Origin of the sequence: Salinisphaera hydrothermalis C41B8, from assembly GCF_000732535.1 — a bacterium.
GTDB classification, from domain to species: Bacteria; Pseudomonadota; Gammaproteobacteria; order Nevskiales; family Salinisphaeraceae; genus Salinisphaera; species Salinisphaera hydrothermalis.
The window spans coordinates 1-57176 of record NZ_APNK01000018.1 but is presented as its reverse complement, the minus strand read 5'-3'; the positions used below and the strand labels follow the sequence as shown (position 1 = coordinate 57176).

Annotated in this window: 55 protein-coding genes (1 of these 55 running past the window's edge); 39 read left to right on the top strand and 16 right to left on the bottom strand. The window is 63.7% G+C overall.

Annotation, left to right across the window (positions count from 1 at the left end; genetic code table 11):
• A protein-coding gene (gene glnD, locus C41B8_RS12135) for a [protein-PII] uridylyltransferase (protein ID WP_084188912.1) crosses the window boundary here: on the bottom strand, nucleotides 1-1143 show its start. Its footprint begins 1536 nt before the window's first position; 1143 of the gene's 2679 nt are visible here — the first part of the coding sequence; its start codon is at nucleotides 1141-1143; the stop codon falls past the left edge of the window.
• A 1-nt stretch (nucleotide 1144) separates the two neighbouring features.
• Nucleotides 1145-1912 carry a type I methionyl aminopeptidase gene (map, locus tag C41B8_RS12130; RefSeq protein ID WP_037338492.1) on the bottom strand — a complete coding sequence of 256 codons (768 nt, stop codon included), beginning with the start codon at nucleotides 1910-1912 and terminating at the stop codon, nucleotides 1145-1147.
• A 240-nt stretch (nucleotides 1913-2152) separates the two neighbouring features.
• Here map and rpsB point away from each other — a divergent pair, with 240 nt between their 5' ends.
• The 22 genes from rpsB to truD all read left to right on the top strand — a co-directional run bounded on the left by rpsB (nucleotide 2153) and on the right by truD (nucleotide 27088).
• Complete coding sequence (rpsB, locus tag C41B8_RS12125; RefSeq protein ID WP_037338490.1) at nucleotides 2153-3067, top strand: 30S ribosomal protein S2; 915 nt, start codon at nucleotides 2153-2155, stop codon at nucleotides 3065-3067.
• Nucleotides 3068-3196: 129 nt separating this feature from the next.
• Nucleotides 3197-4078: a translation elongation factor Ts gene (tsf, locus tag C41B8_RS12120; protein ID WP_037338487.1), complete on the top strand. Its 882-nt coding sequence runs from the start codon at nucleotides 3197-3199 to the stop codon at nucleotides 4076-4078.
• Between the two features lie 123 nt (nucleotides 4079-4201).
• Nucleotides 4202-4951, top strand: coding sequence for a UMP kinase (pyrH, locus tag C41B8_RS12115; RefSeq protein ID WP_037338543.1), 750 nt, complete (start codon nucleotides 4202-4204; stop codon nucleotides 4949-4951).
• Nucleotides 4948-5505, top strand: coding sequence for a ribosome recycling factor (gene frr / locus C41B8_RS12110; RefSeq protein ID WP_037338483.1), 558 nt, complete (start codon nucleotides 4948-4950; stop codon nucleotides 5503-5505). Before pyrH ends, frr begins: the two co-directional genes overlap by 4 nt.
• Before the next feature lie 14 nt (nucleotides 5506-5519).
• The gene (gene uppS / locus C41B8_RS12105; protein ID WP_037338481.1) at nucleotides 5520-6242 is read left to right on the top strand and encodes a polyprenyl diphosphate synthase; all 723 of its coding nucleotides are present in this window, start codon (nucleotides 5520-5522) and stop codon (nucleotides 6240-6242) included.
• A gap of 3 nt (nucleotides 6243-6245) precedes the next feature.
• Nucleotides 6246-7076: a phosphatidate cytidylyltransferase gene (locus C41B8_RS12100; protein ID WP_037338478.1), complete on the top strand. Its 831-nt coding sequence runs from the start codon at nucleotides 6246-6248 to the stop codon at nucleotides 7074-7076.
• 125 nt (nucleotides 7077-7201) lie between these two features.
• Nucleotides 7202-8563 carry an RIP metalloprotease RseP gene (gene rseP / locus C41B8_RS12095; RefSeq protein ID WP_037338476.1) on the top strand — a complete coding sequence of 454 codons (1362 nt, stop codon included), beginning with the start codon at nucleotides 7202-7204 and terminating at the stop codon, nucleotides 8561-8563.
• A 12-nt stretch (nucleotides 8564-8575) separates the two neighbouring features.
• The gene (gene bamA, locus C41B8_RS12090; protein WP_037338473.1) at nucleotides 8576-10924 is read left to right on the top strand and encodes an outer membrane protein assembly factor BamA; all 2349 of its coding nucleotides are present in this window, start codon (nucleotides 8576-8578) and stop codon (nucleotides 10922-10924) included.
• A gap of 10 nt (nucleotides 10925-10934) precedes the next feature.
• Nucleotides 10935-11543: an OmpH/Skp family outer membrane protein gene (locus tag C41B8_RS12085; RefSeq protein WP_037338469.1), complete on the top strand. Its 609-nt coding sequence runs from the start codon at nucleotides 10935-10937 to the stop codon at nucleotides 11541-11543.
• Between the two features lie 15 nt (nucleotides 11544-11558).
• On the top strand, nucleotides 11559-12605 hold the full coding sequence (gene lpxD, locus C41B8_RS12080; RefSeq protein WP_037338466.1) for a UDP-3-O-(3-hydroxymyristoyl)glucosamine N-acyltransferase: 1047 nt from the start codon (nucleotides 11559-11561) through the stop codon (nucleotides 12603-12605).
• Entirely contained in the window at nucleotides 12605-13063 is a 459-nt protein-coding gene (gene fabZ / locus C41B8_RS12075; RefSeq protein WP_037338464.1) for a 3-hydroxyacyl-ACP dehydratase FabZ, read from the top strand. The genes lpxD and fabZ overlap by 1 nt, the downstream gene beginning before the upstream one ends.
• Nucleotides 13063-13836: an acyl-ACP--UDP-N-acetylglucosamine O-acyltransferase gene (gene lpxA, locus C41B8_RS12070; RefSeq protein WP_037338461.1), complete on the top strand. Its 774-nt coding sequence runs from the start codon at nucleotides 13063-13065 to the stop codon at nucleotides 13834-13836. Before fabZ ends, lpxA begins: the two co-directional genes overlap by 1 nt.
• Before the next feature lie 54 nt (nucleotides 13837-13890).
• Nucleotides 13891-15030, top strand: coding sequence for a lipid-A-disaccharide synthase (gene lpxB, locus C41B8_RS12065; protein ID WP_232226057.1), 1140 nt, complete (start codon nucleotides 13891-13893; stop codon nucleotides 15028-15030).
• On the top strand, nucleotides 15027-15653 hold the full coding sequence (gene rnhB / locus C41B8_RS12060; protein WP_037338459.1) for a ribonuclease HII: 627 nt from the start codon (nucleotides 15027-15029) through the stop codon (nucleotides 15651-15653). The genes lpxB and rnhB overlap by 4 nt, the downstream gene beginning before the upstream one ends.
• 45 nt (nucleotides 15654-15698) lie before the next feature.
• Nucleotides 15699-19193, top strand: a complete 3495-nt coding sequence (gene dnaE / locus C41B8_RS12055) for a DNA polymerase III subunit alpha (RefSeq protein WP_037338457.1) — start codon at nucleotides 15699-15701, stop codon at nucleotides 19191-19193.
• Between the two features lie 25 nt (nucleotides 19194-19218).
• On the top strand, nucleotides 19219-20190 hold the full coding sequence (locus C41B8_RS12050) for an acetyl-CoA carboxylase carboxyltransferase subunit alpha (RefSeq protein ID WP_037338455.1): 972 nt from the start codon (nucleotides 19219-19221) through the stop codon (nucleotides 20188-20190).
• A gap of 73 nt (nucleotides 20191-20263) precedes the next feature.
• Nucleotides 20264-21583, top strand: coding sequence for a tRNA lysidine(34) synthetase TilS (gene tilS / locus C41B8_RS12045; RefSeq protein ID WP_051883456.1), 1320 nt, complete (start codon nucleotides 20264-20266; stop codon nucleotides 21581-21583).
• A 176-nt stretch (nucleotides 21584-21759) separates the two neighbouring features.
• The gene (locus tag C41B8_RS12040) at nucleotides 21760-23403 is read left to right on the top strand and encodes a CTP synthase (protein WP_037338453.1); all 1644 of its coding nucleotides are present in this window, start codon (nucleotides 21760-21762) and stop codon (nucleotides 23401-23403) included.
• Nucleotides 23400-24242, top strand: coding sequence for a 3-deoxy-8-phosphooctulonate synthase (gene kdsA / locus C41B8_RS12035; RefSeq protein WP_037338451.1), 843 nt, complete (start codon nucleotides 23400-23402; stop codon nucleotides 24240-24242). The genes C41B8_RS12040 and kdsA overlap by 4 nt, the downstream gene beginning before the upstream one ends.
• Before the next feature lie 72 nt (nucleotides 24243-24314).
• Nucleotides 24315-25598, top strand: a complete 1284-nt coding sequence (eno, locus tag C41B8_RS12030; RefSeq protein WP_037338449.1) for a phosphopyruvate hydratase — start codon at nucleotides 24315-24317, stop codon at nucleotides 25596-25598.
• Nucleotides 25599-25674: 76 nt separating this feature from the next.
• Nucleotides 25675-26007 carry a septum formation initiator family protein gene (locus C41B8_RS12025; protein WP_037338446.1) on the top strand — a complete coding sequence of 111 codons (333 nt, stop codon included), beginning with the start codon at nucleotides 25675-25677 and terminating at the stop codon, nucleotides 26005-26007.
• A gap of 7 nt (nucleotides 26008-26014) precedes the next feature.
• On the top strand, nucleotides 26015-27088 hold the full coding sequence (gene truD, locus C41B8_RS12020) for a tRNA pseudouridine(13) synthase TruD (protein ID WP_037338444.1): 1074 nt from the start codon (nucleotides 26015-26017) through the stop codon (nucleotides 27086-27088).
• Nucleotides 27089-27090: 2 nt separating this feature from the next.
• Here the strand turns inward: truD and C41B8_RS12015 are convergent, their stop codons facing one another.
• Entirely contained in the window at nucleotides 27091-27645 is a 555-nt protein-coding gene (locus C41B8_RS12015) for a Smr/MutS family protein (protein WP_037338440.1), read from the bottom strand.
• Nucleotides 27646-27952: 307 nt separating this feature from the next.
• Here C41B8_RS12015 and surE point away from each other — a divergent pair, with 307 nt between their 5' ends.
• The 8 genes from surE to recJ all read left to right on the top strand — a co-directional run bounded on the left by surE (nucleotide 27953) and on the right by recJ (nucleotide 36886).
• On the top strand, nucleotides 27953-28702 hold the full coding sequence (surE, locus tag C41B8_RS12010; protein ID WP_037338437.1) for a 5'/3'-nucleotidase SurE: 750 nt from the start codon (nucleotides 27953-27955) through the stop codon (nucleotides 28700-28702).
• 2 nt (nucleotides 28703-28704) lie between these two features.
• Nucleotides 28705-29382, top strand: coding sequence for a protein-L-isoaspartate(D-aspartate) O-methyltransferase (locus C41B8_RS12005; protein ID WP_051883459.1), 678 nt, complete (start codon nucleotides 28705-28707; stop codon nucleotides 29380-29382).
• A gap of 2 nt (nucleotides 29383-29384) precedes the next feature.
• The gene (locus tag C41B8_RS12000; RefSeq protein ID WP_198025174.1) at nucleotides 29385-29987 is read left to right on the top strand and encodes a YqaA family protein; all 603 of its coding nucleotides are present in this window, start codon (nucleotides 29385-29387) and stop codon (nucleotides 29985-29987) included.
• Between the two features lie 2 nt (nucleotides 29988-29989).
• Complete coding sequence (locus tag C41B8_RS11995) at nucleotides 29990-30904, top strand: peptidoglycan DD-metalloendopeptidase family protein (protein ID WP_037338433.1); 915 nt, start codon at nucleotides 29990-29992, stop codon at nucleotides 30902-30904.
• A 109-nt stretch (nucleotides 30905-31013) separates the two neighbouring features.
• On the top strand, nucleotides 31014-32222 hold the full coding sequence (gene alaC / locus C41B8_RS11990) for an alanine transaminase (protein WP_037338430.1): 1209 nt from the start codon (nucleotides 31014-31016) through the stop codon (nucleotides 32220-32222).
• 147 nt (nucleotides 32223-32369) lie between these two features.
• A complete protein-coding gene (locus C41B8_RS11985) occupies nucleotides 32370-33683 on the top strand; it encodes a homoserine dehydrogenase (RefSeq protein WP_037338428.1) in 1314 nt (437 codons plus the stop codon).
• Between the two features lie 16 nt (nucleotides 33684-33699).
• Nucleotides 33700-35088 (top strand): threonine synthase, encoded by a 1389-nt coding sequence (gene thrC / locus C41B8_RS11980; protein ID WP_037338528.1) that lies wholly within the window; start codon nucleotides 33700-33702, stop codon nucleotides 35086-35088.
• A gap of 61 nt (nucleotides 35089-35149) precedes the next feature.
• Entirely contained in the window at nucleotides 35150-36886 is a 1737-nt protein-coding gene (gene recJ, locus C41B8_RS11975; RefSeq protein WP_051883458.1) for a single-stranded-DNA-specific exonuclease RecJ, read from the top strand.
• Here recJ and C41B8_RS11970 read toward each other — a convergent pair.
• The 7 genes from C41B8_RS11970 to sufB all read right to left on the bottom strand — a co-directional run bounded on the left by C41B8_RS11970 (nucleotide 36883) and on the right by sufB (nucleotide 44992).
• Nucleotides 36883-38919 carry an oxidoreductase gene (locus C41B8_RS11970; RefSeq protein WP_037338425.1) on the bottom strand — a complete coding sequence of 679 codons (2037 nt, stop codon included), beginning with the start codon at nucleotides 38917-38919 and terminating at the stop codon, nucleotides 36883-36885. The two genes, recJ and C41B8_RS11970, sit on opposite strands and share 4 nt — an antisense overlap.
• 51 nt (nucleotides 38920-38970) lie before the next feature.
• Nucleotides 38971-39444 carry a hotdog fold domain-containing protein gene (locus C41B8_RS11965; protein WP_037338422.1) on the bottom strand — a complete coding sequence of 158 codons (474 nt, stop codon included), beginning with the start codon at nucleotides 39442-39444 and terminating at the stop codon, nucleotides 38971-38973.
• A gap of 268 nt (nucleotides 39445-39712) precedes the next feature.
• Nucleotides 39713-40033, bottom strand: coding sequence for a non-heme iron oxygenase ferredoxin subunit (locus C41B8_RS11960; RefSeq protein ID WP_037338419.1), 321 nt, complete (start codon nucleotides 40031-40033; stop codon nucleotides 39713-39715).
• 13 nt (nucleotides 40034-40046) lie between these two features.
• Complete coding sequence (locus tag C41B8_RS11955) at nucleotides 40047-41306, bottom strand: cysteine desulfurase (protein ID WP_037338416.1); 1260 nt, start codon at nucleotides 41304-41306, stop codon at nucleotides 40047-40049.
• Between the two features lie 19 nt (nucleotides 41307-41325).
• Nucleotides 41326-42663 (bottom strand): Fe-S cluster assembly protein SufD, encoded by a 1338-nt coding sequence (gene sufD / locus C41B8_RS11950; RefSeq protein ID WP_037338413.1) that lies wholly within the window; start codon nucleotides 42661-42663, stop codon nucleotides 41326-41328.
• Nucleotides 42660-43421, bottom strand: a complete 762-nt coding sequence (gene sufC, locus C41B8_RS11945) for a Fe-S cluster assembly ATPase SufC (protein ID WP_037338411.1) — start codon at nucleotides 43419-43421, stop codon at nucleotides 42660-42662. Before sufC ends, sufD begins: the two co-directional genes overlap by 4 nt.
• Before the next feature lie 83 nt (nucleotides 43422-43504).
• Nucleotides 43505-44992 (bottom strand): Fe-S cluster assembly protein SufB, encoded by a 1488-nt coding sequence (sufB, locus tag C41B8_RS11940; RefSeq protein WP_037338408.1) that lies wholly within the window; start codon nucleotides 44990-44992, stop codon nucleotides 43505-43507.
• Nucleotides 44993-45198: 206 nt separating this feature from the next.
• On the opposite strand from sufB, the gene C41B8_RS11935 reads away from it, so the two are divergent.
• The 3 genes from C41B8_RS11935 to C41B8_RS11925 all read left to right on the top strand — a co-directional run bounded on the left by C41B8_RS11935 (nucleotide 45199) and on the right by C41B8_RS11925 (nucleotide 46453).
• Complete coding sequence (locus C41B8_RS11935) at nucleotides 45199-45657, top strand: DUF3015 family protein (protein WP_084188909.1); 459 nt, start codon at nucleotides 45199-45201, stop codon at nucleotides 45655-45657.
• A 72-nt stretch (nucleotides 45658-45729) separates the two neighbouring features.
• Nucleotides 45730-46173: an acyl-CoA thioesterase gene (locus C41B8_RS11930; protein ID WP_037338403.1), complete on the top strand. Its 444-nt coding sequence runs from the start codon at nucleotides 45730-45732 to the stop codon at nucleotides 46171-46173.
• Nucleotides 46166-46453 (top strand): Rdx family protein, encoded by a 288-nt coding sequence (locus C41B8_RS11925; protein WP_037338400.1) that lies wholly within the window; start codon nucleotides 46166-46168, stop codon nucleotides 46451-46453. Before C41B8_RS11930 ends, C41B8_RS11925 begins: the two co-directional genes overlap by 8 nt.
• Before the next feature lie 16 nt (nucleotides 46454-46469).
• Here the strand turns inward: C41B8_RS11925 and C41B8_RS19650 are convergent, their stop codons facing one another.
• The 3 genes from C41B8_RS19650 to C41B8_RS11910 are packed head-to-tail and all read right to left on the bottom strand — an operon-like array spanning nucleotide 46470 to nucleotide 50089.
• The gene (locus tag C41B8_RS19650) at nucleotides 46470-46976 is read right to left on the bottom strand and encodes a DUF3293 domain-containing protein (protein WP_232226053.1); all 507 of its coding nucleotides are present in this window, start codon (nucleotides 46974-46976) and stop codon (nucleotides 46470-46472) included.
• Nucleotides 46942-49404 (bottom strand): acyl-CoA dehydrogenase, encoded by a 2463-nt coding sequence (locus C41B8_RS11915; RefSeq protein ID WP_037338397.1) that lies wholly within the window; start codon nucleotides 49402-49404, stop codon nucleotides 46942-46944. The genes C41B8_RS19650 and C41B8_RS11915 overlap by 35 nt, the downstream gene beginning before the upstream one ends.
• A 22-nt stretch (nucleotides 49405-49426) precedes the next feature.
• Entirely contained in the window at nucleotides 49427-50089 is a 663-nt protein-coding gene (locus C41B8_RS11910; protein ID WP_037338395.1) for a TetR/AcrR family transcriptional regulator, read from the bottom strand.
• 101 nt (nucleotides 50090-50190) lie between these two features.
• Here C41B8_RS11910 and C41B8_RS11905 point away from each other — a divergent pair, with 101 nt between their 5' ends.
• Nucleotides 50191-50631, top strand: coding sequence for an acyl-CoA thioesterase (locus tag C41B8_RS11905; protein WP_037338392.1), 441 nt, complete (start codon nucleotides 50191-50193; stop codon nucleotides 50629-50631).
• 172 nt (nucleotides 50632-50803) lie between these two features.
• Here C41B8_RS11905 and C41B8_RS11900 read toward each other — a convergent pair whose 3' ends face one another.
• Nucleotides 50804-51421, bottom strand: a complete 618-nt coding sequence (locus tag C41B8_RS11900; protein ID WP_037338390.1) for a nitroreductase family protein — start codon at nucleotides 51419-51421, stop codon at nucleotides 50804-50806.
• A 2-nt stretch (nucleotides 51422-51423) separates the two neighbouring features.
• Complete coding sequence (gene purB, locus C41B8_RS11895; protein WP_037338387.1) at nucleotides 51424-52815, bottom strand: adenylosuccinate lyase; 1392 nt, start codon at nucleotides 52813-52815, stop codon at nucleotides 51424-51426.
• Between the two features lie 142 nt (nucleotides 52816-52957).
• Here purB and C41B8_RS11890 point away from each other — a divergent pair, with 142 nt between their 5' ends.
• Nucleotides 52958-54346 carry a class II fumarate hydratase gene (locus C41B8_RS11890; RefSeq protein ID WP_037338384.1) on the top strand — a complete coding sequence of 463 codons (1389 nt, stop codon included), beginning with the start codon at nucleotides 52958-52960 and terminating at the stop codon, nucleotides 54344-54346.
• 84 nt (nucleotides 54347-54430) lie between these two features.
• The gene (locus C41B8_RS11885) at nucleotides 54431-54832 is read left to right on the top strand and encodes a hypothetical protein (RefSeq protein ID WP_156962519.1); all 402 of its coding nucleotides are present in this window, start codon (nucleotides 54431-54433) and stop codon (nucleotides 54830-54832) included.
• A gap of 25 nt (nucleotides 54833-54857) precedes the next feature.
• Here C41B8_RS11885 and C41B8_RS11880 read toward each other — a convergent pair whose 3' ends face one another.
• Nucleotides 54858-55304, bottom strand: a complete 447-nt coding sequence (locus tag C41B8_RS11880; RefSeq protein WP_037338377.1) for a DUF6918 family protein — start codon at nucleotides 55302-55304, stop codon at nucleotides 54858-54860.
• 200 nt (nucleotides 55305-55504) lie between these two features.
• Here C41B8_RS11880 and C41B8_RS11875 point away from each other — a divergent pair, with 200 nt between their 5' ends.
• The 3 genes from C41B8_RS11875 to C41B8_RS11865 all read left to right on the top strand — a co-directional run bounded on the left by C41B8_RS11875 (nucleotide 55505) and on the right by C41B8_RS11865 (nucleotide 57096).
• On the top strand, nucleotides 55505-56020 hold the full coding sequence (locus tag C41B8_RS11875; RefSeq protein WP_037338375.1) for a GNAT family N-acetyltransferase: 516 nt from the start codon (nucleotides 55505-55507) through the stop codon (nucleotides 56018-56020).
• Nucleotides 56021-56086: 66 nt separating this feature from the next.
• Entirely contained in the window at nucleotides 56087-56596 is a 510-nt protein-coding gene (locus C41B8_RS11870) for a hypothetical protein (protein WP_037338372.1), read from the top strand.
• On the top strand, nucleotides 56593-57096 hold the full coding sequence (locus C41B8_RS11865) for a hypothetical protein (protein WP_051883454.1): 504 nt from the start codon (nucleotides 56593-56595) through the stop codon (nucleotides 57094-57096). The genes C41B8_RS11870 and C41B8_RS11865 overlap by 4 nt, the downstream gene beginning before the upstream one ends.
• Nucleotides 57097-57176: the final 80 nt, after the last annotated feature.

Genomic DNA, 57176 nt, shown 5'->3' with positions numbered 1-57176 from the left:
GTAAAAGATCTCGAGCAGCGCGCTGGGGGTTTCGACGAACACCTTGTCGTGAGTGGCCTCGATGAAACCGTGGCGCGCCTGAAAGCGATCGTTGATCGGCCGCGGGCGTTCGTCGTCGGTGGCATGCAGGATGGCTTCGGAAAACAATTGAAGCAATACATCATTAAGCGCCGATAACGCCTTGATATTACGGTAGTACCGTTGCATGAACCGCTCGACCGCAAGCGTGTTCTCAGCATCGTGATAACCGAGCAGCTGTGCGATCTGAATCTGGTGGTCGAACAGCAGGCGGTTCTCGTTGCGCCCGGTCAGCATGTGGAGGGCGAAACGCACGCGCCAGAGGAACGCCTGACCGCGATGCAGCTCGGAGAATTCGCGACGGCTGAGGAAGCCGTAATCGACCAGGCCGTCGAGGGTGTGGGCGGCAAACTGACGTTTGGCCACCCAGGCAATGGTCTGGATGTCGCGCAACCCACCGGGCGATTCCTTGACGTTCGGTTCGAGCTTGTACGCCGTTTCGTCGTAGCGTTCGTGGCGGGCGGCTTGTTCCTTGACTTTGGCGTTGAAAAAATCGGCCGAGGACCAGACGTGTTCGGCCGAGGTGGTGGCGCGCATGCGCGCGAACAGTGCCGGATCGCCGACCAGCACGCGCGACTCCATCAGATTGGTCATGATGGTGATGTCGTCGGCGGCGAGTTCGGCGCATTCGGCCGGCGAGCGGACGCTGTGCCCGATTTCCAGGCCCAGGTCCCACAGATAAGTGAAAAATCCTTCCAGCGCCGGGCCGACCGTATCGAGCTGGTTGTGCTGGTAGAGCACCAGCAGGTCGATATCAGACTGCGGCAACAGTTCGTTACGACCATAACCGCCGACCGCCACCAGGCAGGCGCTGTCGGTAGCCACGAGCTCGCGCCAGGCGTGCACCAGCACGGCATCGACGACCTCGCACCGGGCGCGCACCAAGCGCGTGATGGATTCGCCGTGCCGGAATGCATCCGCGATATATTGCTGGCCCTCGTCGAGCGCGGCGCGCACCGATTTAGCGTCACCGATATCCAGGGCCCAGACGCGATCGAGAAACGCGTCCCAGTCGGTCAGGCCAACCGATTCCAGTTCTTCTTCAAAGGGTTGGCTGGTGACCATATCAGGCGGCGACCAGCTGGCTCGGCGTCAGAATTTCCACGCCGGTTTCGGTCACCAGAATGGTGTGCTCCCACTGCGCCGACAGCGAATGATCCTTGGTTACGACCGTCCAGCCGTCCGGCAGCATCTTCACGTGGCGTTTGCCGGCGTTGACCATCGGTTCGATGGTGAAGGTCATGCCGGCTTCCAGCGTCATGCCGCTGCCGGGTTTTCCGTAGTGCAGCACCTGCGGTTCTTCGTGAAAGCCGCGTCCGATGCCGTGGCCGCAGTATTCGCGCACTACCGAGCAGCGCTCGGACTCGACATACTTTTGAATCGCTGCGCCGATATCGCCGAGCGTCGCGCCGGGCTTGACCTGATCGATGCCGATATACATGGCTTTCTCGGCCACATCGGACAGGCGCTTGGCCTTGATCGACGGTTCGCCGGCGAAATACATGCGCGAGCTGTCGCCGTGGAAGCCATTCTTGATCAGCGTCACGTCGATGTTGACCGCGTCGCCTTTCTTGAGCTTCTTGTCGCCTGGAATACCGTGGCATACAACGTGGTTGATCGACGTGCACACGGATTTCGGAAAGCCGTTGTAGTTGAGTGGCGCCGGCGTGGTGCCGAGTTCATCCACCATGTAGTTGTGGCAGATAGTGTTGAGCTCGTCGGTGGTCACGCCCGGTTCGACGTACGGCCCGATCATGTCGAGCACCTGCGCGGCGAGCCGTCCGGCCTCGCGCATCTTGTCCTGTTCCTCGGGCGTTTTGATTGTCGCGCTCATCGCGTTCGATCCTTGCCGGTGGCAAAATAACAACGTCGCATCAGCGCGACGGTGGCCTGTGAAGGGCCGCTATGGTATAAACCGCTCGCGTTCGCGGCAATCCGCGGCGTTCGAGCGGCATGATGCCGTTCATAATTCTGTAAATACACACGTGTATCGACACATGGAATAGGGTGCCTCTCGCCAATCGGCTGGGGGTTGTTCCATGGGATGCGCGGAGGCTCAACCCGGAGACAATCTATGAGCGAAATCAGCATGCGTCAGCTGCTGGAAGCGGGCGTGCACTTTGGTCACCGCACCCGTTACTGGAACCCGAAGATGGGTCCGTACATCTTCGGCCATCGCAACAAGATCCATATCATCAACCTTGAGCAGACACTGCCTCTGATCAAGGATGCCTATAATTATATCAGCCGTCTGTCCGCGAACGGTGGCAACATCATGTTCGTCGGCACCAAGCGCGCCGCGCGCGAGGCGATCGGCAAGCAGGCGCAGCGCGCCGGCATGCCGTTCGTCAACTATCGTTGGCTCGGCGGCATGCTGACCAACTTCAAGACGGTCAAGAACTCGATCCAGCGGCTGCACGATCTCGAGCAGATGATCGAAGACGGTTCGATTCGCAAGCTGTCCAAGCGCGAAGGTCTGGACCTGTATCGCGAGCGCGACAAGCTCGAGCGCTCGATCGGCGGCATCAAGGAAATGACCAGCCTGCCGGACGCGCTGTTCGTGATTGACGTCGGCTTCGAAAAGATCGCCATTGATGAGGCGCGCAAGCTGGGCATTCCGGTTGTGGCCGTGGTCGACACCAACTGCTCGCCGGAAGGTATCGACGTGGTGATTCCCGGCAACGACGACGCGATCCGAGCCATCCGCATCTACACCGAAATGGCGGCGGACGCCGTGCTGGCCGGTCGTGGCAGCAAGGGCCAGTTTTCCGGTGAGGAAGAGGACCTGGTCGACGTGCAGGCGCAGGGTGCGGCGCACGAACCGGGTAAGCCCGCCGAGGCCGAGGAAGCAGCCAAGGTGACCCAGAACACGGTCATCCAGGAATCGCAGGGCGAGACGGAGCCGCGCGCGACCGCATCGCTGGGCGACGTCGCCTCGGTGCCGGCCGAAGAGCCGGCAGAGTCCGATCCGAAAAAGGCCGATCAGTAATACGGCCTGTCGCCTGAATGACATCGGCGCCCGATAGTTTGGGCGCCGGTCCATTCGGCGTTGAATACAGCCGGCAGGGCCGGCTGTTTCGTTGACGGATTAATAACGACCGAATTCTGGAGAAACGACATGGCAATCAGTGCCTCCCTGGTCAAGGAACTGCGTGAGCGCACCGGCGCCGGCATGATGGAGTGCAAGAAAGCGCTGCAGGCGACCGACGGCGATATCGACGCCGCTGCCGAGAACATGCGTCGCGAAGGTCTGGCCAAGGCCGACAAGAAGGCCGGCCGTGTGGCTGCCGAAGGCCGTATCGCGAGTGCGACCTCGGCTGACAACACCGCCGCGGTGCTCGTGGAAGTGAACTGCGAGACCGATTTCGTCGGCAAGAACGAAGAGTTCATCGAGTTCGCCGAGGACGTCGCCAAGCTGGTTCTGGAGAAAGAGCCGGCCGACGTCGAAGCGCTGGGCGACATGTACCTCGGCGGCGAGACTGTCGAAGACAAGCGTCGTGCCCTGATCGCCAAGCTTGGCGAAAAGATCACCGTGCGTCGCTTCGAACGCGTCGCGGCCGGCGAAGGCCGCATCGATGTCTATTCGCACGGCGCGCGCATTGCGTCCGCGGTGGCGGTGTCGGGTGGCGACGACGAGCTCGTACGCGATCTGGCGATGCACGTCGCCGCTTCGGCGCCGGCGCATCTGTCGACCGAAGATGTGCCCGAAGAGCGTCGTAACGCCGAGAAGGAACTGCTCATGGCGCAGGCCCGTGATTCGGGCAAGCCGGAAGACATCATCGAGAAGATGGTCGAAGGCCGCCTGAAGAAATTCCTGGGTGAAATCACGCTCATGGGCCAGCCCTTTGTGAAGGACCCGGACTATACCGTCGAGAAGCTCGTGTCCGAGCGCGGCGCGAAGATCGAGGCCTATGCCCGTCTGGAAGTGGGCGAAGGGATCGAAAAGAAAACAGAGGACTTCGCCGCCGAAGTTCGCGCGCAGGCCGAAAAGACGGCCTGATCGCATCAGCCGAAAAGCCGGCTGCCTCCCGGCAGCCGGCTTTTTTTTGTCCGGCATCACTGCGGGTTCCGCACCGCGTTGTGACATAATTCGCGCGTTTGATTGCCACCGATCAGGATGACCATGACCGACAAGCCGACGCCGAGTTACCGCCGCATCCTGCTCAAGCTCAGTGGTGAGGCCCTGATGGGCGGGGCGGAGTTCGGTATCGCGGCGGAAGTGGTCGAGCGTCTGGCCGTGGAGATCCGCGAGCTGGTCGAGGCACGCGTTCAGGTGGCGCTCGTGGTGGGCGGTGGCAATATCTTTCGCGGCATCGGGCTGGCCGGGCGCGGCATGGACCGAGTGACTGGCGACCAGATGGGCATGCTCGCGACCGTGATCAACGCGCTGGCGCTACAGGACGCGGTCGAACACGCGGGGCTGAACGCGCGCGTGATGTCGGCCGTTCGAATCAATCAGGTGTGCGAGGACTACATCCGCCGCCGCGCGATCCGGCATCTGGAAAAAGGCCGCGTGGTGATTTTTGCGGCGGGCACGGGTAACCCGTTCTTCACCACCGACTCGGCCGCCAGTCTGCGCGCGATCGAGATCAACGCGGACCTGATGTTGAAGGCGACCAAGGTGGATGGTATCTACAGCGCGGACCCGTTTACCGATAGCAACGCCCGCCGCTATACCCATTTGACCTACGACGAAGTCATAGATCAGCGCCTGGCCGTGATGGACACGACCGCGATCGTGCTATGCCGTGACAACGGCATGCCGCTGCGCGTGTTCGATATCAACCGGCCCGGCGACTTGATGCGCATCGCCATGGGCGCCGACGATGTCGGCACCCTGGTCGATAACAATACGACGAGAGCCAATCGATGATCGACGATATCTACGCGGACGCCAAACAGCGCATGGACAAGACCATCAGCGTCATGCGCGAGAACTTTTCCAAGATTCGCACCGGCCGCGCGAGCACGACGCTGCTGGATCATGTGACGGTGGATTACTACGGTGTCGAGGTGCCGCTGAACCAGGCGGCCAATGTGTCGACCGAAGACGCCCGTACCATCAGCATCATGCCGTACGAAAAGACGATGGTGCAGAAGATCGAGAAAGCGATCATGACCGCTGATCTCGGGCTCAATCCGTCCACGGCGGGTCAGGTGATTCGTGTGGTGCTGCCGCCGCTCACGGAAGAGCGCCGCAAGGATCTGGTCAAGGTAATTCGCCAGGAAGCCGAGGACGCCCGTGTGGCGGTGCGTAACGTGCGGCGCGACGCCAACGCCGATCTCAAGGAGCTGGTCAAGGAAAAGGAAATTACCGAAGACGATCAGCATGGCGGAGAAGAGCGCATTCAGAAGCTCACTGATCAGCACATCGAGCGCATCGACAACCTGCTCCAGGAGAAGGAGCAGGAACTGATGACGGTCTGATCGGCACACCGGCTATGAGCAGTACCCCGAAGCATGTGGCCGTCATCATGGACGGCAACGGTCGCTGGGCCAGCGGGCGTGGCCTGCCGCGGGCGGCCGGCCATCGGGCCGGCGCCAAGATCGCCCACGAGATTGTGGAGTCGGCGTCGAAGGCGGGTGTGGGCACTCTCACGCTGTTCGCTTTTTCCAGCGAAAACTGGAAGCGCCCGCGCCCTGAGGTGCGGCTGCTCATGGACCTGTTGCGGCGCACGATCCGCAAGGAACTCGCCTCGCTGGATGCCAATAACGTACGAATGCACTTCATCGGCGACCGCACGCGGTTTTCGGCCGCGCTGGCGAACGAGATGAAGGCAGCGGAAGAACGCACTGCGAGCAATACCGGGCTGCGCCTGCTGATCGCGGTCGACTATGGCGGCCGATGGGACATCGTGCGCCGGACACGCGAACTGGCTGCAGCCTGTGGTCGAGGCGAGCTCGAGGCGGACGACATTACCGAAGAACAATTCAGCGAAGGCCTGAGCCTCGGTCCGTTCGGGCCGCCGGATTTGTTCATTCGAACCGGCGGCGAGCGCCGCATCAGCAATTTTCTGCTCTGGGACCTGGCCTACAGCGAGTTGTATTTTACCGACGTGCTGTGGCCCGACTTCGGACCGGATCGACTTTACGACGCATTGGATTGGTACGCCGGACGCGAGCGGCGTTTCGGCAGTCTGGTGGCGCCGGCGGCTCAGCGCTGAGGCATGCTCAGCACTCGAATTCTCACCGCCGCCGTGGCGTTACCGCTTGCGGTTCTTGCCATTATTTACCTGCCGGCTCTGGGGTTGGCGATGGCGGTCGGGGCCCTCATGCTCGGAGGCGCCTGGGAATGGGCAGCGCTGAGCGGTCTGGGCCATACCGGGCGCGTCGCCTATACCGTGCTTTCGGCAGGCGTCATGGCCCTGGTGCTCGGGCTTCGTCAATCGGATGGGCCGGTATCGACCGACATCGTGGTTCTCGGGCTGGCTGCGTTATTCTGGCTGTGCGCTATTGGCCTGGTGATTCGGTTCCCCGCGCAATGGCGGACCACGCTCGGCCGGCGCCCGCTGGCGCTGGCGATCGGTCTGGTGGTGCTTGCGGCGCCTGTGGTGGCGGTGGCCTATATCGACCAGGCCGACGAAGGGCCGCTGCTCGTATTGATGCTCTGCCTGATGATCTGGGGCGCGGATACTGGCGCATACGCCGCCGGACGTACGCTGGGCCGTCACAAGCTCGTGCCGCGGGTCAGCCCCGGAAAAACGGTCGAGGGCGCAGCGGGCGGTCTCATCGTGGCCATGCTGGTGGGCGTGCTCGGGGCGTTCGTGCTGGATCTGGATGGCTGGCGTACACTCGCCATGGCCTTGCTCGGCGCCTGGATCGCGTCGATCTCGATCGTCGGGGATTTGACTATCAGCATGTTCAAGCGATCGGCCGGCGTGAAGGATAGTGGACGTTTGTTCCCCGGGCATGGCGGTGTACTCGATCGCCTCGATAGCATGCTCGCAGCGGCGCCATGGTTCGTGATCGGCCTGCATCTGGTTCTGCTGGCGGCCTGACCGCGGTGGCCAATCAATCGACGATACCGTCTCACCGGTAGACCAAGGGTAGGATGCGCTACGAAGACCGACGCTACAGCTTGTTCTCAACCGATCGATCGCGATCGTCGGCGGAGCACTAGTCGATGACGCAGTGGTTGATCTCGGCCGCGGCCTTTGCGGTTGCTATCGGTATCCTGGTTTCGATTCACGAATTCGGTCATTACTGGGTTGCGCGCCGGCTGGGCGTGCGCGTACTGCGATATTCGATCGGATTCGGGGGCCGGGTTGTCGGCTGGACCAGTCGCAAGACCGGCATCGAGTACTGGCTGGCGGCGATTCCGCTGGGTGGCTACGTCAAGATGCTCGACGAGCGCGAAGCCCCCGTACCGGAGGCCGAAAAGCGATATGCCTTCAATCGCGTGCATCCCTGGCGTCGGATCGCGATCGTCGCGGCCGGGCCTGGGGTGAATATCCTGTTCGCGATCGCCGCCTATTGGCTGGTGCTCATGCTCGGGGTGCCGGGCGTAAAGCCGATTCTCGGCACGCCCAAGGTGGACAGCCCGGCTGCGCATGCCGGTCTTCAGGCCAAGGATCAGGTTGTATCGCTGGCGAATGAGCCAATCGACGATTGGCAGGATTTCAGGCTCGCGCTGATCGAGCGCAGCCTCGACGGCAAGCCGGTGCAGATCGCGGTCAAGACCCCGGGGGGCGCAGAGCGCCGGCTGACGCTGGATCTCACGAATGCGCCCAGCGACCCGGATAAGTTGTTCCAACAGCTGGGGCTGACGCTTTACCAGCCGCCGGCGACCCCGCGAATCGGTCGGATCGAGTCCGATTCGCCGGCATCACGTTCGCCGTTGCAGGCAGGTGATGCGGTATTGTCGATCGACGGTCAAAAGGTCGATTCGCCGCAGGCCTTGGTGGATGCCGTACGGGCGCACCCGGGCCAGCAGATCGACATGACCGTGCGTCGCGACGGCCGGACCCGTCAAATCTCGGTTCGGCTTGCTACGCGCAAGGCCGAAGACGGGGATCAGATCGGTCATCTGGGCGCGGCCATTACCGTCGATCCCTCGGCCTGGGAATCGATGCAGACCGTACGTCGGTTGGGCCCGCTGGCGGCGATCCCGGCAGCGGTACACAAGACCTGGGAGCTTTCGGCTCTGTCCGTGCGTTTGATCGGACGGATGGTGATGGGGCAAATCTCCTGGCACAACGTCGGTGGTCCGATCCAGATCGCGACCTACGCCGGTCAGACGGCCCAGATCGGGCTGGTGGCGTTCATCAGTTTTCTGGCTTTCATCAGCGTCAATCTGGCGCTCATAAACCTGTTGCCAATCCCGGTGTTAGACGGGGGGCATCTTCTGTATTATGCGATCGAATGGATACGGGGCCGGCCCCTCTCGGAGGCCGTACAGGCAGCGGGCCAGCAGGCGGGCATGGTTGCGTTGCTGATGTTGATGGCCTTGGCTTTCTATAACGATATCCTGCGCTTGCTCGGGTAGCGGAGCTCAATTATGAATGGAGTGGTGAAGCGTGCGGCAGGCGCGCTCTTGGTCATGTACGCGGCGGGCGCATGGGCGCAGTCGTATGACTTCCAGATCGACAACATCAAGCTCGAGGGGGTGCAACGGCTTGAGCCGGGCACGGTCTTGACCTATCTGCCGGTTTCGGTAGGCGATCAAATGACCGAGGCGCGGGCCCAGCAATCGATCCGCGCGCTCTACGATTCCGGCCTGTTTCAGAACGTCGGGCTGGATCGCCAGGGCAACACCCTGATCGTCAACGTATCCGAGCGGCCGGAGATCGCCAGCTTCAAGCTGGAAGGCAACAAGGCGATCGGTGGCAAGAAGCTCAAAGAGGCCCTCAAGAAACAGGGTCTGGCGCAGGGTGAGCTGTACAAGCGCTCGCTGCTCGACTCGCTGCAGCAGGAGTTGCGCCGTCAGTACTACGCCAACGGCTACTACAGCGTAAAGATCAAAACGAACGTCAAGCATCTAGGCAACAACCGGGTCGCGATCGACATCAAGATCAAGGAAGGTCCGATCGCCTCGATCAAGGACATCAATATCATCGGAAACCATGAATTCACCGATGATCAGCTCAAGAGCGTCTTCAAACTGAAGTCGCACAAGCCCTTCTACGATCACCCGCTAACGTTCTGGAAACACCCCGACCGCTACTCGCGCGAAAAGCTGGTGGGCGATCTCGAGTCGCTCAATTCGTTCTACCAGAACCGCGGTTATATCCGTTTCAACGTAAGCTCCGTGCAGGTGTCGCTGTCGCCCGACAAGAAGAACGTGTTTATCACGATCAATGTGGACGAGGGGCCGCAGTACAAGATCAAGAACTACAAGTTCGCCGGCGATATGATCGTGCCGGAGGCCACGCTACAGCGCTTGGTCAAGGTCAAGGACGGCGAGATCTTCTCGCGCAAGAAGGTACAGGAGTCCACCGACGCCATTACCTCCGGCATGGCGGACTTCGGTTATGCCTTCGCCAGTGTCGATCCGCTGACCAAGATCGACGATGACAAGAAGACCGTGGATCTGACTTTCTTCGTGAATCCGGGCAAGCGGACGTACGTTAACCAGATCGTGTTCGAGGGTAACGAGAAGACCAACGACCAGACCCTCCGGCGCGAGATGCGACAATTCGAGGGTGCGCCGTACTCACGCCGCGCCGTGCAGCGCTCGCGTACCCGTCTGGCGCGCCTGCCGTTCATGCAGGACGTCAAGGTCAATACCAAGAAGGTTCCCGGCTCGGATGACCTTGTCAACGTCGACTACGACGTGACTGAGCGGGCCGCAGGCCAGATCAACGCCGGCATCGGCTATTCCGACTCGGAAGGCTTCCTGATCAATGGTGGTGTGAAGCACACCAACTTCCGTGGTACCGGCGACACGATCCAGGTCAACGCTTCGACCAACCAGTACACGAAAACGGTGTCGGGTAGCTTTACCAATCCGTACTTCACGCCCGAGGGTGTCTCGCGGACCATTTCGGCGTTCTATCGCAAGACCAACCAGTTGTATTCGAGTAGTTCCAGCTACGACATCGACTCGTTCGGCGCGGCGATGACGTTCAACTTCCCGATCACCGAGTATTCAACGCTGCGGGCCGGTTTGGGTCTGGAGCAAGACACAATTCAGAGTGTCTACAACAGCAATGGCACGCTCGGTGTGTCCCAGCAGGTCGCCAAGTTCGTGCGTGAAAACGGACGGACCGCCAACACCTATGAGCTGCGGACCGGTTTCGATCGCGATACCCGCAATCGGACCTACTTCGCCACGCGCGGTTCGGATACCCAGTTGCTGTTCAATATCAAGGGGCCGGGCTCGGATCTGGAGTACTACAAGGCAAGTCTTGAACACCAGCGCTACTTCCGTGTCGGCTCCTGGATTCCGAAGCTGTCCGACAAGGTGGTGCTGCAGGTTGACGGCAAGGTCGGCCAGACGGGCGTCTGGGGCAAGGGCACCGATGTGCCGCCCTACGACAACTTCTTCGCTGGCGGTGCGCAGTCGGTACGTGGCTTCCGCAGTGGCGGCCTGGGTCCGCAGGATTCGTTTGGCAACGCCTATGGCGGCAAATTCCTGACCACCCTGCAAACCGATCTCGTGATTCCGACGTTCCTGAAATCGGATAACAAGACGACGCGTCTTAGCCTGTTCTACGACATGGGTAACGCGTACCGGAACGCCAGTGATTTCAGCTTCTCCCGCATGGGCCATTCCGCGGGTGTGGCGTTCGACTGGTTCACGCCGTTCTTCGGGCTCTTGCGCGTGAGCTATGCGCCCTACGTGAGCAAGGCGGAGCGGCAGGATAGTACGAACCGATTCCAGTTCTCGTTCGGTGCGAACTTCTAGGCGCGATGTCATGACGGTCCTGACACGCCGTATGTCGTACTGGCTGGTCGCCGTGGTCATGGCCACGGGGCTGGCTTCGAGCGTCGCCGATGCCCAGCCGACCCGGCCGCCGCCGAAGATCGGCGTGGTTGACCTGGATCGTCTGGTACGGGAGTCGCCGCAGGCACAGAACGCCAAGAAGAACATGGCCGAGCGGTTTGCCAAGCGGAAGAATGCGCTTGAAGCCGCGTCGGCCGAGCTGCAGTCGGAAATGGATCGGCTCAAGAACAACGCGGATTCGATGAGCGATGACGAGCGCGACCAGCTGTCCTCGAAGATTCGCGACGACAAGCACCAGCTGCAGCTCAAGCAGTCGCAGTACAACGACGATGTGTCCGACGCCGAGCAGAAAGAGCTCGATCACATGCGCTCGGATTTGCGCCAGGTGATCGACGACTACGCCAAGAACAACGGCTATGATCTGATCATGGGTGACTCGGTGCTGTATGCGAGCGACTCGGTGGACATCACGGATGCCATTCTGCAGCGGCTGAAAACACAGGCCGATCAAGACGCGAAACAAGCCAAGGATTCGCAAAAAGCGAAGAGCGCCGCCGCAGGCGGAGACTCGGCCGACTAGAAGACGAGGGCAGCCGTGGCCGACTCGACCACGTCGAAACAGTACAGGGCGCGGGAGCTCGCCGACCGCTTTGGGCTCGACTGCACTGGGGACGGCGACGTTACGGTAGACGGCGTCTGTGCGTTGACGCCCGGTCGTCGGCGCGGGCTCGGGTTCGCGGAGAGCGCACGACAACGCGCGCTGGTTGCGGCCAGCCAAGCCAGCCTGGTCATCGTTCCGCCGGAACTGGCCGATGTCGAGTCCCCCGCGCTGCTGATCAGTGATACGCCGCGACTCACCTTTGCCCGCGTGGCCGCCGTATTCGAGCGTCCGTTACCGTCTGCCGGTATGGGGCCCGGCGCTGTGGTGGCTGCTAGCGCCGATGTCTCGGCATCGGCGAGCATTGGCGCCAACGCGGTGGTCGGTGAACGCGTCGTCATCGGCGAGCGCGTGGCGATCGGTGCCGGTAGCGTGATCGACGACGACGTAGAGATCGGCGCGGATAGCGTGCTCGGCACATGCGTGGCGGTCCGCGCGAATACGCGCTTGGGGTGCCGTGTTCGTATCGGCTCCGGCGCGGTGTTGGGCGAGCGCGGCTTCGGGCTCGTCCCGGGGGCGGCAGGGCTCGAACCCGTCCCGCAGCTCGGCGGCGTGCGTATCGGTGACGATGTAGAGATCGGGGCCAACAGCACGATCGACCGCGGGGCGATCGATGACACGGTGGTGTGCCGTGGCGCCAAGATCGATAATCAGGTGCACATCGCACATAATTGTCTGATCGGCGAACACACGGTGATCGCCGGCTGTACCGGTATCGCGGGCTCGAGCCGGATTGGCGCCCGTTGCATGATCGGCGGCGGGGTAGGCATCGGCGATCACGTGACCATCGCCGATGGCGTAATCATCACGGCGGCCAGCCAGGTGCCCAAGGACATTGCAGTCGAAGGGGTATACTCATCGACTTTTCGTGCCATGCCCGCTCGCAGCTGGCGCAAACGACTGGCGTTGTTTCGGGCGCTCGATCGCATCGAGGCCCGGCTCAGGCGCGTCGAAACTACACATGGGATTTCTGGAGACCCTTGATGAACGAACAGGACGGAATCCGCGAGATCATGAAGAGGGTGCCGCATCGGTACCCGTTTCTTCTGGTCGACCGGGTGCTCGAATGCGAACCGGGCAAATCGATTACCGCGCTAAAAAACGTGACCGTCAACGAGCCCTTCTTCGGCGGCCACTTTCCCGGTCACCCGGTTATGCCGGGCGTCCTGATCCTGGAAGCGCTGGCCCAGGCCGGCCTGCTTCTGGGCATGCGTACGGTCGACGCCGAAGACGGGACCATCGTGTATTTCGCCGGCATCGACAAGGCGCGCTTCAAGCGGCAGGTGATCCCGGGGGACCAACTGTTGCTCAAGCTTGTGATCGGTTCGACCAAGAAACGGTTGTGGCGCTTCGATGCAGAAGCCTGGGTGGGTGACGAATTGGCCTGTCGGGCCGAACTGATGGCGATTCCGGGCGCGCCGGCGAAAGCCGAGGGCGAATAATGCCGATCGACGCCTCGGCCCAGGTTCATCCCGAAGCGAAGGTCGCGGACGACGTCCATATCGGGCCGTTTACTGTCATCGGCCCGCACGTGACGATCGGGGCGGGCTCGCGAATCGGGCCCCACGTCGTTATCGAGGGGCATACCACGCTGGGCCGCAACAACCGGGTCTCGCAGTTCGTGTCGTTGGGCGCCGAGCCGCAGCATCGCGGCTACAAGGGTGAACCGACCGAGCTCGTCGTCGGCGATGGCAATACATTTCGCGAATATTCGAGCGTGCACCGCGGCACCATGCTCGATCAGGGTGTGACCCGTATCGGCAACGACAACCTGCTGATGGCCTACACCCATATCGCACACGACTGCGTTCTCGGCAACGGCATCACCATGGCCAACGGGGCCAGTCTGGCGGGGCATGTACATATCGGCGATCACTGCATCCTGGCGGGCTTTGCGCTCGTCTATCAGTTCCGTCGCGTCGGGCCGTTGGCGTTTCTAGCGTATTGCAGCGGCGTGGTTCAGGACGTGCCGGCGTTCGTGCGGTCGGCGGGGTCGCCGGCCGAGCCGCATGGCATCAACTCCATCGGCATGCGCCGTCAGGGGTATTCCAACGACGAAATCGCGGCGGTCAAGAAAGCCTATCGCACCCTGTATCGATCCAAGATGCGGCTGGCCGATGCCAAGGAAGTGATTCGCGAGTCCGCCGAGACGAGCCCGGCTGTGGCCACGATGCTCGCGTCGCTGGACAACGCCGAACGCGGCATCATTCGCTGACCGGCCGCCGCGGCGGTGGATCGGTCGCTCTCGTCGATGGTGCAGCCCGCGCGGATGTTTTTTCTCGTGGCCGGCGAGGTGTCGGGCGATATGCTGGCCGCCGGTCTGATTCGCGAGTTGCGCAAGCGCTACCCCGAGGCTCGTTTCGTCGGCGTCACCGGCCCGAGGATGCGGGCCGAAGGCTGCGAATCGCTGGCCGATATCGAAGCGCTGTCGTTGTTTGGTATCAGCGAGGTGATCGGCCAGATTCCGCGGCTGCTCCGGCTCCGCCAGCGGCTATACAAGGACATCGTGCGCCAGCGGCCGGATGTCTTTATCGGGATTGATGCGCCAGCGTTCAACACCCGGCTCGAGGCGCGTGTGCGTCGGGCCGGCATCACCACCGTGCATTATGTCTGTCCAACCGCCTGGGCCTGGCGGGCCGGCCGCACGCGCGGCATCCGGCGCGCGGTCGATCGGATGCTGGCAATATTTCCGTTCGAGCCCGATTTCTTCGCGGCCCACGATATTCCAGTGACCTTCGTTGGACATCCGTTGGCCGATGAGCTGCCGGCGCATCCCGATGCGGCAGCGGCCCGTGACGCACTGGGTCTCGAGCGCGCCGCGCGTTGGGTCGGGCTGTTGCCCGGCAGCCGCGGCGCCGAAGTCGATCGACTCGGGCCCTTGTTTCTTGAGGTGGCCCGCTGGCTCGTCCGGCGTGATCCATCAGTGCGTTTCGTGGCGCCGATGGCCAATCAACGCGTGCGCGCACGCTTCGAAGCCGAGCTCGAGCGGTTCCCCGATGTCGACGTCGAGCTCGTCGACGGGCGTTCGCGCGAGGTCATGCGCGCGGCAGAGGCGCTGCTCGTGGCCTCGGGCACTGCGACGCTGGAAGCGCTGCTCGCTAAGACGCCGATGGTGGTGGCCTATGAGCTGTCCGGCACGAATTACTGGATTGCGCGCAGTCTGAATCTCATCAAGACTGAGTTCGTGAGCATGCCGAACCTTCTTGCCGGACGCCGGCTCGTGCCCGAACTGCTGCAGACCGATGCCCAGGTGCCGATGCTGGGCGCCTGGCTTTATCGGCTGTTGCATTCGCCGGCCGCACGCGCCGAGCAGATCGATGCCTTCGAGGCCATTCACGCCGGGCTCGCGCGCGATGCCGACGCGCGTGCGGCAGAGGCCGTGGCCGAGCTCATGGAGGCCCGCTCATGAAGACCCGCGTCGGCCGCAAGTTCGCGTGCCCGGTCGTGGCGGGCGTCGACGAGGTCGGGCGGGGCCCGCTCGCCGGGCCAGTGGTGGCCGCGGCGGTCATCATGCCCCCGCGCCCGTTGCCGAAAGGGCTCACCGATTCCAAGGCGCTGACGGCTGAAGACCGCGAGGCGCTGGATATCAAGATCCGCCAGCGTGCGATCGCCTGGGCGATTGCCGAGGCCTCGGTTGCGGAAATCGATCGCCACAATATTCTGGGCGCGACGCTGTTGGCGATGCAGCGGGCCGTCTCGGCCCTGTCGATCCAGCCGTTCGCGGCGTGGATCGACGGCAATCGGCCGCCTATGTTGTCGATGCCGGTGCGGACCATCGTGGGCGGTGACGGCAGCGTACCGGCGATCAGCGCGGCGTCGGTGATCGCCAAGGTTGCGCGCGATCGTCAGATGGTCGAACTCGATGCGGTTTATCCGGGCTACGGCCTGGCCTCGCACAAGGGCTATGGCACGCCCGCGCATCGGGCCGCGCTGGCCGAACTCGGACCGACGCCCATCCATCGGCACAGCTTTGCTCCGGTTGCCCGCGCGGCGGCCGCGCGTCAGACGACGCTCAATTTCACGTTAGGATAGGGCGCCGGCGCACCTCGCCCGTGGCCCCAAGTTCGAGGATTATCGATGACGACTCCCTTCGTCCATCTGCGCATTCATACCGAGTATTCGCTGTCTGACGGCATCGTGCGCATCAAGCCCTTGATGAAGCAGGTGGCCGAAGCCGGCATGCCGGCGGTTGGCGTGACCGACAACGTCAACCTGTTCGGCATGGTCAAGTTCTACAAGGCCGCACTCGGCGCCGGTATCAAGCCGATCGTGGGCGTGGATCTCAAGGTGGACGAGGGGGCGGCGCCGGCCTCACGACTGACGCTGATCGCCCAGCATCGCGAGGGGTATCGCAATCTCTGCGAGATCCTCACCTGGGCCTATCTGCACGGCCAGACCGGCGGCCAGGTGCTTACCCAGCGCGAATGGATCGCCGAAAAGGCCGACGGGCTGATCGCGATCTCCGGTGGCATGAGCGGGGATACGGGCCAGGCGCTGCTGGCCGGCAAGGCCGAACTCGCCGAGCAACACGCCCGTCACTGGCAGTCGATTTTCGGCGATCGCTATTACCTGGAAGTCACGCGCTGCCAGCGTAGTGGCGAAGCGGCTTGGCTGGCAGAAACGGTCGGCCTGGCGCTGGCGACCGATATCCCGATCGTGGCGACCAACGATGTGCGTTTCCCGAGCGCCGAGGATTTCGATGCGCACGAGGCCCGCGTCGCGATCCACGGCGGTTATACCCTGGCCGATCCACGTCGGCCGCGCCACTACACGGCCGAGCAGTATCTGAAAACGCCGGAGCAGATGGTCGAGCTGTTTTCCGACCTGCCGGAAGCGATCGAGAACTCGGTCGAGATCGCGCGGCGCTGTAACCTCAAGCTCACGCTCGGCGAGAACGTGCTGCCGGATTTCCCGGTGCCGGAAGGCCACGATACCGATTCGTTTCTGAAGGCCGAGTCCCAGGCCGGGCTGAACGAGCGTCTCGAGGATCTATACCCCGATGCCGACGTACGGGCGTCCAAGCGCGAGGAATACGACTCGCGTCTGGAACACGAGCTCGATGTCATCAAGACGATGGGATTCCCCGGCTACTTCCTGATCGTGGCCGACTTCATCCGCTGGGCACGTGAGAACGGTGTGCCGGTCGGCCCGGGCCGTGGCTCGGGCGCCGGTTCGCTGGTCGCCTATGCACTGGGTATCACCGATCTCGACCCGCTGGCCTACGATCTGCTGTTCGAGCGCTTCCTGAACCCCGAGCGCGTGTCCATGCCCGACTTCGACGTCGACTTCTGCATGGACGGCCGCGACCGCGTGATCGAATACGTGGCCGATGCCTACGGGCATGAGAAGGTCAGCCAGATCATCACCTACGGCACCATGGCCGCGAAGGCCGTGGTGCGCGATGTGGGCCGTGTGCTCAATCATCCCTACGGCTTTGTCGACCGGATCGCCAAGCAGGTGCCGTTTGCCCCGGACATGACGCTCACCCGGGCGCTCGAGGAATCCGAAGAGCTGCGCACCTCGCGCGAGGATGAGGAGGTCGGCTATCTACTCGATCTCGCACTGTCGCTGGAAGGCGTGTCCCGTAACGCCGGCAAGCACGCGGGCGGCGTGGTCATCGCACCGTCCAACCTGATCGACTTCACGCCGCTGTATTGCGAGCCGGGCGGCACGAACCGCGTCACCCAGTTCGACAAGGACGATGTGGAAGCGGTCGGTTTGGTCAAGTTCGACTTTCTCGGCCTGCGCACGCTCACCATCATCAACAATGCTGTCCAGGTCGCCAACGCGCGCCTGGAGAAGGCCGGCAAGGACCCGATCGACGTCCGCCAGATTCCGTTGGACGACAACGCTTCGTTCGACTTGTTGAAGAAGGGCGATACCACGGCCGTATTTCAGCTCGAATCCTCGGGCATGCGGCGTCTGATCAAGCGTCTGCAGCCCGCCGAGTTCGAGGACATCATCGCCCTGGTGGCGCTGTATCGCCCCGGGCCGCTGGAATCCGGCATGGTCGAGGACTTCATCGACCGCAAGCACGGCCGGGCCAAGGTGGTATATCCGCACAACAGTCTGGCCGAAGTGCTGGAGCCGACCTACGGCGTGATCCTGTATCAGGAGCAGGTGATGCAGATCGCCCAGGTGCTGGCCGGTTACAGCCTGGGCAACGCCGACCTGTTGCGTCGCGCCATGGGCAAGAAAAAGCCCGAAGAGATGGCCAAGCAGCGTGACGGTTTCATCAAGGGCGCGGTCGAGAACAACATCGACGAAGACACTGCGGCCTACATCTTCGATCTGGTCGAAAAATTCGCCGGCTACGGCTTCAACAAGTCGCACTCGGCAGCCTATGCGCTGGTCTCGTACCAGACCGCATGGCTAAAAGCGCATTACCCGGCCGATTTCATGTCGGCGGTGCTCTCGGCGGATATGGATCACACCGAGAAGGTCGTGATCATGATCGACGAGTGCCACCGGCTCGAGATCGAGGTGGCGCCGCCGAACGTCAACGCCTCCGAATACAACTTCTCGGTGGTCGACGATTCGACCATTCGCTACGGCCTCGGCGCCATCAAGGGGCTGGGCAAGGGCGCGATCGAAGCCGTCATCGCCGAGCGCCGCGAGGGCGGCACCTTCGCCAATTTGTATGATTTCTGTCGCCGCGTGGATACCTCCAAGATCAACCGACGTGCGATCGAGGCGCTGATCAACGCCGGCGCGCTGGACGACCTCGGGCCCAATCGCGCCAGCCTCATGCATGGCGTGACCCGCGCACTGGCCGCGGCCGACCAGGACCGTAGCGCGGCCCGCGTCGGCCAGAACGACATGTTCGGCCTGGCCGAGACGCCCGACACGGCCGGCCCGCCGCTCGATCACCTCGATGAGTGGCCGGAAGACGAACGGCTCAAGGCCGAGCGCGACACGCTGGGGCTCTATCTCACCGGGCATCCGATCAAGGCCTGGGAAGCCGAGCTCGAACGCATGACCGACGGCAAGATCGCCGATCAGGTCGCGGCCATGCCGCGCCCGGAAGAAGGCGGCGAAGGCCGGCGCAGCCCGCGCAAGGCCTCGGTGGTGGCGGGGCTCGTGGTCGAGGTCCGGCGCATGAAGAAGGGCAAGCGCATCATCGTGGTGCTGGACGATGGCTCCGGGCGTATCGAATGCCCGCTGTTCGAGGACAAGGCCGCTGAATTCGGCCATCTACTGGTCTCGGACAAGCTGGTGATCGTCGACGGCAGCCTGCAGTACGATGATTTTTCCGACGGCTTCCGGCTCAACGCCAACACGGTGATGGACATCGAAACCGCGCGTGCGGCTTATGCCAGCCGGATTCTGCTGCAACTACAGTCCGAGGCCGCGCTGGACGTGGGCGCGCTGGCCGGCTGCGTCGATCGTTACAAGTCGGATGCCGGATGCGACGTCGTGCTGCGCTATGCCAACGCGGACGCCCGCGCCGTGCTGACTCTCGGCGATACACGACTGCGCCTGTGCGAGGATCTGCTGGCCGATCTCAAGAGTTTGGTGGGTGCGGATAAGGTGCAAGTGCGTTATCGTCGCGCTCAGACACCCGTAAGCTGACCCGACAACCGGCACCCACGAACCGATGGCGCAAAAAAACCTCGATTACCTGGACTTCGAACAACCGATCGCCGAGCTGCAGGAGAAGATCGAGGAGCTGCGCTTTGTCGCGGACGGGAGCGAGGTCAATCTGTCGGAAGAGATCCAGCGTCTCGAAGACAAGCGCAAGCACCTGACCGAACAGATTTTCTCGAAGCTGTCGACCTGGCAGGTCGCGCAGATGGCACGCCATCCGCTACGGCCGTATACCCAGGATTATATCGACGGCATGTTCACCGACTTCGTCGAACTGCACGGTGATCGGGCTTATGCCGACGACCCGGCGATCATCGGCGGCACTGCGCGCCTCGGCGGCCAGCCGGTGATGGTGATCGGCCATCAGAAGGGCCGTGACACCAAGGAAAAGATCCACCGCAATTTCGGCATGCCGCGGCCCGAAGGCTATCGCAAGGCGCTGCGGCTGATGAAGACCGCGGAACGCTTCAAGCTGCCGGTGCTGACGTTCATCGATACCCCGGGCGCCTATCCGGGCATCGGCGCCGAAGAGCGTAACCAGTCCGAGGCGATCGCCCGCAATCTGTTCGAGATGGCCAAGCTGCGCGTGCCAGTGATCTGCACCGTGGTCGGCGAGGGGGGCTCCGGCGGGGCGCTGGCGATCGGCGTCGGCGATCAGCTGATGATGCTGCAATACAGCATCTACTCCGTGATTTCGCCGGAAGGCTGTGCCTCGATTCTATGGAAATCGGCTGACAAGGCCGAAGACGCGGCCGAAGCGATGCGGGTGTCGTCGGTGGATCTGAAACGCCTCAAGCTGGTCGACGAAGTCGTGGACGAGCCGCTGGGCGGCGCTCACCGCGATCCCGAGCGCCTCATGACGCATCTCAAGGATCGTCTGCTCGCGCACATGACGCGTCTCCAGCACCTGAGCATCGACGAACTACTGGACGAGCGCTACAAGCGCTGGATGGCCTTCGGCGACTTCAAGTCGGCGGGCTGATTCGGCTCGCGGTGCGGGCCGGGATTCGGTAGCCGCATTCGGTCCCACGGTTTCAGAAACGGCGAGGCACGGCGTGAGCGAGCCCGATCGGTTGATCGCCGCGCTCGAGCACTATCCCTCTGAAGCGCGCGCGCTGGTGGTCGCCTTCAGCGGTGGTCGCGATTCCTCGGTACTCCTGCATGCCTTGAGCCGCGCGGAGTTGTCCGTCGGGCTGCGCGCGATCCATATCGGCCACGGTCTCGAGCCTGACGCCGCCACCTGGGCCGACCACTGTCGACGGTTCTGCGAAACACGCCATATCGACTTTGCTTGTCGTGAGGTCACGGTCGATACCCGCGATGGCGGCCTGGAAGCGGCGGCCCGCGCGGCACGCTACGCCGCGCTGCGGGCCAGTCTCGGCCCGGGCGAGGTGCTGGTCACGGCACATCATGCCGAGGATCAGGCCGAAACCTTTCTATTGCAGGCTCTACGGGGGACGGGCGTATCTGGCCTAGCGGCCATGCCGCGCCTGATGGCGTTCGGCGCCGGGCAGCATTGGCGCCCGTGGCTCGATGTGCCGCGGGCGGCCATCACGGCATACGCCGAAGTCTACGGTCTCGACTGGGTGGAGGATGCCACCAATCGCGATTCGCAGCGCGCGCGCGGCTACCTGCGCGAGCGCCTGTGGCCGACGCTGATCGATCGCTGGCCGGCGGCCGCCGAGACGCTGTCGCGTAGCGCCGCGTGGGCTGGGCAGGCGGCGGAGGCCGTGGCGACGCTGGCCCGAATCGATTGCGACGCCGCCGCCGACGGGGAAGGGCGGCTGCGGATCGACGCGCTCGCTGAACTGTCGACTGCGCGTCAGAGCGAGACGCTTCGGCTATGGCTTGCGGAATGCGGTCGCGATCGGCCCGATCACCGGCATCTGGCGCAGATCCGCCGGTTGCTGACGGCGCGCGAGCACGCCGGCCCGCGGGTCTCGTTCGCGTCCACCGAGGTCCGGCGGTTCGACGGCCGCTTGTTCGCGATGCCGCGTCTGCCAAGCCCGCCGGCGATCGCGCAGCGCGTGGATTGGCCGCCCGGTAGCACCGCGATCGATTTGCCGGCCGGCTGCGGACGTCTGACGTTTCGATCCAAAGAGCCGCGACGGCATCCCGCCGATCTGCATGTCGTATTCAATCGCCCGGGCGCCGAGTTGACGCGCGCGGACGGCCGGGCCGTGCCGCTGGCCGAGTGGCTGCGTCAGCAGCGTGTACCCCCCTGGATCCGGGAACGCCTGCCCCGTATTCAGGCCGGTGATACGCTGCTGGCGTTGCCCAGGCTGTGGCGGCATCCGCATATCGAGCGATGGTTCGGCCACGACGTGCCGGATTTTCTCTGGTACCACGACCTGCCGGGCGCGGGTTCGGGCTGAGTAACGCACGGCAGGGCCGCCGGATGGTTTGGCGTGGATTGCGCGCAACTCCGCTTGGGCTATGGCATGCCGGGCCTGACAGGCCTTGGCGAACGCGTGCGCGCGTTGTCCGCGCACCGGCTTTCGGCTAGCATGCGCGGCAAGCATCCTCCCTCGACCCCATCTAAAGAGCGCGCATGGCTGGGCACGCGACTGGTACTCGTTATCTATTCGTCACCGGCGGGGTCGTCTCCTCGCTCGGCAAGGGCATCGCCGCCGCTTCGCTCGGCGCGCTGCTGGAAGCACGAGGCCTGTCGGTCTCGGTGATCAAGCTCGATCCGTATCTCAATGTGGATGCGGGGACGATGAGCCCGTTCCAGCACGGCGAGGTGTACGTCACCCGCGACGGCGCTGAGACCGATCTGGACCTGGGCCACTACGAGCGTTTTCTCAAGACGCGCACGTCCCGGCTGTCGAATTTCACGACCGGCCAGATCTACAACAATGTCATCAACAAGGAACGGCGCGGCGATTATCTCGGCGGCACGGTGCAGGTGATTCCGCACATTACCGACGAGATCAAGCGCTGCATCTTGGAAGGTGGCGAGGGCGCGGATATCTGTCTGGTCGAGATCGGCGGCACGGTCGGCGATATCGAATCGCTGCCGTTCCTCGAGGCGATCCGTCAGTTCGGGGTCGAGCTCGGCCACGATCGCGTGATGTTCATGCACCTGACGCTGGTGCCGTTCATCCCGTCCTCCGGCGAGCTCAAGACCAAGCCGACGCAGCACTCGGTCAAGGAACTGCGCTCGATTGGCATCCAGCCGGATATCCTGGTTTGTCGCGTGGACCGGGCACTGCCCGAGAACGAGCGCCGCAAGATCGCGCTGTTCACCAATGTGCAGGACCGGTCGGTGATCGCGGCCACCGACGTGGACGATATCTACAAGATGCCGAGCCTGCTGCAGAGCCAGCACCTCGACGATCTGGTGATCGATCATTTCGGCATGACGGCACCCAAGGCCGATCTGTCGAACTGGGCCAAGCTGGTCGATGCACGCACCACACAGGACGTCTCGGTACGCGTGGCGATGGTCGGCAAGTATGTCGATCTGGCCGATGCCTACAAGTCGGTTAACGAAGCGCTTTCGCATGCCGGCCTGCACACGGCGACCCGTGTCGATATCCATTATGTGGATTCGGAGACGGTCGAGAAGGATCCGGAAGAAGCGCTGGCCGACTGCGACGCGATTCTCGTGCCCGGCGGCTTCGGCGAGCGCGGGATCGAGGGCAAGATCGCCGCAGCCCGTTATGCCCGCACGCATGGCGTGCCGTATCTCGGCATCTGTCTCGGCATGCAGGTCGCCTGCATCGACTTCGCGCGCGATGTCGCGGGCCTGGCCGGGGCGCACAGCACCGAATTCGATCCGGAGCCCGCCCATCCGGTCATCGCATTAGTCACCGAATGGACCGATGCCGGCGGTGCGCGCCAGACGCGCGACGCCAGCGCCGACCTCGGCGGCACCATGCGTCTGGGCGAACAGCGCTGCCGGCTCGTGCCGGATACCCTGGCGCACCGCTGTTATAACGCCGACGAAATCTACGAACGGCATCGTCATCGCTACGAGTTCAACAACCGGTATCGCGAGACGTTGGCTGATAAAGGTCTGGTCTTCTCGGGCTTTTCGGTCGAGGACGATCTCGTGGAAATCGTCGAACTGCCGGATCATCCGTGGTTCCTCGGTTGCCAATTCCACCCCGAATTCACGTCCACGCCGCGGGCCGGCCATCCGCTGTTCATGGGCTTCATTTCGGCCGCGCGGCAACGGTGTCTCAAATGAACTTCGCCGGATTCGAGATCGGCGGCGATGCGCCGTTGTTCCTGATCGCAGGCCCGGACAGTCTGGAATCGCAGCAGCTGTCGATCGATATTGCCGGTCATGTGGCCGAAATCTGTGCCGATCTGGGCATCGGCTATGTCTTCAAGGGCTCGTTCGACAAGGCTAATCGTAGCTCGCACAGCAGCTATCGCGGGCCGGGGCTCGACGCCGGGCTGGAAACGCTGGCTGCGGTCAAGCGCGAGATCGGCGTGCCGGTCACGACCGATGTACATGTCGAAGCGCAGGTCGAACCGGTGTCGGTCGTGGTCGATATGATCCAGACTCCGGCGTTTCTCTGTCGCCAGACCGATTTCATCCAGACGGTAGCGGCCTCGGGCAAGCCGGTGAACATCAAGAAAGGTCAATTTCTGTCGCCGGCCGAGATGAGCGGCGTGGTCGCCAAGGCCCGCGAAGTGGGCGGCCGCGATATTCTTGTGTGCGAGCGCGGGTTCTCGTTCGGCTACAACAATCTGGTGGTCGACATGCGCGGGCTCGCGATGATGCGCGATACCGGTTGCCCGGTGGTGTTCGATGCCACGCATTCGGTACAGCTGCCCGGCGGGCTCGGCCATGCTTCCGGCGGGGCGCGCGAGCATATCCCGGTGCTGGCCCGTGCTGCCGTCGGCGCCGGGGTGTCCGGTCTGTTCATGGAAACCCATCCGGATCCGGACAACGCGCTGTGCGATGGCCCGAATTCGCTTCACCTCACGCACATGCGCGAACTGCTGGAAACGCTGGTCGAACTCGACGGCGTGGTCAAGCGCAGCGGCGTCATGGCGTCGTCACCGCACAGCGGGTAATCTTGGCCGGACCGCGGCGCTCTACGCCGACGGTCGCGGGATCCAATCCACATCAACGCGATAGTCAAAGCTATGTCGAAGATTTCCAATACGCGCGGTTATCAGGTCATCGATTCGCGTGGCAATCCCACGGTTGCGGTTCGGATCGAGCTGGAATCGGGAGTCACCGGAACAGCCATGGTGCCGTCGGGAGCTTCGACCGGCAGCCTCGAGGCCGTCGAACTGCGGGATAACGACAAGAGCCGCTTCCTCGGCAAAGGCGTGACCCGGGCCGTGGCCAACGTCAACGGCGAGATCGCCAAGAAGATCAAGGGCTTCGACGTCAACGATCAGGCCGGCTTGGACAAGACGCTGATCGAACTCGACGGCACCGACAACAAGGGCCGTCTGGGCGCGAACGCCCTGCTGGGCGTATCGCTGGCGGCCGCGCACGCTGCAGCGAACGAGGCGGGCCAGGGGCTATACGCGTTCCTCGGCCACGACGAAGCGACCCACCTGCCGGTGCCGATGATGAACGTCATCAACGGCGGCGAGCACGCGTCGAACAACGTCGATATCCAGGAATTCATGATCGTGCCGGCGGGCCTGCCGAGCTTCTCGGAAGCGCTGCGCTGTGGTTGCGAAGTGTTCCAGAACCTCAAGAAGCTGCTGGGCGAGCGCGGCATGTCGACCGCGGTCGGCGACGAGGGCGGCTTCGCCCCGGACCTGCCGTCCAACGAAGCGGCGCTGAAGACGCTGGTCGAGGCCATCGAGTGCGCCGGCTACAAGCCGGGCGAAGAAGTGTATCTCGGCATCGACGCGGCCAGCACCGAGTTCTACGACAACGGCACCTACAAGCTCGCCGGCGAAGGCAAGGACTACGACGCCAAGGGCTTCGTGGATTATCTCGCCGGTCTGGTCGACAACTACCCGATCATCACGATCGAGGACGGCATGGCCGAGGATGACTGGGACGGCTGGGCGTTGCTCACCGAGCGTCTCGGCGACAAGATCCAGCTGGTCGGCGACGATCTGTTCGTGACCAACACGCGTATTCTGCAGAAGGGCATCGAGGAAGGCATTGCCAATTCGATTCTGATCAAGCCGAATCAGATCGGTACGCTGACCGAAACCCTGCGCGCGATCGATGTCGCGACCCGGGCCGACTATACAGCCGTGGTCTCGCATCGCTCCGGCGAAACCGAGGATTCGACCATTGCCGATCTGGCCGTGGCGACGGCGGCAACCCAGATCAAGACCGGGTCGCTGTCGCGCTCGGACCGCATCGCCAAGTACAACCGCCTGCTGATGATCGAGGCCGAGCTCGGCAGCCGTGCCGTCTATCCGGGCAAGAAAGCCTTCAACTTCGAGATCTGATTCGTTGCGCGACGGCGTCTCCCGCACCGAAAAAACGGCGGCTGGACAGCCGGCGGCGACGCGATACAATCGAAACATGTATCGCGTCGCCGTCATCGCACTGCTTGTCATTTTCGCCGGTTTGCAGTACCGGCTGTGGATTGGTGACGGCAGTCTGGCGCAGGTTCACCATCTGCAGTCGATGCGCGACAAGATCGCCAAGACGAACAAGCAGGATCGCGCGCGCAATGATGCGGTCCAGACCCAGATCAACGATCTCAAATCGGGCATTGGCGCGACCGAAGGCCGGGCACGCGCGGAAATGGGCATGGTGAAACCAGGCGAGACCTTTTTTCTGACGGTGCCGGACGAAACCAAGCCCGCACATAACGCGCCCAGCGCCCCGAGCGCAACCTCCGGCGCCGGCTGATCGCGGGATGGCCTTTCTCAGCGGCGACGCCGTCGACGTTGCCGAATTTGCGTTTGTGTCTTCAGCGCCTTCAGGCATGGGTCGGTTGCGCGCAGTACCCGCAGATTTTCAGGTTGAAGAAATCTGCGATGTCGAGCTTTCGGGCGAGGGCGAGCATGTCTGGCTCTGGGTCGAAAAGACCGGCCTGACGACGCCGCAGGCCGTGGAACGGCTCGCGCAAGCCATCGGTGTTGCGCCTCGTGACATCGGCTACAGCGGGCTCAAGGATCGGCACGCGATCACCCGGCAGTGGTTCTCGCTGACCTGGCCGATCAAGCAGGCGTTGCCGGCTTGGCCGATGGATGATGAACTGCGCGTGCTCGAGGCCCGGCGCCATGGCCGCAAACTACGACGCGGCACGCATCGCGCCAATCGTTTCGACATCACGATTCGCGATGTCGTCGATTTCGATGCGGCGGACTTCGAGACGCGCGCCGCGCGGGTGCAGCGAGACGGCGTGCCCAACTATTTCGGTGCCCAGCGCTTCGGCCATGGTGGGCGCAACATCGCGCTGTCGCGGGCGCTGTTTTCAGGACGTCGCCTGTCGCGTGGTCGCCGCAGTTTCGCGCTGTCGGCGGCGCGTTCGCTGCTGTTCAACGCCGTGCTCGATGCGCGCTTGCGCGCCGAGGCATGGCCGGACCCGTTGCCCGGCGATGTGTTCATGCTGGCCGGTTCGCGCAGCGTGTTCGCGGCGGCCGATACCGAAGAGCCCTGGGCCTCGCTGCGCGAACGCGCGGCGCAGGGCGATATTCAGCCGACCGGGCCGATGCCCGGGCGAGCTCGCGCGACTGACATAAGACCAACGGATGCCGCCAGCGACATCGAGGACGGCGTACTGGCGGAGTTCGCGGAATTCCGGGACGGGCTGGAACGCTTCGGTGTCGATGCCGAGCGCCGGGCGCTGCGCTTGCCAGTGTCGGATCTGGCCGCGTCGGCCGCGGGTGCCGATGTGCGCCTCGTATTCACCCTGCCGGCCGGGTCGTTCGCGACCAGCGTGATCCGCGAACTGGTGCGCGTGGCGGATATGTCGACGCCGGGCTGAGTCTAGGTTTTTCGGAGCAGGACGTAGAGCGCCCCCGTGCCGCCGTCCACCGGGCGAGCCGAGGCATAGGCCAGCACTTCCTCGCGCTGTCTGAGCCAGCCGGCGACCTTGATCTTGAGCACCGGGCCGCGGTTGCCCGAGCGCAGTCCCTTGCCGTGGATGACCCGTACGCAGCGATAGCCGCGTTCCAGCGCCTCGTGCAGAAATTCGCCCAGGCATTGGCGGGCGACATCGACCACCATGCCGTGCAGGTCGATTTCCGCCTGGCAGCGATAATGACCACGGCGCAGGCGCCGGATGACCGCGTGTTGCACGCCTTCGCGCCGGTGCACCAGATCGTCGCCAGTCTCGATATCCGGATCGGGCGGTGCATCGGTGAGCAGTTCAGCCATCACGGCCGCTTCGTCGGCTTCGCGCATACGCGGTCGGGCCGAGGGCAGGGAGCGTCGGCGTACACGTTTGTCCTGGTGTACGGTGGCCACCGGGCCGACCATGCTGCGGAACAGGGCGCTGTCCTCGGCGCTGATGCTGTCGTCGTTGTCGTCGGAATCGCTCACGCCGCCATTCTTCCCGGAATATCGCTCTTCGTGGCCAATACGGCAAAGCCAAACACGGTGTCTATAAGCTATGCTAGGGCCTGTTGATGCTTCGTGCGAGTCCGCTCGCGACCAGCGGGGCGGCCGCAAATCGCGTCCCGGGGGCGTTGCGAGTCTCGGCCGTGGCATGCCACGACGCGACGATTCGTTGCCTTGTCGGCCGCGATGTGCGGATGCCAACGCGGCGCTCGAGCGGTGCATCAACAGACCTTAGCGAGCTGAACGCGTGCATGCACGCGCGTTGATACCACGCAAGCCTTGTCTGTTCATGCGACTACTTTTGAGTAACGACGACGGGTGCCATGCACCCGGTCTCGCGGCGCTGCGCGCCGCCATGGCCACGGTCTGTGACGATGTCGTCACGGTGGCGCCGGATCGCAATCGGAGCGGCGCGAGTAATTCTCTCACCCTGGAACGTCCGCTTCGGGTGCGCGAGGTCGACGACAATGTCTTCGCCGTCGACGGCACGCCGACCGATTGTGTCCATCTGGCCACGACCGGCCTGTTCGATGAGGACGCCGACATGGTGGTCTCCGGCATCAATACCGGCGCCAATCTCGGCGATGATGTGTTGTATTCGGGAACGGTAGCGGCCGCGACGGAGGGGCGCTCGCTCGGGCTGCCGGCGATCGCGATTTCGCTGGTCGGCGACGCCTGTGTTCATTACGACACCGCGGCGCGCGTCGCGGTGTCGATGGTCCGTTTGCTTGTGGCGCATCCGTTGCCGGCCGATACCATCCTCAACGTCAATGTCCCGGACCGAGCCTACGAGGATCTGGCGGGCTATCGCGCGACGCGACTGGGTTATCGTCACCGCGCCGAAAAGCTGATCGCCGATCGCGATCCGCGCGGGCGGCGGGTGTATTGGATCGGACCGGCCGGGGCGCAGGCGGACGCCGGCCCGGGCACGGATTTTCATGCGGTCAACGACGGCTTCGTTTCGATCACGCCGTTGCAGATCGACCTGACGCGGCATGCCAGCCTGTCGTCGTTGTCCGACTGGCTGGACCGCCTGTGATGATGCAACCCGACAAGCATCCCCATGTCCGTGGCTTCGGCATGGCCTCGGCGCGCAGCCGCGCGCGGCTGATTGCACGGCTGGAGCAACTCGGTATCCGCGACGAACGCGTACTCGAGGCGATGAATCGCGTACCCCGTCATATGTTCGTGGACGAGGCCATGACCAGCCGCGCTTACGACGATACCGCGCTGCCCATCGGCTACGGCCAGACCATTTCGCAGCCGTATATCGTGGCCCAGATGACCAGTCTGCTACTGGCCGACGGCGTGCCGGACCACGTGCTGGAAATCGGCACCGGCAGCGGATACCAGGCCGCCGTTCTGGCCGAACTGGTGGCCACCGTCTATACCGTCGAGCGGATCAAGCCACTGTACGATCAGGCGCGCCGCCGGTTCGCCGAGCTCGGTTATCGCAATATCCGCCCGCGCGAAGCACGCGACGATGTGCTCGGGCTGCCGTCGTATGGGCCATTCGATGTGATTCTGGTCACGGCTGGCGCCGAGGCGTTGCCGACCTCGTTATATGAACAAATGGCCGAACAAGGCCGGATGATCGTGCCCGTCGGCGCGTCCGGCGGCGGTCAGCGTCTGGTTGTGGTGCGGCGCCAGGGCCAGTCGTTCCAGCGCGAGGATCTCGATCCAGTGAGCTTTGTGCCGTTGATCGAGGGGCACGACTAGGCGTGGCCGCATCGCGCCGGCCCGGCGCCTGGCGCCGTCTGTACGACGCGGTGGTGCGGGCCGCCGCGCATCGCCACGCCCAGGTCTGGCTCGCGGCGCTCGCCTTCGCCGAGAGTTCATTCTTTCCTATTCCGCCGGACGTCATGCTCATTCCGATGACGCTGGCCAGGCGCGCGCGTTTCTTACGTTATGCCGGTATCGCGACGCTCGGTTCCACCGTCGGCGGCTTGTTCGGTTACCTGATCGGGGCGCTGTTCATCGACCCGTTGCTTCCGTGGCTGCATAGTCTCGGCTATGAACAGGGTTACGAAACAGTCCGTCACTGGTTCGCCGAATACGGCTTCTGGGCGGTTCTGTTTGCCGGTTTTTCTCCGGTGCCCTATAAACTTTTCACCATTGCTGCCGGAGCCCTCGGCATGCCGCTATTGGCCTTTGCGCTTGCATCGGCGGTCGGGCGCGGCGCACGGTTCTTTCTGGTCGCCGGGCTCGTGCGCTGGCTCGGACCCATGTTCGAGGACCGACTACTCAAATATCTGGACTGGATCGGATGGATATTCGTTGTCTTGGTCGTGATCGCTTACCTGGTTTATCGCCACGTCGTTTAGCCGTGGGTCTGGCCACGCTGGGGGTGGCCGCCACGGCGCTGATGTCCGGTTGCTCGATCAACCGGGCTATGCGGCCCGACAGCTATACGGTGCAGCGCGGCGACACGCTCTCGGAGATCGCCCAGCATTACGATATCGACTGGCACAACCTGGCGCGCTGGAATCATATCGGTCCGCCGTATCGTATACGCGTCGGCCAGCAGCTCACGCTGAAACCGTATCCGCGGCTCGATTATGCGCGTATGTCGGGCACGCAACCGGCGCCTTTGAACACCGGTGGCTACAACGGTCCGCCGCGATCGGCCCCCTCGTCGGATTCCGACGGCCACGTGCAGCCGTTGCAATCGCCGGGTACGCCGACGGTGACGCAGAATCCGAGCACCGGGTCCGCAGCCGCGCCGGATCACGTCACGAAGTCGAGCTCGCCGAGCGGCGGCGGGCAATCGGCGACGACGGCCCAGGCCAATTCGCAGGAAGAGAACTCCATCGACCATGCGACGTCTTCCGCGACAACGCGGCAGACGACGGTCAAGGCGGGCGGCCCGAGTGCGGACGGCTGGCAATGGCCGGCCAGCGGCTCGTTGCTGCGCGCCTACGATCCGTCAGCGCGTCGACGCGGCATCGAGATCGGCGGCAAGGTCGGCTCCCCGATCTATGCGGCATCCAGCGGAACCGTGGTCTATAACGGCTCCGGTCTGAAGGGCTATGGCAAGCTGATCATCATCAAGCACGATCAGCATTATCTCTCGGCCTACGGCTTCGTCGAGCACAGTCGGGTCAAGCAGGGCCAGACAGTTCAAGCGGGCGCGCATATTGCAGATATGGGCCTCGGCCCCGAAAACAAGCCGATGCTGCATTTCGAGATTCGCAAGGACGGCGATCCGATCAATCCACAGAAGGTGCTGCCCGACCACTGATCATCGACCGCACTCCGGTAGTGCCGCGCCGGTGAATCTGGCAGACTCCGACGTTTGACCGATTGCCTACCTGCGCCCGCTGTGGCGCGCACCAACCGCCTGAAAAACCATGGCCAACGCTTCATCGAAATCCAACTTCGTACGCATCAATCGTCTGCCGCCGTACGTGTTCGCGATTATCAATGAGTTGAAGCAGGCGGCGCGAGCGCGGGGCGAGGACATCATCGATTTCGGCATGGGCAATCCGGACCGGCCCACGCCGCCGCATATCGTGGAGAAGCTCACCGAAGCGGTGCAGCGCCCGGATACCCATCGCTACTCCGTATCGCGCGGCGTGCTGCGGCTTCGACAGGCGATCTCGGCCTGGTACAAGCGCCGTTACGACGTCGATATCGATCCGGAGAGCGAGGCCATCGTCACCATGGGCTCGAAGGAAGGGCTGGCGCATCTGATGCTGGCGATCCTCGAGCATGGCGACCAGGTGCTCGTGCCGAACCCGGCCTATCCGATCCATCCGTACGGCGCTGTGATCGCCGGGGCGGACGTGCGCCATGTGCGCATGATGCCGGATACGGATTTCTTCGCCGAGCTGGAAAAAGCGATCAAGGAATCCTGGCCGCGTCCGAAGATGATGCTGCTTAATTTCCCGGGCAACCCGACCACCCAGTGCGTCGAGCTCGATTTCTTCGAGCGCATGGTCGAGATGGCCAAGGAATATGACCTTTGGATCGTGCAGGATCTGGCTTATGCCGATCTGACGTTCGACGGTTATGAGGCGCCCTCGATTCTGCAGGTGCCCGGGGCCAAGGATGTCGCGGTGGAGTGCTTCACCCTGTCCAAGAGCTACAACATGCCGGGCTGGCGCGTCGGCTTCATGTGCGGCAACCCGGAACTCATCGCCGCGCTGGCGCGCATGAAGTCGTATCTCGACTACGGCATGTTCACGCCGGTGCAGGTGGCGGCCATTGCCGCGCTCAACGGGCCGCAGGATTGCGTCACCGAGATTCGCGATCTGTACGAGAAACGACGCAACGTGCTCTGTGACGGCCTCAACGAGATCGGCTGGCCGGTGGAGCGGCCCAAGGCGACGATGTTCGTCTGGGCGCGTATCCCCGAGGCCTATCAGCATATGGGGTCGCTCGATTTCACCAAGAAGCTGCTCGCGGAGGCCTATGTGGCGGTCTCGCCCGGCGTGGGTTTCGGCGAATACGGCGATACCCATGTGCGCTTCGGTCTGATCGAGAACGAACAACGCACGCGCCAGGCGCTGCGCAACATCAAGCGCATGTTCAAGCGCGACGGTGTGATCGCGGCGTAACGCAACGCTGCGTTCGGCGTCGTCGCCGGGCAGTCAGGCCCGGCCGGCGCGAGCGCGGGCCGGGTCGATACAATCTCTCAACGCATCAATCAGAAGGGCGCCGACCGGGACTCGGGGCGGGCGCCGCAAACGAGGACACTCACGATGATGGAACCGGTCAAGGTCGGCGTACTCGGCCTCGGCACCGTCGGTGCCGGCGTGGTCAATCTGCTCGCGCGCAACGGCGATGAAATCACCCGCCGTGCCGGCCGCGAGATTCGCGTGACTCGGGCAGCGGTGCGTAGCCTGGATCGCGCGCGCGACTGCGAGACCGGCGCCATTGATATCGGCACCGATGCCCGGGCCATCGTCGAGGATCCGAACATCGACGTAGTGCTCGAGCTGATCGGTGGCGACGAACTGGCCTATGAGCTGGTCATGGCAGCGATCGCCAACGGCAAGCACGTCGTGACCGCGAACAAGCACCTGATCGCGCTGCACGGCAACGAGATCTTCGCCGCGGCCGACGAAGCCGGTGTGGTCGTGTCGTTTGAAGCGGCGGTGGCCGGCGGTATCCCGATCATCAAGGCGATCCGCGAATCGCTGGCCGCCAACCGCATCGAATGGGTGGCCGGCATCATCAACGGCACCGGCAACTTCATCCTCAGCCAGATGAAGTTCGAGGGCGTGACTTTCGAACAGGCGCTGGCCGAGGCGCAGAAGCTCGGCTTCGCGGAGGCCGATCCCACCTTCGACGTCGATGGCATCGACGCCGCGCACAAGCTCGCGATTCTCGGCAGTATTGCGTTCGGCATCCCGTTGTCGTTCGATCGCATCGTCACCGATGGCATCCGGGGTATAGCGGCCGACGACATCGAGTATGCCGAAGAGCTCGGCTATCGGGTCAAGCATCTCGGCATCGCCCAGCGTCAGGAGACCGGGGTGGCCATGCGCGTGCATCCGACGCTGGTGCCCGAACGCGCGTTGCTGGCCAACGTCGAGGGCGAGAAGAACGCGATCATGGTCCACGGCGACGCCGTGGGGCCGACGGCCTATTACGGCGCCGGCGCCGGGGCCGGCGCGACCGCCTCGGCTGTGGTGGCCGACCTGATCGATACGGCCCGCATGATGAGCGTGGATCCGAGCGGACGCGTACCGCATCTGGCGTTCCAGCCGGATCAGATCACCGAAGAGCCGATCCTGGAATCGCCGGACTTCGTTTGCGGCCACTATTTCCGCGTGCAGGTCGCCGACAAGACCGGCGTGATGGCCGAGATCACGCGCATGCTGGCCGAGCTGGAGATCGGCATCGAGGCCATCCTGCAGAAGGACCCGCCGACCGCCGAGGACGACGCCCGGGTCATCATCGTCACCAAGCCAGCACGCGAGGGCACGCTGCACGAGGCGCTCGACCACATCAAGGCGCTGCCCACCACGCGCGACGGCGTGGTGCACTACCGCGTGGCCGAATTTGAGGACTAACGCGATGACCGAGGCGATGCGTTATATCAGCACTCGGGGTGATGCCCCGGCGTTGAACTTTGAAGAGGTGGTGCTCACCGGGCTTGCGCCGGACGGCGGCCTGTACGTGCCGGAAACCATCCCGCAGTTCTCGCACGATGAACTGGCGGCGATGGCCGGCTTGCCGTACACCGAGATCGCGTTCCGCGTGATGAAGCCGTTCGTGGGCGGTGCCATCGCCGAGGACGATTTCCGGCGTATCGTCGAGGACACTTACGCCACTTTCAAGCACGATGCGGTAGTGCCGCTCAAGCAGCTGTCGCACAACCACCATCTGCTGGAACTGTTTCACGGCCCGACGCTGGCCTTCAAGGACGTGGCGTTACAGCTGCTCGGTCGCCTGCTGGATCATTTTCTGGCCCGGCGGGGCGAGCGCGGCGTGATCATGGGCGCGACGTCGGGCGACACCGGCTCGGCCGCGATCGAAGGCTGTCGTGCCTGCGACCAGCTCGATATCTTTATCCTGCATCCGCATGAGCGCGTCTCGGCTGTCCAGCGTCGGCAGATGACCACGGTGGACGCGCCCAATGTGCACAACATCGCCATCCAGGGCGATTTCGACGATGCCCAGGCAATGGTCAAGGCCAGCTTTGCCGATCAGTCGTTCCTGCAAGGTCGGCGGCTGATCGCGGTGAACTCGATCAACTGGGCGCGCATCATGGCCCAGATCGTGTACTACGTCGCCTCGGCGGTCGCCCTGGGCGCGCCGCACCGCGAGGTGGCGTTCACGGTGCCGTCGGCGAACTTCGGTAACCTCTTCGCGGGCTATATGGCCCGTCGCATGGGCCTGCCGGTCAAGCAGTTCGTGATCGCGACCAACGCCAACGACATCCTGCATCGCACGATCGCCGACAACGACTTCTCGCGCCGGGCGCTACAGGCCACGCTTGCGCCGTCGATGGATATCGTCGTGTCGTCCAACTTCGAACGGCTGTTGTTCGAGGCCTACGGACGCGACAGCGTGGCGGTCCGGGATCTGCTCGGCCGCTTCGCCGAGGGCCGGGCGGCGATCGACGATGCGCCACTGGCCCAGCTGCGGTCGCTGTTTTCCAGCTACAGCGTCGACGACGAGACGATTCTCGAAGTCATCCGCGAGGCGCATGCCCATACCGGCGAGCTGCTCGATCCGCATACCGCGACAGGCTACCGCGCGGCGATGCGTTGTCGCGCCGATGCCACGACCCCGATGATCACGCTCGCCACCGCGCATCCGGCCAAGTTCGAGGATGCCATCGTGCGCGCCGGCTTCCCCGGCGCGCCGTTGCCCGAGGCGATGGCGGATCTCATGTCGGCCCCCGAGCGTTTCGAGGTCCTGCCGGCCGAGCTCGCCGAAGTCCAGGCCTACGTCGCCGCCAAGCGCCGTTGAGGTGACGACCGCCGCGGCGCAGTCAACGGCCGGGGCCGACGGGGCCGCGCATGGCCCGCATATTGTCGAGCGCGTCGCGTCGGAGACGCCCGCGCTGGGTGGCGTGCAGCCGGCGTTGTTGCGACGAATCTATGCCGGGCGCGGCGTGACCGACGCCGCCGAGCTGGATTATCGGCTCGCCGGTCTGCCGGATTTTTCGACGCTCAAGGGCATCGATGCGGCCGTGGACGAGCTCGAGGCGGCGATCGTGGCCCGGCGCCCGATCCGGATCGTCGGCGATTTCGATGCCGACGGTGCCACCAGCACCACGTTGGCCATGGACGTGCTCGAAGCCTTCGGCGCGACGGTCGATTTCTTCATGCCGCACCGGGCGACGCATGGCTATGGCCTGTCGCCGACCGTGGTCGAGGCCATCGGCCCGCCCGGGGCGGCGGGTGGGCTCTTACTCACCGTCGACAACGGCATCGCGTCGATGAGCGGCGTCGATGCAGCGCGTGCGGCCGGCTGGCGCGTGGTGGTGACCGATCATCATCTGCCCGGCGAGCGTTTGCCCGCGGCCGAGGCGATCGTGAACCCCAATCAGGCCGACTGTGGCTTTGCCTGCAAGCACCTCGCGGGCGTGGGTGTGGTGTTCTACGTGATGGCCGCCCTGCGGGCGCGAATGGCCCAGCGCGGGGTCACGGCGCTGCCGCGGATGGGCGAGCTGCTGGATCTGGTCGCCGTGGGTACGGTAGCCGACGTGGTACCGCTGGATCACGTCAACCGCACGCTGGTCAGCCAGGGGTTGCGCCGTATTCGCGCGGGGCGAGGGCGCCCCGGCATCGTGGCGCTCGCCGAAATCGCAGGGCGCGACCCGCAACGGCTGGATACCGACGATATCGGCTTCGCCATCGGCCCGCGTATCAATGCGGCGGGTCGGCTGGACGACATGAGCCTGGGCGTGGCCTGTCTGCGCGCGGGTACCGTGGATATCGCGCGACAGGCGGCCGAGACGCTGTCGTCCATCAATCGCCAACGTCGTAGCGTTCAGCAACGCATGCAGGGCCAGGCCGAGGCCGCGCTGGCACGCGTGACGGCGCTGGAGGAGGCGCCGGACGCGCTGGTGGTGCACGAGCCCGATTGGCACGAGGGCATCGTCGGGCTGATTGCCTCGCGTCTGCGCGAGCGTATGCATCGGCCGGTCGTGGCGTTCGCGCCGGGCGAGCACGGCGAGCTGAAAGGCTCGGCGCGCTCCATTCCCGGGCTGCATATTCGCGATGCGCTAGCCGCCGTGGATGCCGAGGCGCCGGGCCTGATTACGCGCTTCGGCGGACACGCGCAGGCAGCCGGCCTGTCGCTGCCGCCCTCTGCGCTGGCGGATTTCGCCGAGCGATTTCGGGCGGCGGTGGCGGCGCGTCTCACGCCCGACATCGCCACCCGTGAATACGTCACCGACGGCGAGCTGGACGGGCCGGATCATGGTCTGGAAACCGCGGCGCGGCTGCGCGATGCCGGACCGTGGGGCGCGGGCTTCGCCGCGCCATTATTCCACGGCGCTTATCATGTGCTCGCCCAGCGTATTGTCGGTAGCGGCCATCTCAAACTGACGGTTCAGGCCGTCAACGGTGGGGCGCCGATCGAGGCCATGATCTTCAATCGCGACGAACTGCTGGACGACAGCCGCGTGCATCGCCTGGTGTTCCGACTACAGGTCAACGAGTTCCGGGGGCGCCAGAGCGCCAACCTGATCGTCGAACATTGCTGCGTCGATGCGCCCGGCCTCGTCCGTCGCGAGCGCTCGGACGTGAACGAGAGCTAATTCAGCCTCGCCGCCAGTTCCGCCGCCTCGCGAATCGAACGCTTGGCATCCAGTTCGGCCGCGAGTTTCGCGCCGCCGATCACATGGCAAGCCAGCCCGCGGGCTTCGAGCGCATCGGCCAGATCGCGACGGGTTTCCTGGCCCGCACAGATGACGACCGTGTCGACATCGAGCACCCGGCTTTCGTTGTCGATGCGCAGATGCAGACCGTCATCATCGATGCGTTCGTAGCTCGCACCGCCCAGCATGATCACGCCCTTGTGCTTGAGCGAGGCGCGATGCGCCCAGCCGCTGGTCTTGCCCAGACCCCGGCCCGGCTTGTCGTGACTGCGCTGGAGCAGCATCACCTCGCGCGGTGATGGGCTGGGATGGGGTTCGATCAGCCCGCCGGCGGCTGCGGCGGTCCGGTCCACGCCCCATTCGTCGAAGAACAGCTCGCGATCTTCCGACGGCGCGGGACGATCATGGGTGAGAAATTCGCTGACGTCGAAACCAATGCCGCCGGCGCCGATCACCGCGACACGCCGGCCGGCGGTGTGACGACCGCGCAGGATATCGATATAGGATGCGACCTTGGGATGATCGATGCCCTCGATGGCCGGCCGGCGCGGTGTCACGCCGGTGGCGATGACGATCTCGTCGAAGCCGTCCGCGGCCAGGGTATCGGCGGTTGCCGTCGTATTCAGGCGAAGCTCGACGCCCGTCTGTTCCAGCCGGCGCCCGAAATAGCGCAGGGTCTCGTGGAACTCCTCCTTGCCGGGGATACGCTTGGCCATGTTGAACTGGCCGCCGATTTCGTCGGCTTCGTCGAACAGCGTGACGTCGTGGCCGCGCTCGGCGCATCGCGTTGCGGCCTCCAGTCCGGCCGGGCCGGCGCCGACGACGGCAATGCGCCGTGAACGCGTCGCGGGCGGGAAATTCAGCTCGGTCTCGCGGCCAGCGCGCGGGTTGACCAGGCAGCTGGCGCGCTTGTTCTGGAAGGCATGATCCAGACAGGCCTGGTTGCAGGCAATACAGGTGTTGATATCGGCCGCGCGATTGTCGCGGGCCTTGTTCACGAATTCGGGGTCGGCGAGAAAAGGTCGCGCCATCGACACCATGTCGGCGCTGCCGTCGGCCAGCAGCGACTCGGCGACTTCGGGTGTATTGACGCGATTGGTCGTGACCAGCGGCAGATCGACCTCATTCTTCAGCTTCGCCGTGACCCAGGCGAACGCCGCGCGGGGCACGCGCGTGACGATCGTCGGCACGCGCGATTCATGCCAGCCGATGCCGGTGTTGATGAGCGTAGCGCCGGCGGCTTCGATCGCTCGCGCCAATCGTACGATCTCATCCCAGCGCTGGCCGTTCTCGACCAGATCCAGCATCGACAGGCGGTAGATCAGGATGAAATCCGGGCCGAGGGCGGCACGAATACCCTCGACGATCTTGATCGCCATGCGCTGGCGGTTTGCCAGCGAGCCGCCGTAGGCGTCGTGGCGATCGTTCGTGCGCTCGACCAGAAATTGGTTGATCAGATAGCCCTCGGAGCCCATGACCTCGACGCCGTCGTAGCCGGCATCGCGCGCCAGTTCGGCGGCGTGGATGTAGTCGCGGATGGTGCGCTTGACGCCGCTCTCGCTGAGCGCCCGCGGCGTGAACGGGGTGATCGGGGATTTGCGACGCGAGGCGCCCACGATGAACGGGTGGTAGCCATAGCGCCCGGAATGCAGGATCTGCATGCAGATATGCCCGCCTTCGGCATGTACGGCGCGGGTGATCTTGCGATGCGGAATCACATGGCCCCGGTGGCTCATGCGGCCAGCGAGCGGTGCCACCCAGCCGGCGATATTCGGGGCGATACCACCGGTGACGATCAGGCCGACGCCGCCGGCTGCGCGCTCGGCGAAATAGGCAGCGAGCTTGTCGTAGTGCCAGAAGAAATCCTCCATGCCGGTATGCATGGAGCCCATGAGCACACGGTTGCGCAACGTCGTGAAGCCGAGATCGAGCGGGGCGAGCAGGTTGGGGTAAGCGTTGTGGGCAGCGGTCATCGAAGTCGTGGTCCTTGTCGCCGGGGCCGGTCGGGAAAGAGTGGCGCCGAATCAGGCGGTGGCGCGCGTGATCCAGAGCGTGATCGTGGCGTGCATGACCTCGGTATCGCGTGTGTCGATGATCGACACCTCGACGTCGTAGTTCACACCGTCGTCGAGCCGGGCGGTCTCTGCAGGGCGTGCCCTGGCCACGAGGTCGGTCTCGGCCTTGGCCCGGTAGGCGACCGTCATACTTTTGGGAATCCAGCGCCAGGCCGGGCGTACCGTGGCTTCGGCCATCAGGCCGGCGGCCAGTTCGGCGAGATTACACATCGCGATCGCATGCACCGTACCAATGTGGTTATGCAGACGCCGCCGCTTGGTCAGCCCGGTTTCGCAGAACCCCGGTTCGAGCCGGTTCACGCTCGGCTTGATTGTGGCGAAGTAGGGCGCCCGCAGGCAGACGGCCCGTGCGAACAGCCAGCGCCCGCCGGGTTTGGATTGCAGACGACGCCAGTGCGACAGAATCGGCGAGCGATCGGTCATAGAATGCTTAGAAAAAGAAAAGAATCCTTTTTATATAGATTTCGGCGCCAGAACGCTATCGATCGTTGGTGGCAGCAGGCACGGCGAGTTTTGTGTCAGGCCAGCGATGCGGCGTCGGTATCTTTGGGTCGAGCTCGTGTCGCATTCGAGCTGTATCGGCCGGACCGATGGCGACTGGCCAGCGATGTCGCGGGCACAAAAAAAGCCGCGATGCCTGGCGCATCACGGCTTTGAGAGCGAACGTTCGCTCGCGGCGTTTCAGACCGAGCTAATCGAATCGATCGTCACGGACCTGGACCACGCCGTCCTCGACGCGGGTCGGGAATGTAGCGACGTCCTCATAGGCCGGCGCCGACAACGCCTTGCCGTTCTTGATGCAGAAACGAGCACCGTGACGCGGGCAGATCACTTCGCAGCCCTCGACATCGCCGCTGGCGAGCTCGCCGCCATCGTGCGTACACATGTCGTGGATCGCGTAATAGTCCTTGTCGTAGCGAAAAACCGCGATCATGGTGTCATCGACGTCGACGATGCGGCATTGGCCTTCGTCGAGTTCGCCGTCCTTGCAGACATCGACCCAATCGGTCATTGGCGACTATCCTTTATCCGAAGATGCGTTGAATGCTTTCCAGGCCGGCGATCAGCGCATCGACATCGGCCTGCGTGTTGTACAGCGCGAAGGAGACGCGGGCAGTCGCCGGTACGTCAAAGCGTTCCATCACCGGCATGGCGCAGTGGTGCCCGGTTCGGATCGCCACGCCCGATTCATCGAGCAGGGTGCCGATGTCGTGGGCGTGCACGCCGTCCATCACAAACGAGATGATGCCGGCTTTGCCGGGCGCGGTGCCAATGATGCGCAGGCCGTCGATGGCTTCCATCTCACGCGTCGCTCGCGCCAGCAGCTCATGCTCGTAGTCGAACACGGCGGCCAGATCCAGGCTGTTGACGTAATCGATACTGGCGCCGAGTGCCGCCGCGCCCGCGATGTTCGGGGTGCCGGCCTCGAACTTGTAGGGCACATCGTTGTAGGTCGTACCCGAGAACGAGACCGTATCGATCATGTCGCCGCCGCCTTGATAAGGCGGCATGGCGTCGAGCAGCTCACGTTTGCCGTATAGCGCGCCGAATCCGGTCGGGCCGAACAGCTTGTGGCCCGACATTGCATAGAAATCGACGTCCAGTGCGGTCACGTCCACCGGCAAGTGGGCCACGGCCTGGGCGCCATCGATCAGCGCGACCGCGCCGGCCTCGTGTGCGGCCGCGATCATGTCGGCGACGGGCAGTACAGTGCCCAGCGAGTTGGAGATATGGGCGAACGCTGCGATGACCGTCCGATCCGACAGTTTCGCGCGGAAGTCCTCGATCGACACGCTACCGTCATCGCCGATCGGCACCACGACGACTTTGGCGCCGGTGGCTTCGGCCACCATCTGCCAGGGTACGATGTTGGAATGGTGCTCCAGCTCGGTCAGCAGAATTTCGTCGCCGGACTGTAGCCGCGGCCGGGCATAGCACTGGGCCACCAGGTTGATGGCATCGGTAGTGCCGCGGGTATAGACGATTTCGTCACGCGAGCCGGCGCCCAGGAACGCGGCGAGCTTGTCGCGACAGGCCTCGTATTGCTGGGTCGCCCGTTGTGACAGCGTATGAATCGCCCGGTGCACGTTGGCGTTGGCATGACGGTAATAGTCGTCGCTGGCCTCGATGACGCTCAGCGGTTTTTGCGTGGTGGCCGCGTTGTCGAGATATACCAGTCGCCGCCCCGAGGGCAGGGCCTCGAGCAGGATGGGGAAGTCTTCCCGCGCGCGCTCGGCATCGAAGGCCGGCGCCTGTTCGGCGGTTTGTTGCTTCACTTCGGACATGGCGGCTCCTCCAGCCAACTCAGGCCAGATCCACGTAGGCGCGACCGCCCGGCAGCTTGGCCAGGATGGCGGCTTCTACATAACGCTCGATCGGTTCGATACCGACCTTCTGGACCAGCGCGTTGGCAAAACTATAGGTGAGAATGGCGCGCGCGCCTTCTTCGCCGACGCCGCGGCTCTTGAGATAGAACACGGCATCTTCGTCGAGCTGACCGACAGTCGAGCCATGGCCGGCCGTGACGTCGTCGGCGTAGATCTCGAGTTCCGGCTTGGCGTCGACCTCGGCGTTGTCCGACAACAGCAGGGCGTCGCTGGAAAGGTCCGAGTCGGTCTTCTGCGCGTCCTTCTGGATCAAAATCTTGCCGTTGAACACGCCGCGCGCATGCCCGGCCAGTACGCCCTTGTACTGTTCGCGCGACACGCTGTGCTCGGTGGCATGATCGATCTTGGTGTGGTTGTCCATGTGCTGGCGACCGGTGGGCGCATAAACACCGTTGAAGTGGACTTCCGCATTGTGATCGACCAGGCGCGCGTTGGTATCGATACGCGCGAGGCGGCCACCCAGATCAAAGCCGTGGTTGAACACCCGGCTGTCGCGACGCTGTTGGGCGAAGAAGCTGGAGACGTGGTAGCCGCGTTCGGATTCCTGCTGGATGCGGATACGCGTGAGCTGAGCGTTGCGGCCCACCACGGCCTCGGTGACCTGGTTGGCGAAATACGCCTTGCTGCCGAGACCCACCGAGTGCTCGATGATGGTCGCCTGACTGTTCTCGCCGAGCACATAGCGATGGCGGACCTGGGTCATGCGTTCGTCGCGCACGCCAGAGGCCACGCTGATCACGTGCAGCGGCTTGTCGAGCACGGTATTGGCCGCGGTTTCGACATAGGCGCCGTCGGTGCAGAACGCGGCGTTCATGGCCGTCAGGCTGCCGGGCTCTTCGTCGATCTCGCGCGCCTTGACGGTGGCGCCTGCGTTGTCGGACAGATAGTCCGCAAACGAACGCACGGTTACACCGGCCGGCAGCTCGTCAAGGCTCGATAGCGCCGCGTTGAAATGGCCGTCAATGACGATAATGCGATGTGCGTCCAGATCCGTCGGCAGGAACGCCCGGAGTTCGTCGAGCGCCACGGGCTCGGCCTCGTCGCTGATCTCGAAGCGGCGTTTCTCGACCGGCTGGAGGCTGGTGTACTTCCAGTCTTCCTCGCGGGGCGAGGGGAACCCGGCCTCGGAGAACCGCGTCAACTCGGCCGAGCGCTCACGCTTGGAATCGTCGCTGCCGGGCAGATCGCGCTCGACGCGGGCGTATTCCGCCAGGTAATGGTCGATGTTCGGTTCGATCTGTTGCGTCGCGCTCATGACGTCGCAGCGGCCTCGTCGGTTTCCAGGTTGGCGTAGCCTTCTTCCTCGAGCGTATCGGCCAGCTCGGGGCCGCCCGAACGCACGATCCGGCCCTGATACAGTACGTGCACGCGATCCGGCACAACGTGCTCCAGCAGCCGCTTGTAGTGCGTGACCAGGATGGTCGAGCGCTCCGGCGAACGCAGGCGGTTGATCCCGCTGGCGACCACCTTGAGCGCGTCGATGTCCAGGCCGGAGTCCGTTTCATCCAGGACCGACAGCGAGGGTTCCAGCATCAGCATCTGGAAGATCTCGTTGCGTTTCTTTTCGCCGCCCGAGAAATCCTCGTTCACGCCGCGCTTGACCATGTCCATGCTCATGCCAACGTGCGCGATCTTTTCCTGCACCATCTGCATGAATTCGACCGCGTCGACCTCGGGCTCGCCGTGATATTTGCGGCGCGCGTTAACCGCAGCCCGCAGCAGATAGAGGTTGGAAACGCCCGGAATCTCCACCGGATACTGAAAACCCAGGAAAACGCCTTCGCAGGCGCGCTCGTCCGGGTCGAGCTCGAGCAGCTCCTTGCCCTTGTACGTCACGCTGCCTTCGGTGACCTCGTATTCCTCGCGTCCGGCGAGAATACTGGCCAACGTGGACTTGCCCGAGCCGTTCGGGCCCATGATGGCATGGACTTCGCCGTCGGGGATTTCGAGATCGATGCCGCGGAGAATGGGCTTGCCTTCGACCTCGGCGTGCAGATTCTTGATTGAAATCATATGCGTTATTCAACAATGAAAACTGGATGGGCCCGGCACCTCTGCGGCCCGGGCCCGATAAACGGCAGTGCTTCGTCGCGGTCCTAGCCGACCGCGTTTTCCAGCGTGACGTTGAGCAGCTTCTGAGCTTCAACCGCGAACTCCATCGGGAGCTCCTGGAAGACATCCTTGCAGAAGCCGTTGACGATCAGGTTCACGGCGTCTTCTTCGGACAGCCCGCGCTGCTGACAGTAGAACATCTGGTCTTCGCCAATCTTGGAGGTGGTGGCCTCGTGTTCAAGCTTGGCTGTGCTGTTCTTCGACTCGACGTACGGGAATGTGTGCGCGCCGCATTTGTCGCCGATCAGCAACGAATCGCACTGCGTGAAGTTGCGGGCGTTCGTGGCGCTGGGCAGGATCTTGACCAAGCCGCGATAGGACTGTTCACCGCGCGCGGCCGATATGCCCTTGGCGATGATCGTCGACTTGGTGTTCTTGCCGACGTGAATCATCTTCGTGCCGGTGTCGGCCTGCTGCATCCCGCGGGTGACGGCCACCGAGTAGAACTCGCCAACGGAATTGTCGCCGTTGAGTACGCAGCTGGGGTACTTCCAGGTGATCGCCGAGCCGGTTTCGACCTGGGTCCAGGAGATCTTGGAGCGATCGCCGCGGCAATCGCCGCGCTTGGTCACGAAGTTGTAGATGCCGCCCTTGCCGTTCTCGTCACCCGGGTACCAGTTTTGTACGGTCGAGTACTTGATTTCGGCGTCTTCCTCGGCGACCAGTTCCACAACAGCGGCGTGCAGCTGGTTCTCGTCGCGCTGGGGCGCGGTGCAGCCTTCGAGATACGACACATGGCTACCGGCTTCGGCGACGATCAGCGTCCGCTCGAACTGCCCGGTGTTCTCGGCGTTGATGCGGAAGTAGGTGGACAGTTCCATCGGGCACTTTACGCCCTTGGGGATATAGACGAAGGAACCATCGGTGAACACGGCGGAGTTCAGGCCGGCGAAGAAATTGTCGCCCCGTGGCACCACCGTCCCGAGATGCTTGCGTACCAGCTCCGGGTATTCCTGGATGGCTTCGGAAATCGAGCAGAAGATCACGCCAGCTTCGTGCAGTTTCTTCTTGAAGGTCGTGGCGACCGACACACTGTCGAACACCGCGTCGACGGCGACATTACTGCCCGATGTCGGATACTCGGCGCCTTCGACGCCGGCGAGCATTTCCTGCTCACGCAAAGGAATACCGAGCTTCTCGTAAGTTTCGAGCAGCTTCGGGTCCACCTCGTCCAGGCTCTTCGGTTTGTCCTTGGCCGATTTCGGGGCGGAATAATAGGAAATCTTCTGGAAGTCGATCGGCGGATAATGCAGATGCGGCCAGCGCGGCATCTTCATCTGTTGCCACTGCCGGTACGCTTCGAGGCGCCATTCCAGCATCCAATCCGGTTCATTCTTCTTATTCGAAATGAACCGGATGACGTCTTCGTTCAGACCCGGAGCCACCGTATCGGACTCCAGATCGGTCACGAATCCGGCTTCGTATTCGCGCTCGGCAACCAGTGCTTCGACGTCGTCCTCGTGTGCGGCCATAGCAACTCGAATCTTGTGGAAAGGTCGGTTATCGACCTAAAAGTATAACGCGAAAGCGGCGGGGCTAATATCGCCTTGTGCCGATTTCCATGATAGTGGGGGTCTATGGTGGCCCTTCAAGGCATTGTGGAAACAAATGCTTGCATCGTTGGAGCCCTGCGCGCTCTAATGAAAGACCACAATAAAATACGTACAGGGAGAGCCTGATGCGAAAGATTGTCACACTCGGCGCGGCAGTCGGGGTTGGTCTTGCCATGACCGGTTGCTCGCAGATCACGGTGACGTCCAACACGCTGGTCAACGGTACGGCCCGTATTGCCGATGCCACGACCAACGCGGTCAAGGAAACCAGCCAGGCCACGACCGACGCCACGAACGATAATTACGCACAGAGCCAGGAAGCGCGCAAGAAGTTCGTGCATTCGCAGTATGCCATGCTCAAGAGCCAAGCCGCGCGGGGCACCGGCGAGGATCTCGACGCGCTGGCTTACATGATGCAAGCAAAGAACAAGCAGGCATTCGAATCCACGGTGCAGGCCCATTACAGCGAACTGTTTTCGGGCAAGCCGAGCGCGGATGCGTTCCTGTCGCGACTGTATAAAGTCGTGGGCACGCCACCGGATATGACCGGTACGACGGGCGGAAACGCCCTGGCCGCCAGCTGATCGCGCTTGCGATTCTAGGATCAGAGCCGGCGCCCCGCGTGCGCCGGCTTTTTTTCGAGTACGGAACTGCAGATGGCGCGTGACAGCCGTTGGGACATCGATGTCCCGTTCTATATCGAAATCGAGGTGGGCGAGGGCGATATCGATCATCTCGACCACGTCAATAATTCGGTGTATCCGAAATACATGGAACGGGCCGCCTGGGCGCATACGCTGGCGCTTGGCCTCGACTGGGACGCCTACGTCAGTCTGGACGCGGCCTGTGTGGTCCGCCGCCACGAGCTCGATTACCTGATCGCAGCAAAGATTGGCGATCGTCTGCAGGTGGCGACGTGGATCGGTGACAACGATGGTCGCGTGTCCATGTGGCGTTATTTCCAGATGCGGCGTGCAGTCGATGGGCGCACGATCTTCCGGGCCCGCACGCAGTACGTGACGGTCTGCCTGTCGAACGGGCGGCCTTGCCGAATGCCGCCGGCGTTCGTCGAAGCGTATGCGCCGGTCGACGATGTCTGAGATGCCGCTCGGCCCGCGTGTGGCGATCCGGTATTGCCCGGGCTGCCGCTGGGCGGCGCGTGCGGCCTGGATGGCTCAGGAGCTGCTCACCACCTTTGGCGCCGAGCTCGGTGAAGTCGCGCTCGTGCCGGCCGGGCGCGGCATATTCCAGATCTGGCTGGACGACGAATGCCTGCACGACCGCGCCGAAGCCGGTGGTTTCCCCGAGCTCAAGCCGATCAAGCAGCTGATTCGCGATCGCATCGCGCCCGAGCGCGATCTCGGTCATTCCGATGGTTAGCGGCGCGGTTGGGCCGTTAACTCCAGATCAGATCGACGCGTTCGCGGTCGACTGCAACGAGGGCGGCCTGGCCGAACCGCCGCCCCAGCTGGCGTGCCATGCCTTCCTCGAGCCCGGCGACGAGCCAACCCGGTTCGTTCGGCCATGAGCCGGCCGTATCGCGATTGACCGCTGGCAGACAGGCGAGACCGGCGCGATCGAGCAGGTTGTCGAGCAAGGATTCTCGTGCCCGGTTATCACGGTCCGAGGCCGCTTCGCCGCCGGGGTTGTAGGCGGTGATCAGCCAGGCGGGCGTGGGGCCGTTGTGGCCCTCGATCCAGGCGGCGAGCCCGGCGGGCGTGGGGTGGTAAAGATTCAGGGTGACGGTTTCGTTCTGGTATTCGGCGCAGTAGTCGGTGCTTTCGAAAGCGTCGCTGAGTTCGGTTCGAGCACGCATGGCAAAAAAAGGCCCGGGATTGACCCGGGCCATGATGCGCAAGTCGGTCGCGTTATGCCACGCGCGATTCGTTGCGTTGGTCTTCATGCCGCTTGTGCGCCATGTCCGCCAGATACTCCTTGGTGAAGGCATCGGTGAGGATGGCGTCGTAGCGCATGCGATCGTATTCCGCGACCTGATCGGCCTCGGCCTGGCTGAGGATCTGCTTGTCCACCGCCGAGCGCAGGCGTGTTTCCGTATCCAGGCCTTCTAACTGGCCCTTGGCGACCGCCTTGACGAATTTGTCGTAGGTCGGCTCCACCTCGACCAGCTTCTTGAAAGTGGTCTCGATACGGCCAGTGGCCGACTCCGGATCGCGACCGACATAGATATCGGCGGACAGACGATCGCGAAACGCCGAGGGCTCCATGATGGCGTCGCCCAGGGCGTTGATCAGGCGATCGCTGGGGCCCTTGTTCGCCATGCCGGTGGGGAACACGAGGAAGCGCATCGCGCCGCCCACGAACCCGTTCGGGAAGTTGCGGAAGAAGCCGTCGAACGCCTTTTCGATACGGGCCAGCGATTCGGCCATCACATAGTGCAGATGGGCGACATCTTCTTCCTTCTCGCCTTCGTCATAGAAGTACTTGAGCGTGGCCGAGGCGAAGTACAGCTCGGAGAGCACATCGCCCAGACGGGCCGACAGCAGCTCCTTGCGTTTCAGTTCGCCCCCGAGCAGGCCCATGGTGATGTCCGACGAAATCGCCAGTGCCGAGGAGAAACGCTCGAGCTGGCGATAATACGGTGCCGCAACACCGGACACCGGAGCTTTCGCGGTGAGCGCGCCGGTGAGGCCGAAGGTGAAAGCGCGGGCGGCCCGGTTCACCGAATAGCCGATGTGCGACCAGAGCAGATCATCGAACTCGTCGAGATTATCGTCGCGCGCGGCTTCCATCTCCGGGAAGACGTACGGATGACAGCGGATCGCGCCCTGGCCGAAGATCATCAGGCTGCGGGTCAGGATGTTGGCGCCCTCGACCGTGATTGCGATCGGAATCGACTGGTAGGAACTCGCCAGATAGTTGCGCGGGCCCTGCTGGATACCGCGGCCGCCGTGGATATCCATGGCGTCGTTGACGATCACGCGCATCCACTCGGTCATGTGGTACTTGGCCATGGCCGTGACCACCGACGGCGTGCACTTGTCCACGCCCGAGGCGGTCATGATGCGCGCGGCTTCCATCTTGTAGTTGAGGCCGGAGATGCGTGCCGAGGCTTCCTGCACGCCCTCGAACTTGCCGACCGGCAGCTTGAACTGACGCCGAATGCGGCACCAGGCGCCGGTCATGCGGTACGACGTCTTGGCTGCTGCCGAAGACAGGGCAGGCAGCGAGATGCCGCGGCCCGCGGACAGGCATTCCACCAGCATGCGCCAGCCGCCGCCGGCCTTCTCCTGACCGCCGATGATGGCGTCCAGGGGCACGAACACGTCCTTGCCGAAGATCGGGCCGTTCATGAACGCGCCCGGATAGTGGCGCTTGCCGATCTCTACGCCGGGTTCATCGGCCGAAATCAGGGCACAGGTGATGCCGTAGTCGGTCTTGTCCGGATCGCCGAGCAGGCCCTCCGGATCGTGCAGCCGGAAGGCCAGACCAATGACGGTAGCGACCGGGGCGAGGGTGATCCAGCGCTTGGAGAAGGTCAGCTTCATGCCGAGCACTTCCTTGCCCTGATATTCGCCCTTGCAGACGATGCCGTAGTCAGGCAACGCGCCGGCGTCGGAGCCGACTTCCGGGCCGGTCAGGCCGAAGCAGGGAATCTCGCTGCCGTCGGCCAGGCCGGGCAGCCACTTCGCCTGCTGTTCCTTGGTGCCGTAGTGAATGAGCAGTTCGCCCGGGCCGAGCGAGTTCGGCACCATCACGGTCACGGCCGTGGTCAGCGAGCGTGAGGCGATCTTCGCCACCACGGTCGACTGCGCCAGGGCGGAAAAACCGAGGCCGCCGTGCTCTTTGGGAATGAGCATGGCAAAGAACTTGTTCTTGCGGATGTAATCCCAGCCGGCTGGCGGAATATCGTGGCGCTCGTTCAGGATTTCCCATTCATCGAGCATCGAACAGAGGGTTTCGGTCTCGTTGTCCAGAAACGAACGCTCTTCGTCGGTGAGCTGGGTACGACGGAAATCCAGCAGATACTGCCAGTCCGGCTTGCCGCGGAACATTTCCGTCTCCCACCAGGTGCTGCCGGCTTCCAGCGCTTCGCGCTCGGTATCCGACATGGGCGGCAGGACGGCTTTGAACTTGGCGAAGATCGGTTTGGTCGCGTAGCGCTTGCGCAGGCCGGGGCTGTTAAACAACACCAGCGGCGGGACGAACACGATGGCGGCGATCAGTAGGCCAAGCCAGCCGATCACGCCGGTGAGGGCGAGGCCGACGAAATAAACGACCACCGCTGTGCTCCACAGAGCCAGCGATGCGCCGGTATAGGCCAGCACCCAAATCGCCGCGATGGCGATGACAAGGGCAATGAAGACACTCATGATTCAATCCTCCGTAAGGTCTCTAACGTGACTGGGCTACGGCCTGCGGGTCCGGCGCAGGCGTATCGGCGGTGGTCCCGCCGTTGTGTTCGTTGTCCTCGGTCCGGGCTTCCGGGGGCAGCAGGCTGACCATCAGAAACCGGACATAGTCTGCGAATGCGGGATCATCGGCGGCCGGCCATTCGTCCGGAAGGTCGCGCCGGATCTGCAGCGAGCCGAGGAACACCGAATAGGTCTGCAGCGCCCATTGCCGCGCGCGCTCCGGGCCCAGACCCAGTGCGGCATAGCAATCCACCAGAAACTGCAGCCGTCGCTGCGACACGCGCTCGACGTATTCACGTACGAACGACGGCTTGGTTGCGCTCGACAGGGCGGTATAGATCCGGCTGGCGCGCCGCGATGTGTTCACTTCCGTGACCAGTCGCTTGATGCGCGCTCGCGGATCGGTTTCCTGTTGCACGCGAGCGAGTACTTCATCGGTCTCACGAGCTTCCCAGCGGGCGAGCGCGGCAGTGAGCAGGGCATCGCGGTTGGTGAAATGCCAGTAAAAGCTGCCCTTGGTTACGCCAAGCTCGCGCGCCAGCGGTTCCACGGCCACACCTTCCACGCCGCGGCGCCCTATGGCTTCAAGCGCCGCTTCGGCCCAGTCCTGGGCGGACAATGCATTTTTCTGGCTTTTCGGCATTCGGGGTTCGCATCGTTAAGACTTCCGTATAATCTTGCGCAGTCGTCGTGCCCTGTCAATACGGCGGCGTATGGACAACGGATGAAGTGCGAGGGAGGACCATGCGCGAACCGAACCGCTCAGACTACGCCCACATCACCCCGATCAAGGTCAAATGGGGCGAAATGGACAGCCTCGGCCACGTCAACAACACGGTGTTCTTCCGCTATTCGGAAGACGGCCGGATCGATTACATCCATCGCATCACCGAGGGTGGCGATACGCAGACCAGCGCGGGGCCGATCCTGGCGGATCTGCAATGCAGCTTCCGGCGTCAACTGCGTTTCCCGGCAGATGTCGAGATCGGTACGCGAGTGCGCCGGTTGGGCCGTTCCAGCCTCGAACTGGAGCAGTGCCTGTTCGGCGCTGATTCCGACGACCCGATCGCGATCTATACCAACGTCATCGTCTGGTTCGACTACGGCGCCCAGACCAGCATGCGCATTCCGGAAACGGTCCGCGAGCAGATTCGGCGTCTGGAGCACATCGCGCCGGAGGAATAAACGCGACGCACCGCGCGCCTGGGCGGCGTAAGCGGCGGCTGTGTTTCTCCATGTCGGCGGGCTTGCCGGCGACAACGCGAGCATGTGCCGGGCATGGAGCCCCGGAGCCGGCGGGTGGAGCACCGGGGGCTGTCGGGACCCGGGCCTCGCATGAGGCATGGCCCGGGCAGCGTCAGTCGTCGCGCTCGGGAAACCCGTCCTGCATGAATACGTCGGCCAGTTCGAGCTGGCCGGCGCGCGGGTGGGCGGCCGCCAGCGGCTTGCCGATACACAGCATCATGCAGATGCGATGATCCGGCGGCAGGTTAATCAAGTGGCCGACCCGCTTGAAGTCGAAACCGTCCATCGGGCAAGACTCGTAGCCCATGGCCTTGGCCGCCAGCATGGCGGTCTGCGCAGCCATGCCGCAGGAGCGCATGCCTTCGTCGCGCTGGAGCATGTCGTCGTCGCGATAGAAATGCTGGATCTCACGCACCATCGAATCCGATACGTGCGCCGGTGCGTTCACCCAGTAGCGTTCGGGTGATTTCTCCCAGCTCTTCAAGTCCATGCAGAACACGAGCAGCAGTGAGGCGTCCGTGACCTGCGACTGGCCCCAGGCGGCCTTGCGGATCTCGGCGCGCAGCTCCGGATCGCGCACGGCGATAAAGCGCCAGTTCTGGATGTTGAACGCCGTCGGCGACAGGATGACGTGGTCCATGAGCTGGCCGATCTCGGCCTCGCTCATGCGGTGCGACGGGTCGAACTTGCGGACCGAGCGGCGCTGGCGGATCGCCTCGAGTACGTCCAAGATCAGTCCTGTACGACGTCGGCGGCGCGCCGGGCCTGGGCGACGGCATTGCCGATGTAGTCCTGCGGACGCATGGCCTTGAGCCGGCTCTTGTCGTCGGCGGTGATATCGAGACTGTCGATGAACGCGTGCATCGCCTCGGCGTCGATCTTCTTGCCGCGCGTCAGCTCCTTGAGTTTCTCGTAGGCACCCGCAATACCGCGGGCCCGCATAACGGTCTGAACGGCCTCGCCGAGCACGATCCAGTTGTTGTCGAGGTCGGCGTCCAGACGGGTCGCATCGGCCTCGAGTTTGCCCAGCCCGCGCAGCAGGGCGTCGTACGACAGCGTCGAGTGCGCCAGGCCCACGCCCAGATTGCGCAGCACGGTGGAATCGGTCAGGTCGCGTTGCCAGCGGGAAATCGGCAGCTTGGCGGCCAGATGATCCATGATCGCGTTGGCCAGCCCCAGATTGCCCTCGGCGTTCTCGAAATCGATCGGGTTGACCTTGTGCGGCATGGTCGACGAGCCGACCTCGCCCTCGACCGTGGCCTGGCGGAAATAACCGAGCGAGATATAGCTCCAGATATCGCGCGAGAAGTCCAGCAGGATGGTGTTGATGCGCATCACGGCGTGGAAGAACTCGGCCACATAGTCGTGCGGCTCGATCTGGGTGGTCGCCGGGCTGATCGACAGCCCCATGCCGCGGATGAAGCGCTCGGCGATGCTGGGCCAGTCGGTGTCCGGATAGGCCGCCAGATGCGCGTTGTAGTTGCCCACCGCGCCGTTCATCTTGCCTAGGATGTCGACCTGGGCCAGAGCGGAGCGCTGGCGTCGCAGGCGCTGGACGAATACCGCCATTTCCTTGCCCAGCGTGGTCGGCGAGGCCGACTGGCCGTGGGTGCGCGACAGCATCGCGAAGTCCGCGTAGACGTCCGCCATCGTCGCGATCGCCTCGATCACTTGGTCCAGACGCGGCAGCAGCGCTTCGCGCCGGGTTTCCAGCAGCATCTGCGCGTAGGCGAGGTTATTGATGTCCTCGGACGTACAGGCGAAGTGGATGAACTGGTTCACGTGCGCGATTTCGTCGAAATGCTCGATCTTGTCGCGCAGGTAGTACTCGACCGCCTTGACGTCGTGATTGGTGGTCCGCTCGATCGTCTTGACCGCCTCGGCTTCCCCTTCGTCGAAATCGTCGATCAGGGATTCGAGATAATCGTTGGCGGCGTCCGACATGGCGCCGATTTCGGGGATCGCCGGTTCGGCGGCCAGGGCCTGGAACCAGCGGATCTCAACGATCAACCGATACCGGATCAACCCGTATTCGCTGCACATCGTGCGCAGGTCGGCCGTTTTCGAACCATAGCGGCCGTCGATGGGCGAAATCGCGGTGAGTGCGGTCAGTCGCGTGGGCATAGGGGCACGTCCGTCAACGAAAAGGCGGTGATAGAATCGCGGATTCTACCGAATACAGGGGGCCGGCGTCGCCAGTGCGGCGCGGGTCGCCGTCATTTGTGCCGGCCCCGCGCCGGCGCGTGTCTTTGACAAGGAGTCCGCGATGGCCGACGAGAACTACCGCATCGAGAAAGACAGCATGGGCGAGCTGCGCGTGCCCAAGGACGCGCTTTGGGGCGCCCAGTCGCAGCGTGCGATCGAGAATTTCCCGATCTCCGATCTGCGTGCGCCGCGCGCGATGATCAACGCGCTCGGGCTGATCAAGGCCAGCGCCGCCCAGGTCAATCGCGATCTCGGACTGCTCGACGGCGATATCGCCAAGGCCATCATGGACGCGGGCAAGAAAGTCGCGGCCGGTGATTACGATGACCATTTCCCGGTCGACATCTTCCAGACCGGCTCGGGCACCTCGACCAATATGAACACCAACGAGGTCATCGCCCACGTCGCCACTGAGACGGCCGGCCAGACGGTGCATCCGAACGATCACGTCAACATGGGCCAGTCGTCCAACGACACCATTCCGACCTCGATCCAGGTCGCTGCAGTGGTGGAGTGCGAGCAGCATCTGCTGCCGGCGCTGCGCCATCTGCGCGATACGCTGCACAACAAGGGCGAGGAACTCGCCGATGTGGTCAAGACCGGGCGCACCCATTTGATGGACGCGATGCCGGTGCGCTTCGACCAGGAACTGGGCGGCTGGGCCGCGCAGATCGATTCCAACATCGCCCGCGTGGAATCCGCATTGGTGCGCATGCGTCGTCTGGCCCAGGGCGGCACCGCCGTAGGCACCGGCATCAACGCGCATCCGGAATTCGGCCAGCGTATCGCCAAGGCCATCAGCGAGGCGGCGCGCTGTGAGTTCTCCACCAGCGAGAACTACTTCGAATGCCTGTCGTCGCAGGACAGCGCGGTCGAACTCTCCGGCCAGCTCAACACCATCGCGGTGTCGATCATGAAGATCGCCAACGATCTGCGCTGGATGAACTCCGGCCCGCTGGCCGGTCTGGGCGAGATCCAGCTGCCCGCGCTTCAGCCCGGTTCGTCGATCATGCCGGGCAAGGTCAACCCGGTGATCCCGGAAGCCGCCACCATGGTCGCCGCCCAGGTCATGGGCAACCATACGACCATTACTGTTTCCGGTCAGGCCGGCAACTTCCAGCTCAACGTCATGCTGCCGGTCGTGGCCTATAACCTGCTGCAGTCGATCGAGCTGCTGACCAATACCTCGCGCGTGCTGGCGGACAAGGCCATCGCCGGCTTCACCGTCAACCAGGACAATCTGGACGACGCCCTGTCGAGGAACCCGATCCTGGTCACCGCGCTGAACTCGGTGATCGGTTACGACAAGGGCGCGGCCATCGCCAAGCAGGCCTACAAGGAAGGTCGCCCGGTCAAGGAACTGGCCATGGAACAGACCGATCTCTCTGAAGAAGAGCTCGATCGGCTGCTCGATCCGGCCGAGCTGACCAAGGGCGGCATCAAGCAATAGACGGCCGCTGGTCTTACAGCCCCCGGCCCGCGCCTGTGTCGGCGCCGGCCGGAGTTTCCACGATCCGCAACTAACGGCGGTTTAATGCCTCAACACACTTCGAGTCGACCGGCGGCGGTGTTCTGGGCGCTGGTGCTGTTCTGGCTGACCATCGTGCTCGGCTTGATCAAGCTGGGTCGCACGCTCTCGCTGCCCGCCGGACCGGCGGGGCATTCGTTCACCGTGTTCACCTTCGTGGCGGTCTATTCGCTGATGACGCTTGTGACCATCTATCTCGCGATGGGCGCATCCTGGGCGCGCGGGGCGATGCTGATTCTGTTCATCATCGGCATTCTGCCGGCCTTGCCGCTGGTGTTCGCGCATTTCGCGGCCATTCCGCTGGCGGCGACGCTGACCTGCGCGCAGGGCTTGGCCCAGATCGTCGGTCTTTATCTGGTGTTTCGCGAGCCGGCGGCGAGCTGGTTCGGGCGCCCCATCGAGCGTTGACGGGCGCCGTGTCCGAAACCGAGACTCAGTCGGCGTATTTCGACATCACACCGGCAATGCCCGGCATGGCGGCGACGACTTCGCGCTGGGCGCGACCGCGCAGGCGCTGATAGCCGGACTTGACCACGCGATTGTCGACATCGGCCACGCGACGATCGCTCACCGCTAGCAGGGCGTCGGCGACTTCGGTCTGATTGGCCATCAGATGATCGCGGAAATGCGTGTCGGGGTCGGCCTGGGCGCTGGCATAGAACGGTTCCAGCGCGCCCACGAATTCCGGCAGCAAAGTGCGCATCGCACGGTCGACGAGGTTCGGTTTGGCCTTGCGCACCATGTTGAACCCGGTGCGCATCGCCATGTTCTTCTTTTCGACTTCGCTGGCGACCAGCGCCTTGCTGTCTTCCAGAAGCTGGGGGAACACCGCGTCGTCGAGCAGCTGTTGGGCCAGAGGCCCGTGTTGTGTTTCGGCCATGAGCAAGAACCGTTGGTGCGTGAAGGTGGCGGGAATGTTCCAGATTGCCGAGGACCCGTCAATTTGGCTCGTTCAGCCGCGGTTTCGTGTTCTGAACCCGCGCGTTGTGACTCGGCGTTGTCGCGAGCCGGGCGCTTATACGGACGGCCTTCAATATCGCTAATATATCGGGCGTAGATCGAGCTGAAGAAGCAGGCGCAATGTTTACGATCGAGCCGATCCAGCCACGGCACGAAGTCGCGTTTCTCGACGCCGCCCGGCGCAGCGCCAAGCTGCACCATCCCTGGATCTCGCCGCCTCGGACCGTGGCCGGCTTTCGCCAGCATCTGCGACGTTACGAAGCGTCCAATCAGGCCAGTTATGTGGCGGTCGCCGATGACGGCCCCTTGATTGGTTGCGTGCATCTCAACGAGATCGTGCATGGCGCGCTGGAGTCGGCCTATCTCGCCTATTTCGCCTTCGAGCCCTATCAGGGCAGGGGCTTGATGTCGCAGATGCTCGCGGGCGTGGTCGACCTTGCCTTCGATCGGCACGGCCTGCACCGCGTCGAGGCCAATGTCCAGCCATCCAATCATGCGTCGAAAGCCCTGGTGGAACGCCTGGGTTTCCGGCTGGAAGGATTTTCTCCCCGCTATCTCAAGATTGGCGGTCACTGGCGCGATCACGACCGCTACGCGTTGACAGTCGAGGAATGGACCGGGCGTTGGCCACGCTGATGGCCTCATGCATGTTGCCGTGCGAATACGGATGTCAGCATGTGGCCTCGGGTATAGCCTGATCGCGTGCAAGCTGTAATCGACATTCTGGATATCCTGGTCTGGCCGATCACCGTACTGTTACTCGCGTTCGGCTTTCGTTCCCAGTTATCGGCCTTGCTGGCGCGTGTTTCGCGGATCGGCTACGACGGGTTTTCGGTTCGTTTTCAGCGCCTACTCGGCCCGGCTGAGCAGGCCTTGTCGGCCGAACGGGGCGGTGAGGTGCGGGCGGAACGACAGCCGCGCGAGGCTCGGTTGCAGCGTCTGGCCGAGCAGGCCCCGCGAGCCGCGATTCTGGAAGCCTGGGCCGATCTGACCGAGGTGCTGTCTCCGGTCTCGGACGGCGGCGATACGGCTTTGCCCGCGATAAAACGACATACGATGGCGGCGGACGATTCGGTTGCCATCCGCGCGCTGGCCGATATCCGCGATGACGCGCTGGCAGCCGACGACCGCGAGGTGACGCACGATATGGCGAGTCGTTACGTCCGTCTGGCTTGCCGGGCCCGCCGTCGAATCGAGACCGGTGCCGCATGACGTCACGCAAACACGCCGAACGTCTCGACGCCGCCGATCCGCTCGCGCACAAACGTAATGCGTTTGATCTGCCGAAGGGCGTGATCTATCTCGATGGCAACTCGCTTGGCCCGTTGACGCACGCCGCGCGCGCAGCGCTGGCGCAGACCATCGACGTCGAATGGGCGCAGGGGCTGATCGGTTCGTGGAACACGGCCGGTTGGGTCGACCTGCCGCGACGCGTGGGCGCGCGCATCGCGCCGCTGATCGGCGCTGGGCCGGACGACGTGATCTGTACCGATGGCACGTCGCTGAATCTGTTCAAAGTGCTGTCGATGGCGCTGGACCTACGGCCCCAACGCATGCGTGTGATCTCGGAACGACATAATTTTCCGACCGATCTTTATGTAGCCGAGCAGGCCGTTCAGCGCGCCGGCCATGGCCAGTCTTTGACGCGGATCGACTCGCCGGACGAGATCGACGGTCTGATTGTTACCGCCGATGTAAAAATGACCCCCTGACGCCGACATAATTTTGCCCCCCCCCCTGGGTGATGATGGCGGCTTTTGAGTCGCCAGGATGTTGAACCAGGAGCGATCAG

Coding starts and splice junctions, on each gene's coding strand:
- map (WP_037338492.1), bottom strand. CDS start 1,912: ATGAGCGCGACAATCAAAACGCCCGAGGAACAGGACAAGATGCGCGAG.
- rpsB (WP_037338490.1), top strand. CDS start 2,153: ATGAGCGAAATCAGCATGCGTCAGCTGCTGGAAGCGGGCGTGCACTTT.
- tsf (WP_037338487.1), top strand. CDS start 3,197: ATGGCAATCAGTGCCTCCCTGGTCAAGGAACTGCGTGAGCGCACCGGC.
- pyrH (WP_037338543.1), top strand. CDS start 4,202: ATGACCGACAAGCCGACGCCGAGTTACCGCCGCATCCTGCTCAAGCTC.
- frr (WP_037338483.1), top strand. CDS start 4,948: ATGATCGACGATATCTACGCGGACGCCAAACAGCGCATGGACAAGACC.
- uppS (WP_037338481.1), top strand. CDS start 5,520: ATGAGCAGTACCCCGAAGCATGTGGCCGTCATCATGGACGGCAACGGT.
- C41B8_RS12100 (WP_037338478.1), top strand. CDS start 6,246: ATGCTCAGCACTCGAATTCTCACCGCCGCCGTGGCGTTACCGCTTGCG.
- rseP (WP_037338476.1), top strand. CDS start 7,202: ATGACGCAGTGGTTGATCTCGGCCGCGGCCTTTGCGGTTGCTATCGGT.
- bamA (WP_037338473.1), top strand. CDS start 8,576: ATGAATGGAGTGGTGAAGCGTGCGGCAGGCGCGCTCTTGGTCATGTAC.
- C41B8_RS12085 (WP_037338469.1), top strand. CDS start 10,935: ATGACGGTCCTGACACGCCGTATGTCGTACTGGCTGGTCGCCGTGGTC.
- fabZ (WP_037338464.1), top strand. CDS start 12,605: ATGAACGAACAGGACGGAATCCGCGAGATCATGAAGAGGGTGCCGCAT.
- lpxA (WP_037338461.1), top strand. CDS start 13,063: ATGCCGATCGACGCCTCGGCCCAGGTTCATCCCGAAGCGAAGGTCGCG.
- lpxB (WP_232226057.1), top strand. CDS start 13,891: ATGTTTTTTCTCGTGGCCGGCGAGGTGTCGGGCGATATGCTGGCCGCC.
- rnhB (WP_037338459.1), top strand. CDS start 15,027: ATGAAGACCCGCGTCGGCCGCAAGTTCGCGTGCCCGGTCGTGGCGGGC.
- dnaE (WP_037338457.1), top strand. CDS start 15,699: ATGACGACTCCCTTCGTCCATCTGCGCATTCATACCGAGTATTCGCTG.
- C41B8_RS12050 (WP_037338455.1), top strand. CDS start 19,219: ATGGCGCAAAAAAACCTCGATTACCTGGACTTCGAACAACCGATCGCC.
- C41B8_RS12040 (WP_037338453.1), top strand. CDS start 21,760: ATGGCTGGGCACGCGACTGGTACTCGTTATCTATTCGTCACCGGCGGG.
- kdsA (WP_037338451.1), top strand. CDS start 23,400: ATGAACTTCGCCGGATTCGAGATCGGCGGCGATGCGCCGTTGTTCCTG.
- eno (WP_037338449.1), top strand. CDS start 24,315: ATGTCGAAGATTTCCAATACGCGCGGTTATCAGGTCATCGATTCGCGT.
- C41B8_RS12025 (WP_037338446.1), top strand. CDS start 25,675: ATGTATCGCGTCGCCGTCATCGCACTGCTTGTCATTTTCGCCGGTTTG.
- truD (WP_037338444.1), top strand. CDS start 26,015: ATGGCCTTTCTCAGCGGCGACGCCGTCGACGTTGCCGAATTTGCGTTT.
- surE (WP_037338437.1), top strand. CDS start 27,953: ATGCGACTACTTTTGAGTAACGACGACGGGTGCCATGCACCCGGTCTC.
- C41B8_RS12005 (WP_051883459.1), top strand. CDS start 28,705: ATGCAACCCGACAAGCATCCCCATGTCCGTGGCTTCGGCATGGCCTCG.
- alaC (WP_037338430.1), top strand. CDS start 31,014: ATGGCCAACGCTTCATCGAAATCCAACTTCGTACGCATCAATCGTCTG.
- C41B8_RS11985 (WP_037338428.1), top strand. CDS start 32,370: ATGGAACCGGTCAAGGTCGGCGTACTCGGCCTCGGCACCGTCGGTGCC.
- thrC (WP_037338528.1), top strand. CDS start 33,700: ATGCGTTATATCAGCACTCGGGGTGATGCCCCGGCGTTGAACTTTGAA.
- C41B8_RS11970 (WP_037338425.1), bottom strand. CDS start 38,919: ATGACCGCTGCCCACAACGCTTACCCCAACCTGCTCGCCCCGCTCGAT.
- C41B8_RS11965 (WP_037338422.1), bottom strand. CDS start 39,444: ATGACCGATCGCTCGCCGATTCTGTCGCACTGGCGTCGTCTGCAATCC.
- C41B8_RS11960 (WP_037338419.1), bottom strand. CDS start 40,033: ATGACCGATTGGGTCGATGTCTGCAAGGACGGCGAACTCGACGAAGGC.
- C41B8_RS11955 (WP_037338416.1), bottom strand. CDS start 41,306: ATGTCCGAAGTGAAGCAACAAACCGCCGAACAGGCGCCGGCCTTCGAT.
- sufD (WP_037338413.1), bottom strand. CDS start 42,663: ATGAGCGCGACGCAACAGATCGAACCGAACATCGACCATTACCTGGCG.
- sufC (WP_037338411.1), bottom strand. CDS start 43,421: ATGATTTCAATCAAGAATCTGCACGCCGAGGTCGAAGGCAAGCCCATT.
- sufB (WP_037338408.1), bottom strand. CDS start 44,992: ATGGCCGCACACGAGGACGACGTCGAAGCACTGGTTGCCGAGCGCGAA.
- C41B8_RS11935 (WP_084188909.1), top strand. CDS start 45,199: ATGCGAAAGATTGTCACACTCGGCGCGGCAGTCGGGGTTGGTCTTGCC.
- C41B8_RS11930 (WP_037338403.1), top strand. CDS start 45,730: ATGGCGCGTGACAGCCGTTGGGACATCGATGTCCCGTTCTATATCGAA.
- C41B8_RS11925 (WP_037338400.1), top strand. CDS start 46,166: ATGTCTGAGATGCCGCTCGGCCCGCGTGTGGCGATCCGGTATTGCCCG.
- C41B8_RS19650 (WP_232226053.1), bottom strand. CDS start 46,976: ATGAAGACCAACGCAACGAATCGCGCGTGGCATAACGCGACCGACTTG.
- C41B8_RS11915 (WP_037338397.1), bottom strand. CDS start 49,404: ATGAGTGTCTTCATTGCCCTTGTCATCGCCATCGCGGCGATTTGGGTG.
- C41B8_RS11910 (WP_037338395.1), bottom strand. CDS start 50,089: ATGCCGAAAAGCCAGAAAAATGCATTGTCCGCCCAGGACTGGGCCGAA.
- C41B8_RS11905 (WP_037338392.1), top strand. CDS start 50,191: ATGCGCGAACCGAACCGCTCAGACTACGCCCACATCACCCCGATCAAG.
- purB (WP_037338387.1), bottom strand. CDS start 52,815: ATGCCCACGCGACTGACCGCACTCACCGCGATTTCGCCCATCGACGGC.
- C41B8_RS11890 (WP_037338384.1), top strand. CDS start 52,958: ATGGCCGACGAGAACTACCGCATCGAGAAAGACAGCATGGGCGAGCTG.
- C41B8_RS11885 (WP_156962519.1), top strand. CDS start 54,431: ATGCCTCAACACACTTCGAGTCGACCGGCGGCGGTGTTCTGGGCGCTG.
- C41B8_RS11880 (WP_037338377.1), bottom strand. CDS start 55,304: ATGGCCGAAACACAACACGGGCCTCTGGCCCAACAGCTGCTCGACGAC.
- C41B8_RS11875 (WP_037338375.1), top strand. CDS start 55,505: ATGTTTACGATCGAGCCGATCCAGCCACGGCACGAAGTCGCGTTTCTC.
- C41B8_RS11865 (WP_051883454.1), top strand. CDS start 56,593: ATGACGTCACGCAAACACGCCGAACGTCTCGACGCCGCCGATCCGCTC.